The sequence below is a fragment of the Exiguobacterium sp. ERU653 genome (assembly GCF_018617775.1).
Lineage (GTDB): Bacteria > Bacillota > Bacilli > Exiguobacteriales > Exiguobacteriaceae > Exiguobacterium > Exiguobacterium marinum.
The window spans coordinates 57,672-115,342 of the sequence record NZ_JACSKV010000003.1 but is presented as its reverse complement, the minus strand read 5'-3'; the positions used below and the strand labels follow the sequence as shown (position 1 = coordinate 115,342).

Annotated in this window: 59 protein-coding genes, 2 tRNA genes and 1 other annotated feature (1 of these 62 only partly in view); of the genes, 42 read left to right on the top strand and 19 right to left on the bottom strand. The window is 45.7% G+C overall.

What is annotated here, in order from left to right; translation table 11 throughout:
- Positions 1-84: the 5' portion of a VOC family protein gene (locus KNO95_RS12065; RefSeq protein WP_407636720.1), read on the bottom strand. The gene continues 330 nt to the left of window position 1, outside the view; 84 of the gene's 414 nt are visible here — the first part of the coding sequence; its start codon is at positions 82-84; the stop codon falls past the left edge of the window.
- A 102-nt stretch (positions 85-186) separates the two neighbouring features.
- On the opposite strand from KNO95_RS12065, the gene KNO95_RS12060 reads away from it, so the two are divergent.
- Positions 187-558, top strand: coding sequence for a hypothetical protein (locus KNO95_RS12060; protein ID WP_026826811.1), 372 nt, complete (start codon positions 187-189; stop codon positions 556-558).
- 65 nt (positions 559-623) lie between these two features.
- On the opposite strand, the gene KNO95_RS12055 is transcribed toward KNO95_RS12060, so the two are convergent.
- The gene (locus tag KNO95_RS12055) at positions 624-1,496 is read right to left on the bottom strand and encodes a hypothetical protein (protein ID WP_026826810.1); all 873 of its coding nucleotides are present in this window, start codon (positions 1,494-1,496) and stop codon (positions 624-626) included.
- A gap of 272 nt (positions 1,497-1,768) precedes the next feature.
- On the opposite strand from KNO95_RS12055, the gene KNO95_RS12050 reads away from it, so the two are divergent.
- Positions 1,769-1,996, top strand: a complete 228-nt coding sequence (locus KNO95_RS12050; RefSeq protein WP_026826809.1) for a hypothetical protein — start codon at positions 1,769-1,771, stop codon at positions 1,994-1,996.
- Between the two features lie 177 nt (positions 1,997-2,173).
- Here the strand turns inward: KNO95_RS12050 and KNO95_RS12045 are convergent, their stop codons facing one another.
- Complete coding sequence (locus KNO95_RS12045; RefSeq protein ID WP_026826808.1) at positions 2,174-3,088, bottom strand: hypothetical protein; 915 nt, start codon at positions 3,086-3,088, stop codon at positions 2,174-2,176.
- Positions 3,089-3,285: 197 nt separating this feature from the next.
- On the opposite strand from KNO95_RS12045, the gene KNO95_RS12040 reads away from it, so the two are divergent.
- From KNO95_RS12040 to KNO95_RS12030, 3 genes are all read left to right on the top strand, one after another.
- Positions 3,286-4,473 (top strand): LCP family protein, encoded by a 1,188-nt coding sequence (locus tag KNO95_RS12040; protein WP_235181867.1) that lies wholly within the window; start codon positions 3,286-3,288, stop codon positions 4,471-4,473.
- A gap of 79 nt (positions 4,474-4,552) precedes the next feature.
- Complete coding sequence (locus KNO95_RS12035; RefSeq protein WP_026826806.1) at positions 4,553-5,260, top strand: SDR family oxidoreductase; 708 nt, start codon at positions 4,553-4,555, stop codon at positions 5,258-5,260.
- Positions 5,261-5,280: 20 nt separating this feature from the next.
- Positions 5,281-5,499, top strand: a complete 219-nt coding sequence (locus KNO95_RS12030; protein ID WP_026826805.1) for a PspC domain-containing protein — start codon at positions 5,281-5,283, stop codon at positions 5,497-5,499.
- A gap of 36 nt (positions 5,500-5,535) precedes the next feature.
- Here KNO95_RS12030 and KNO95_RS12025 read toward each other — a convergent pair whose 3' ends face one another.
- Positions 5,536-6,390: an aldose 1-epimerase family protein gene (locus KNO95_RS12025; RefSeq protein WP_026826804.1), complete on the bottom strand. Its 855-nt coding sequence runs from the start codon at positions 6,388-6,390 to the stop codon at positions 5,536-5,538.
- Between the two features lie 74 nt (positions 6,391-6,464).
- Between KNO95_RS12025 and KNO95_RS12020 the strand changes: the two genes are divergently transcribed.
- The gene (locus tag KNO95_RS12020; RefSeq protein WP_235181866.1) at positions 6,465-7,031 is read left to right on the top strand and encodes a TlpA family protein disulfide reductase; all 567 of its coding nucleotides are present in this window, start codon (positions 6,465-6,467) and stop codon (positions 7,029-7,031) included.
- 50 nt (positions 7,032-7,081) lie between these two features.
- On the opposite strand, the gene KNO95_RS12015 is transcribed toward KNO95_RS12020, so the two are convergent.
- The 4 genes from KNO95_RS12015 to KNO95_RS12000 form a co-directional block, all read right to left on the bottom strand.
- Positions 7,082-7,288, bottom strand: coding sequence for a DUF3006 domain-containing protein (locus KNO95_RS12015; RefSeq protein WP_015880796.1), 207 nt, complete (start codon positions 7,286-7,288; stop codon positions 7,082-7,084).
- A 406-nt stretch (positions 7,289-7,694) separates the two neighbouring features.
- The gene (locus KNO95_RS12010; RefSeq protein WP_026826802.1) at positions 7,695-8,495 is read right to left on the bottom strand and encodes an MBL fold metallo-hydrolase; all 801 of its coding nucleotides are present in this window, start codon (positions 8,493-8,495) and stop codon (positions 7,695-7,697) included.
- Between the two features lie 155 nt (positions 8,496-8,650).
- A tRNA-Gly gene (locus KNO95_RS12005) sits at positions 8,651-8,724 on the bottom strand.
- A gap of 15 nt (positions 8,725-8,739) precedes the next feature.
- A tRNA-Gly gene (locus KNO95_RS12000) sits at positions 8,740-8,813 on the bottom strand.
- 130 nt (positions 8,814-8,943) lie between these two features.
- On the opposite strand from KNO95_RS12000, the gene KNO95_RS11995 reads away from it, so the two are divergent.
- From KNO95_RS11995 to KNO95_RS11985, 3 genes are read left to right on the top strand one after another with little or no spacing between them, the layout of a single operon-like run.
- Complete coding sequence (locus KNO95_RS11995; RefSeq protein WP_026826801.1) at positions 8,944-9,303, top strand: hypothetical protein; 360 nt, start codon at positions 8,944-8,946, stop codon at positions 9,301-9,303.
- A 2-nt stretch (positions 9,304-9,305) separates the two neighbouring features.
- Positions 9,306-9,860, top strand: a complete 555-nt coding sequence (locus KNO95_RS11990) for a hypothetical protein (RefSeq protein WP_235181865.1) — start codon at positions 9,306-9,308, stop codon at positions 9,858-9,860.
- Entirely contained in the window at positions 9,857-10,270 is a 414-nt protein-coding gene (locus KNO95_RS11985) for a DUF3805 domain-containing protein (RefSeq protein ID WP_026826799.1), read from the top strand. The genes KNO95_RS11990 and KNO95_RS11985 overlap by 4 nt, the downstream gene beginning before the upstream one ends.
- A 41-nt stretch (positions 10,271-10,311) precedes the next feature.
- Here the strand turns inward: KNO95_RS11985 and KNO95_RS11980 are convergent, their stop codons facing one another.
- The 3 genes from KNO95_RS11980 to KNO95_RS11970 form a co-directional block, all read right to left on the bottom strand.
- Entirely contained in the window at positions 10,312-13,281 is a 2,970-nt protein-coding gene (locus KNO95_RS11980) for an SH3 domain-containing protein (RefSeq protein ID WP_026826798.1), read from the bottom strand.
- Positions 13,282-13,451: 170 nt separating this feature from the next.
- Positions 13,452-14,360, bottom strand: coding sequence for an alpha/beta fold hydrolase (locus tag KNO95_RS11975; RefSeq protein ID WP_026826797.1), 909 nt, complete (start codon positions 14,358-14,360; stop codon positions 13,452-13,454).
- Positions 14,361-14,374: 14 nt separating this feature from the next.
- Positions 14,375-16,060, bottom strand: coding sequence for a formate--tetrahydrofolate ligase (locus KNO95_RS11970; RefSeq protein WP_026826796.1), 1,686 nt, complete (start codon positions 16,058-16,060; stop codon positions 14,375-14,377).
- Positions 16,061-16,303: 243 nt separating this feature from the next.
- Between KNO95_RS11970 and KNO95_RS11965 the strand changes: the two genes are divergently transcribed.
- The 26 genes from KNO95_RS11965 to KNO95_RS11840 all read left to right on the top strand — a co-directional run bounded on the left by KNO95_RS11965 (position 16,304) and on the right by KNO95_RS11840 (position 42,498).
- On the top strand, positions 16,304-17,209 hold the full coding sequence (locus KNO95_RS11965; RefSeq protein WP_026826795.1) for a carbohydrate ABC transporter permease: 906 nt from the start codon (positions 16,304-16,306) through the stop codon (positions 17,207-17,209).
- Positions 17,206-18,108 (top strand): carbohydrate ABC transporter permease, encoded by a 903-nt coding sequence (locus tag KNO95_RS11960; RefSeq protein WP_084483616.1) that lies wholly within the window; start codon positions 17,206-17,208, stop codon positions 18,106-18,108. Before KNO95_RS11965 ends, KNO95_RS11960 begins: the two co-directional genes overlap by 4 nt.
- A gap of 104 nt (positions 18,109-18,212) precedes the next feature.
- Positions 18,213-18,453: a binding site (T-box leader), on the top strand.
- Between the two features lie 69 nt (positions 18,454-18,522).
- A complete protein-coding gene (gene asnA / locus KNO95_RS11955) occupies positions 18,523-19,503 on the top strand; it encodes an aspartate--ammonia ligase (protein ID WP_026826793.1) in 981 nt (326 codons plus the stop codon).
- Between the two features lie 164 nt (positions 19,504-19,667).
- The gene (locus tag KNO95_RS11950) at positions 19,668-20,960 is read left to right on the top strand and encodes an ABC transporter substrate-binding protein (protein WP_026826792.1); all 1,293 of its coding nucleotides are present in this window, start codon (positions 19,668-19,670) and stop codon (positions 20,958-20,960) included.
- 146 nt (positions 20,961-21,106) lie between these two features.
- The gene (locus tag KNO95_RS11945; RefSeq protein WP_026826791.1) at positions 21,107-22,291 is read left to right on the top strand and encodes a NosD domain-containing protein; all 1,185 of its coding nucleotides are present in this window, start codon (positions 21,107-21,109) and stop codon (positions 22,289-22,291) included.
- Positions 22,278-22,835: a nitrous oxide reductase accessory protein NosL gene (locus KNO95_RS11940; protein WP_026826790.1), complete on the top strand. Its 558-nt coding sequence runs from the start codon at positions 22,278-22,280 to the stop codon at positions 22,833-22,835. Before KNO95_RS11945 ends, KNO95_RS11940 begins: the two co-directional genes overlap by 14 nt.
- A 3-nt stretch (positions 22,836-22,838) precedes the next feature.
- Entirely contained in the window at positions 22,839-23,630 is a 792-nt protein-coding gene (locus KNO95_RS11935) for a membrane protein (RefSeq protein ID WP_026826789.1), read from the top strand.
- Positions 23,627-24,346 (top strand): ABC transporter ATP-binding protein, encoded by a 720-nt coding sequence (locus KNO95_RS11930; RefSeq protein WP_026826788.1) that lies wholly within the window; start codon positions 23,627-23,629, stop codon positions 24,344-24,346. Before KNO95_RS11935 ends, KNO95_RS11930 begins: the two co-directional genes overlap by 4 nt.
- Before the next feature lie 63 nt (positions 24,347-24,409).
- Positions 24,410-25,870 carry an MDR family MFS transporter gene (locus tag KNO95_RS11925; protein ID WP_026826787.1) on the top strand — a complete coding sequence of 487 codons (1,461 nt, stop codon included), beginning with the start codon at positions 24,410-24,412 and terminating at the stop codon, positions 25,868-25,870.
- Positions 25,871-25,907: 37 nt separating this feature from the next.
- Positions 25,908-26,996, top strand: coding sequence for a PQQ-dependent sugar dehydrogenase (locus tag KNO95_RS11920; RefSeq protein WP_026826786.1), 1,089 nt, complete (start codon positions 25,908-25,910; stop codon positions 26,994-26,996).
- Positions 26,997-27,092: 96 nt separating this feature from the next.
- A complete protein-coding gene (locus tag KNO95_RS11915; RefSeq protein ID WP_051545999.1) occupies positions 27,093-28,310 on the top strand; it encodes a M48 family metallopeptidase in 1,218 nt (405 codons plus the stop codon).
- A gap of 100 nt (positions 28,311-28,410) precedes the next feature.
- Entirely contained in the window at positions 28,411-30,162 is a 1,752-nt protein-coding gene (locus KNO95_RS11910) for a sensor histidine kinase (RefSeq protein ID WP_026826785.1), read from the top strand.
- Positions 30,159-30,869, top strand: a complete 711-nt coding sequence (locus KNO95_RS11905) for a response regulator transcription factor (RefSeq protein ID WP_026826784.1) — start codon at positions 30,159-30,161, stop codon at positions 30,867-30,869. Before KNO95_RS11910 ends, KNO95_RS11905 begins: the two co-directional genes overlap by 4 nt.
- 15 nt (positions 30,870-30,884) lie before the next feature.
- Positions 30,885-31,598: a purine-nucleoside phosphorylase gene (gene deoD / locus KNO95_RS11900; RefSeq protein WP_015880817.1), complete on the top strand. Its 714-nt coding sequence runs from the start codon at positions 30,885-30,887 to the stop codon at positions 31,596-31,598.
- Between the two features lie 121 nt (positions 31,599-31,719).
- Positions 31,720-32,865, top strand: a complete 1,146-nt coding sequence (locus tag KNO95_RS11895; protein ID WP_026826783.1) for an MFS transporter — start codon at positions 31,720-31,722, stop codon at positions 32,863-32,865.
- Positions 32,866-33,031: 166 nt separating this feature from the next.
- Positions 33,032-34,417 carry an aldehyde dehydrogenase gene (locus tag KNO95_RS11890; RefSeq protein ID WP_051545998.1) on the top strand — a complete coding sequence of 462 codons (1,386 nt, stop codon included), beginning with the start codon at positions 33,032-33,034 and terminating at the stop codon, positions 34,415-34,417.
- A 149-nt stretch (positions 34,418-34,566) separates the two neighbouring features.
- The gene (locus tag KNO95_RS11885; RefSeq protein WP_214879094.1) at positions 34,567-35,277 is read left to right on the top strand and encodes a Crp/Fnr family transcriptional regulator; all 711 of its coding nucleotides are present in this window, start codon (positions 34,567-34,569) and stop codon (positions 35,275-35,277) included.
- 177 nt (positions 35,278-35,454) lie between these two features.
- Positions 35,455-35,574, top strand: a complete 120-nt coding sequence (locus KNO95_RS11880) for a cytochrome c oxidase subunit 2A (RefSeq protein WP_224863290.1) — start codon at positions 35,455-35,457, stop codon at positions 35,572-35,574.
- Between the two features lie 24 nt (positions 35,575-35,598).
- A complete protein-coding gene (locus tag KNO95_RS11875; protein ID WP_026826780.1) occupies positions 35,599-36,069 on the top strand; it encodes a cytochrome c oxidase subunit II in 471 nt (156 codons plus the stop codon).
- Entirely contained in the window at positions 36,070-37,755 is a 1,686-nt protein-coding gene (locus tag KNO95_RS11870) for a b(o/a)3-type cytochrome-c oxidase subunit 1 (RefSeq protein WP_034771235.1), read from the top strand. It begins immediately after the preceding gene.
- Between the two features lie 51 nt (positions 37,756-37,806).
- The gene (locus KNO95_RS11865) at positions 37,807-38,397 is read left to right on the top strand and encodes a kinase (RefSeq protein WP_214879092.1); all 591 of its coding nucleotides are present in this window, start codon (positions 37,807-37,809) and stop codon (positions 38,395-38,397) included.
- 139 nt (positions 38,398-38,536) lie between these two features.
- Positions 38,537-38,929, top strand: a complete 393-nt coding sequence (locus KNO95_RS11860; RefSeq protein ID WP_026826777.1) for a GntR family transcriptional regulator — start codon at positions 38,537-38,539, stop codon at positions 38,927-38,929.
- Positions 38,907-39,587, top strand: coding sequence for an ABC transporter ATP-binding protein (locus tag KNO95_RS11855; RefSeq protein WP_214701112.1), 681 nt, complete (start codon positions 38,907-38,909; stop codon positions 39,585-39,587). Before KNO95_RS11860 ends, KNO95_RS11855 begins: the two co-directional genes overlap by 23 nt.
- Positions 39,584-40,390, top strand: a complete 807-nt coding sequence (locus KNO95_RS11850) for a hypothetical protein (RefSeq protein WP_214879091.1) — start codon at positions 39,584-39,586, stop codon at positions 40,388-40,390. The genes KNO95_RS11855 and KNO95_RS11850 overlap by 4 nt, the downstream gene beginning before the upstream one ends.
- A gap of 9 nt (positions 40,391-40,399) precedes the next feature.
- A complete protein-coding gene (locus tag KNO95_RS11845; RefSeq protein ID WP_214879090.1) occupies positions 40,400-41,500 on the top strand; it encodes a hypothetical protein in 1,101 nt (366 codons plus the stop codon).
- A 425-nt stretch (positions 41,501-41,925) separates the two neighbouring features.
- Positions 41,926-42,498, top strand: a complete 573-nt coding sequence (locus KNO95_RS11840; RefSeq protein ID WP_214879089.1) for a hypothetical protein — start codon at positions 41,926-41,928, stop codon at positions 42,496-42,498.
- 137 nt (positions 42,499-42,635) lie between these two features.
- On the opposite strand, the gene KNO95_RS11835 is transcribed toward KNO95_RS11840, so the two are convergent.
- Genes KNO95_RS11835 through KNO95_RS11825 form a run of 3 tightly spaced genes read right to left on the bottom strand, consistent with a single transcriptional unit; the run spans position 42,636 to position 44,919 of the window.
- A complete protein-coding gene (locus KNO95_RS11835; protein ID WP_026826772.1) occupies positions 42,636-43,280 on the bottom strand; it encodes a hypothetical protein in 645 nt (214 codons plus the stop codon).
- Complete coding sequence (locus tag KNO95_RS11830) at positions 43,277-44,443, bottom strand: DEAD/DEAH box helicase (protein ID WP_214879088.1); 1,167 nt, start codon at positions 44,441-44,443, stop codon at positions 43,277-43,279. Before KNO95_RS11830 ends, KNO95_RS11835 begins: the two co-directional genes overlap by 4 nt.
- Before the next feature lie 53 nt (positions 44,444-44,496).
- Entirely contained in the window at positions 44,497-44,919 is a 423-nt protein-coding gene (locus KNO95_RS11825; RefSeq protein ID WP_214879087.1) for a hypothetical protein, read from the bottom strand.
- A gap of 373 nt (positions 44,920-45,292) precedes the next feature.
- Here KNO95_RS11825 and pflB point away from each other — a divergent pair, with 373 nt between their 5' ends.
- Together pflB and pflA are read left to right on the top strand one after the other, a co-directional pair.
- The gene (gene pflB, locus KNO95_RS11820; protein WP_026826769.1) at positions 45,293-47,527 is read left to right on the top strand and encodes a formate C-acetyltransferase; all 2,235 of its coding nucleotides are present in this window, start codon (positions 45,293-45,295) and stop codon (positions 47,525-47,527) included.
- A 57-nt stretch (positions 47,528-47,584) separates the two neighbouring features.
- The gene (gene pflA / locus KNO95_RS11815) at positions 47,585-48,301 is read left to right on the top strand and encodes a pyruvate formate-lyase-activating protein (protein WP_026826768.1); all 717 of its coding nucleotides are present in this window, start codon (positions 47,585-47,587) and stop codon (positions 48,299-48,301) included.
- Between the two features lie 48 nt (positions 48,302-48,349).
- Here the strand turns inward: pflA and KNO95_RS11810 are convergent, their stop codons facing one another.
- Both KNO95_RS11810 and rsgA read right to left on the bottom strand, forming a co-directional pair.
- Positions 48,350-49,627, bottom strand: a complete 1,278-nt coding sequence (locus KNO95_RS11810) for an Nramp family divalent metal transporter (RefSeq protein ID WP_268745959.1) — start codon at positions 49,625-49,627, stop codon at positions 48,350-48,352.
- 114 nt (positions 49,628-49,741) lie between these two features.
- Entirely contained in the window at positions 49,742-50,707 is a 966-nt protein-coding gene (gene rsgA / locus KNO95_RS11805) for a ribosome small subunit-dependent GTPase A (protein ID WP_214879085.1), read from the bottom strand.
- Positions 50,708-50,952: 245 nt separating this feature from the next.
- Here rsgA and KNO95_RS11800 point away from each other — a divergent pair, with 245 nt between their 5' ends.
- The 5 genes from KNO95_RS11800 to KNO95_RS11780 all read left to right on the top strand — a co-directional run bounded on the left by KNO95_RS11800 (position 50,953) and on the right by KNO95_RS11780 (position 54,434).
- A complete protein-coding gene (locus tag KNO95_RS11800) occupies positions 50,953-51,342 on the top strand; it encodes a lmo0954 family membrane protein (protein WP_214879083.1) in 390 nt (129 codons plus the stop codon).
- A gap of 22 nt (positions 51,343-51,364) precedes the next feature.
- The gene (locus tag KNO95_RS11795) at positions 51,365-52,009 is read left to right on the top strand and encodes a PspA/IM30 family protein (protein ID WP_214703933.1); all 645 of its coding nucleotides are present in this window, start codon (positions 51,365-51,367) and stop codon (positions 52,007-52,009) included.
- A 78-nt stretch (positions 52,010-52,087) separates the two neighbouring features.
- Positions 52,088-52,777 carry a cell wall-active antibiotics response protein LiaF gene (gene liaF, locus KNO95_RS11790; RefSeq protein ID WP_214701126.1) on the top strand — a complete coding sequence of 230 codons (690 nt, stop codon included), beginning with the start codon at positions 52,088-52,090 and terminating at the stop codon, positions 52,775-52,777.
- Positions 52,774-53,796, top strand: a complete 1,023-nt coding sequence (locus KNO95_RS11785) for a sensor histidine kinase (RefSeq protein ID WP_026826762.1) — start codon at positions 52,774-52,776, stop codon at positions 53,794-53,796. The genes liaF and KNO95_RS11785 overlap by 4 nt, the downstream gene beginning before the upstream one ends.
- A 2-nt stretch (positions 53,797-53,798) precedes the next feature.
- Positions 53,799-54,434, top strand: a complete 636-nt coding sequence (locus KNO95_RS11780; protein WP_015880838.1) for a response regulator — start codon at positions 53,799-53,801, stop codon at positions 54,432-54,434.
- Between the two features lie 220 nt (positions 54,435-54,654).
- Here KNO95_RS11780 and KNO95_RS11775 read toward each other — a convergent pair whose 3' ends face one another.
- From KNO95_RS11775 to KNO95_RS11765, 3 genes are all read right to left on the bottom strand, one after another.
- The gene (locus KNO95_RS11775) at positions 54,655-56,553 is read right to left on the bottom strand and encodes an ABC-F family ATP-binding cassette domain-containing protein (protein WP_214879081.1); all 1,899 of its coding nucleotides are present in this window, start codon (positions 56,551-56,553) and stop codon (positions 54,655-54,657) included.
- Complete coding sequence (locus KNO95_RS11770) at positions 56,550-57,251, bottom strand: lysophospholipid acyltransferase family protein (RefSeq protein WP_214701130.1); 702 nt, start codon at positions 57,249-57,251, stop codon at positions 56,550-56,552. Before KNO95_RS11770 ends, KNO95_RS11775 begins: the two co-directional genes overlap by 4 nt.
- 78 nt (positions 57,252-57,329) lie before the next feature.
- Entirely contained in the window at positions 57,330-57,590 is a 261-nt protein-coding gene (locus tag KNO95_RS11765; RefSeq protein WP_026826759.1) for a hypothetical protein, read from the bottom strand.
- Positions 57,591-57,671 lie beyond the last annotated feature (81 nt).

Below are 57,671 nucleotides of genomic sequence, written 5' to 3'. Positions count from 1 at the left end.
GAGTTCTCCGCCTAACACGGTCGTATAAAAGGTGATCGCCTCGTCTAAATCTCGAACGGCGATTCCTGTATGGTCAATTTGCATAAACATTCCTCCTCACTCTTCAGTTTGCCTAAAGTTGAACAAAATGTCACTTCACAACGTTTCAAGCATATCCGATATAATAGGAGAGGGAGGGACAGCGAAATGAACGGAAAAATCACTACGGGTTTGGTGGGCACTTTCGCCTTGGTATCATTTGTGTTTGGACTCTCACTTGCGACATTTGTCGACTATCGCATCAATGAAGAACAGGTTGTCCTTGAACGGTTAACTACTCATAAACAGATTGGTCCGACGGAGTTGCTGTCTACCGAAGTCGACTTTCATTTGAATGGATCGAATTATGCGATTCGTTTCAAAGATGAGCCAAACATCACGTATTGGTTCAATGTTGTCGACCGCAAAATCAAATTCGATCGGATTGAATCGCTCGATTTGAGAGACACGGGACTTCGGACAGAACTGTTTGAAGAGATGCCACCTTTAGCGATGGAGTCGACAACCGCTGCAGAATGAAAGACGTTGAACGAACAACTTTTTCCTGTGAGAAAGAGTTGATTTGCTCGACGTCTTTTAGCATTTTATGAATAGAGCGGGGTCGGCGGCACCTGTTGCGTGTAAGTTAATCCGCTGACAGAAGATGCTTGAGCACCGTGTTTTTGGAGCGCAAAGGTCAAGTCGGTTTGCAAATTGGTCGTGGAAATGTGAGCCTCTTCGATATATCGAAGCTTATAGAAAAACTTTTGTTGCAGAAACGAAATGGCTTCCCGTACAAACGGTTCGTCACATTCTAAGTGGATTTCTTGTACGAACACATGGTACATTCGTAATCTTACTTTCATAATCCCAATCGGGCGGTGACACCAACGTAACATATAGAACAATGTATGCTGGCGCATTTCATTCGTAAACTGTTGGTCTGTCATAGGGACCGCTTCCGGAAGGACATAATAAGATGTATTTCGAAATTCAATCCATTCGTTTCTTCTGGAATAATCAATCAAATCTAGCGTCCAATATGTATGTGATCCTTTCTCGCATGGGAGTAATGGCAAATGATACGTAGTCGTTTGATGATACTTTTGAAATCCGGATGCCTCATATATTCGAAGTTTATCTTGATTGTGATAGTCGTTTTCGTGTAAATAGTAAGTTATCATGTGCTTTGTTTCCCGACTTCTCTCATATAAAATTCGATCGAGTAATCCGCGGAAAACATGACGATCATCGTATGCCGATTTTGAAAGTTGAATGATTTGAAATTCTTCAAGATGTTCGTCGTTTGCGACGACGGAGGCTAGTGGGGTATGTTCGTTTAATGCGACATAGACGTGGTGATGTGAAGGCAGGGAGAGAAGTAAAGGTGCTTGGCTAAATGGATATAATGATTGAATGGAAGTGCGTTCATGCAACGGTAATTGTCTACATTCCACAAAACGTAGCGCTCGTTTCACAAAGAATCCTTCTTTCTATATTGGATGGTACGTACACTTAAATTGTAAGCGCTTCCTTATATTATCGTGTGTGGCATTGTGATGACATCTAACTTAAGAAAAAATCAAACCTTCTAGAAAAAGGTTTGAGTAAAATAGAAGATATACGTTTAATACAGTAAAATATGATTCACCTGAGCGCTGATGTGTGAGTTTCATCAAAAGTCATCCGTAACGAACCGATGAAACATGCTATACTTAATCACAATGAAACCATATATTAGGAGTATAAAATGAAATACGTTTATTACATGATACTGGCTTTTGTACTTTTGATGACAGGCACACCATCTCCAGCGCTAGCTGAAACAGAACCAGTGGTCATTCATGAAAATATCATTATCGAAGAAGACGTAGAAATTCATGAGGGATTTCAATCACCAAATGAAATGATTTATTTGTTCGTACTCATCGTATTATTATCAGTCATCGGACTTGGGATAATGAATACGATTGAATAACGTGAAAACGTTCACAAAAATGCAATAAGTAGTTTGGTAACGTTTACAATCATTCGCTTATACTTGTACGTGTAGGAAGGAAGTTCTGCACCAACTTTCTGTCCTCCTTTCAAATGAACACCCCTCGTTCATATCATGTATTGGAGTCAATCGATCTCATCGATTGACTCCCTTTTTCTATAAACGAATTCGCTTTTCTTTTGCTAACCGCTTTAACCGTTTTGTCTCGTCTGTATGTCCGTGACTTTCTAGAAAGTCGACATATACTTGAAATGGTTCGGAGCGATGAGAAAAGAACGGAATATATTCTGAAAACAGTTTTTGTTCCGCTTCTTTTAATTTCCCTTCAGAGACAAGAAGGCGAAGCTCTAACATTTTGAGTGCCTGGTAGTTTTCCAGTTCGGTATCTTCTATCTGAGACTTCTCTAAAGTACGGTCACAAAGTTTTAGGAGACGGGAGTGGAGGATTTTTCTTGAGTTGGCGTGACTATGCTCGATGGACAACGTTGAAAGTAAATCAATTCTTGTGGAATCGACATCTTTTGGGACATGAAGAGCGGTGTATAAGGCGCGGTCAATCCAGACGGTATCAATCGGAGCATCTAGTTGATAGTAATGAATGAGTTTTTGAAGCATGGTGACTTGTGAAATTTTTAAAAGGCGGAATGGGTCGCTCGTTGAAAAGAGCGGTTCTTCTCCGGCCGACGTAGACAGAAGGTAAAACATTTCTTCATACATCATACGCGCTTCTGTATACTCTTCTGCGTAGTGGGATAAATCACGAATGATTTTTTTGGCGTGGATGTACCAATTTTTTTGGTCACGCTCTGACATCACCTGATTCGGGCGAATATATAAATATTCATATGCGGAGTCAACAAAGCGTTCAGCCAGCGTAATCGTTTGCGAGAGCGAATGCCGTTCTTCCGAATGCTTTTTTTCTTTATAGCGTGTGAACTGGCTAATCATGAAATCAAAATCTTGATCATCAATCACATCTTTAGGAGTATGACGATACATTTCGACGAGTAAATCGCGTAACGTCGTCTCACCGTATTGCTCCAATAACATGCGTAATTTTCCGACACGCATCAGCTCTCCTCCTTTCGGTCATTTCTTATTACACCGTTTCTTGATTTGGGCAAACACCAATTATTATTCCTTTCCCGGTTTTCATCTGAAACAATCATTTGGTCTCATGCTTAAGACGGATTTTCATAAGAAACGTTGTCAGATGAAGGCAGGTTCGGGATAATAGAGAAAAATTGATAAAGTTGAGGATTATAATGATGAAAGATGAACAACATTTATCGCGTGTCGAACGTAGAAAACGCGAATTAGAACAACAAGAAATCGAATCGTCTCATGTGGACCGTGGTCAACCGGACGAACTATCTATACATGAACAACGGCGTGAACAGGCGACACGTCAATCCGAACATCCATTTTTAAATGAACATATGAAAGATTCTTCAAAACCGAAAAATGGAACGGTGAAGCCACGTCGGAAACGATCGCCCCGTATCTCATTATTTTCGAAACAGAAATCATCTCGTTCGAAATCACAGCATGCGACGAGACAATCAGAATCACCTACTCCCACAAAACGAGAAATGTCTCATTCTTCTAAACAGCCAACGAAACGGAAGCGTAAATGGAAGGGGAAAGTTGCCCTTTTCCTACTTGTGATTCTACTAGTCGTTGGATATATGGCGACATCTCCCTTCACATTCCTCATCATGGGAAGCGACGCACGGGTTGGTGAGTCACTCTCGGGATCTCGTACGGACTCCTTGCAGTTGATGGAATTCGTACCACGCTCTGGTACTGTTCAGAATGTATCGATTCCACGGGATACGTATACGGCCATCCCATGTGAACCTGAACGGGAAGGTGACAAAATTACGCATGCGTTCGCATTCGGTGGTGCAGAGTGTACGGTTGGTGCCGTGGAAGGACTGACTGATGCCTCGGTCGATGGACAAGTCGTCATCACGTTCGAATCGTTTATGGAATTGATTGATTTAATCGGTGGGGTGAACGTCACGGCAACGCATTCGTTTAGTGAGAAAGGGTTCAACCAAACGTATGAATATACGGAAGGCGTTTCCTATGCGATGGATGGAGACATGGCATTGGCGTATGCGAGACACCGTAAATCTGATACAGATGGGGCTCGTTCGAATCGTCAAACGGAGGTCATGACGGCTGTCGCAGAAAAACTGGCAAGTCCTTCTGGGTGGACCAAAATCCCTGCGACATACCGCTTTATGAAAGAAGAGATGGGGCTTGAGATGAACGTCTTGCAAATGGCTTCTGTCGGATTGACGATGATTTCGAATCCGGAGGTAAATAAAATGCAAGTCGAAGGTCAGGATGCCTATATCAACAACGTCTATTACTATGAACCGTTAGAAGAGAGTGTCCAGACGATTCGAGATGCTCTTGATTTATCTATTTGGGGTACTGTCAGATAATTTTAAGAAAAGGGTTTGATTCTGACTTGAAAGAGGAATTTTAAACAAATGAACTACTCTTTTGAGGAGGGAAATTTGAATGAAAGTTTTAGTCATTGGAGCAACAGGAAAGATCGGGAAACGTGTATTGAAAAGCCTGGCGAAAACCCATCAAGTGACCGCTTTAATTCGTTATCCTGAACTACAAGCAGAGTATGAAAAAATGGGTGCGCATGTATTGACGGTTGACGTTGAGAAAGAACTCGAGAAAAAAGTGCATGAGGCGACGAGCGGACAAGATGCCGTTATTATTGCGGCAACTGCTGGTGCAGATGGTTCGAGCACTGAAATTGAACTGCTTGACCGAAACGTCGCAATGAACGCAATTGATGCCGCAAAAAAAGAACGAGTACGTCATGTCGTCTTGCTCAGTGCTTATGGCGCCGATCAACCGAATGCTGCACCGAAAGAACTCTTTAACTTTCTGTCAGCTAATAATGCCGCCGACGAGTATATCGAACATAGCGGTTTGAACTATACGATTATTTGCCCAGTGACCATTGTCGATGAACCGAGTAAAGGTTCCATCGAAGCATCTGAAGATCTGAATGACGCGGATGGTGCGACGATTTCTGAAACTGATGTCGCGACTATCATCGCAGCATCCCTCGATAACCGTGGCTTGTACGGTCGCCGGATTGAAATTAAGTCTGGCAGTACACCAATCAACGAAGCACTTGATTTTGAAGGACGTGGAGAAGTAGCGAATGGAGGAAGAACGACGTTGCGTCGACCACAACGCTCATAATGAGTTGAGGAGAAGATAACATGGAACGGAAGTTATACAAAGACCCAAGTAATCAAATGATTGCCGGAGTATGTTCAGGACTAGGAAACTATTTAGGTGTGGATGTCACGATCATGCGCGTTCTTTTCGTGGCGATGGCTCTTCTCGGAGGACCAGGACTCCTCATTTACATCATCCTGGCAATTATTATGAAGAAGCCGCCATCAGAATATGAAGTAGAACAAGAAGATCGCTTTTAATAAAAAATCAATCCGACGTCTCGTCGGATTGATTTTTTATTTCTCTACATATAAAGTGTAACTCGCTTCGAATGTCTCATTTGGTGAAAGGAGTTGAATCCCTTCTTTGTTCAGGAAGTCTCTTCGGTGCCCTTTATAATCCGCATGTCCGAACCAAGGTTCCAAACAGACGAACGGAGCGTCTTTGTGCGGTGGAGACCAAATACCAAAATGCGTGAAGGACGGACTTTCCATCACGATGGCGGTGCCTGTCGGTTGATGCCGGAGTGCTGCGTAGTCAACGTTCTCAAAAATCAGCGCATCGTCATCGAATAGCGATCTAGTGAGCGGGATATACTGTCGTTCACCGAGTGGTTGATACGCACCTGTCAAATAAGGACCGTCTAAGAGATAGCGATCGCGTGTGCGAACTTCACCAAAGTCAATCGTATAGTCCTCAAACGTTCCCCCCATGAATGGAACATTGAATGCGGGGTGGCCTCCGATACTGAATGGTAACACGGTTTCACCGGAGTTATAGACACGATACGACACGATGACTTCTTCGCCAACAAGTTGATATGAAACGTTTAGCGTAAACGGGAAAGGATAGTGTTGGCGCGATTCAGCTGTATCGCTCAGTGTGAAACAGACGGACGTGGCAGACGATGAATCGATATCAAAAATAGCATCACGGGCAAAGCCGTGTTGGCTCATCGTATACGTGTTTCCTTCATACAAATATTGATCATCGAGCAACCGACCGACAATCGGAAAAAGAATCGGTGCCTGTCTCCCCCAATACGTGGGGTCCCCTTGCCAAAGAAATTCTTGTCCTTCTACTTTCCAACTAGTCATCTCCGCCCCTTGCGCCTTTAAGTTAATCTGTATTTTTTCATTTTGAAGTTGCACAATACACACGCTCCTTTACAGTTTATGATAAGTTAAGTGTAGAAATCTTGAGGAAAACAAACAAGGGGTAAATGATGCGCTTACAAAAAATCGTAATCGGAACGCTAATCCTTCTATTGATTGTTGGGCTTGCTTATAAAGGTTATGAAGAATATATGTCGACGTTAGAGGGAGATAAAGCGGTTCCGATTGTACAAGATGAATCGGTTTTGGGAGGGTTAGAAGTCGGACAGCAAGCTCCAGACTTCACTTTGAGCACGCTAGAAGGGGAACGTCTTTCTCTTTCTCAATATCAAGGAAAGCCGGTCGTGATTAACTTTTGGGCTTCGTGGTGTCCACCATGCCGGGATGAGTTCCCTGAACTCGTGTCTTTTGAAAAAGCGACGAATATTCCGGTTGTTGGAGTAAATGTCACGAAGAATGAACGACGTGGAAAAGAAGACGTGGAAGCATTCTTAGATGAGTATCCCGTCGATTTTCCGATTCTGTTAGATGAAGAGGCAGCTGTCGAGCAACGATATCGTGTTGTCGCATTACCGACAACGTACGTTCTAGATGCAAAAGGAATCATCGTGGCGAAACAGACGGGTCCAGTTGACGAAGCGTGGCTTCAAGGACAGGTTAGTCAATTATCAGAATGACACGTCATTCAAAAGCTGAACGATCTGCCCGGTTTGATTGGGCAGATCGTTCAGCTTTTGTAGTGTTGCTTAATCAACGCATCAAAGTTAGGGGTCATATCTTCTTCAAGATAATAGTGATGATTGTCTCGAATGATTGTATCACCAACACGTGCTTCGGATGGTAGGAATCGTCTAGGAATGAAACTTGAGCCATTATTCCATCTCAATACGGCATATTTTCCCTCGATCCGTACCAATGTACCGTACTTAATCATACCTCTTCCTCCTCGACGAGCAGCTTCTGTCTCTTTTTATCCTTACATCATGTATTCCCAAATTACATAAAAGCTACACCTCTTTACACGTGTCCGTCCATAGAAAGGGTGGGCGTTATGTTCGAGACCCGTGGATGTTATTAACAAGAAATGTGAAAAAAGTTTGAAGAAAACGCTTTCTTTTTTGGAGGCGGTCTTCTATAATAAAACCACGGGGTGATTATGACGAAACTGTGAACAATGGGGGGATGGTCATGTTTTCTTCTGCTATGATTGGATTGCTCGCTCTGACGGGAGTAACAATCTATGGGGTTGACCGTATGTTCACGGTCCGCTCAGAACGCATCACAAAGAAATAGGTCTACATAGGGGGATCGCAACGTCTTGGGGAGACGTTGCGATTTTTTTAATAGTCTTGTCGACGAGACCGACGATCGGTCTCTTTTTGTTCCACCATCTTCTGATTTCGTTCATGAACCCGATCGAAAAATGCGTGATCTGGCCAAGATGGAGACCAATGACGTTGTTCAGGAAGAGCTAGAATGTATTCTTCCGCAGCGCTCAACCGCTTAATCATTTGACTTCGATTATCACATAAATCACCATGCCCCGGTACGAACCATTGGATTTCATGTTCATAAATGATTGATTGCAACGTTTGTAACGTATCGAGATAGGCAGTCGGGTCGTGTTCGATAAATGGGGGCTCGATATTTGATCCGTAATCCCCACAAACGAGTAGATTCATCGATTCGATTAAAATCGACATGTGTGTCGCGTCATGGCCAGGTGTGGAGATGAATGTGACCGGTACTGAACCGAGCAAAAGCGTTTGATCGGGCTTGATCACGAGATCGATGTCGGGTTTTTGGATAGGACGATTGATGTAATGTTGCTCATAAAACTCACGAATCTCATTTAGCTGCTCAGATGAATCTGTCTCTACAAACGCTTGTGAGGCAATGGTTGTAGCATCGGTAAAGCCATAGGCTCCAATGATATGGTCAAAATGATGATGCGTAAAGATGACGTAAAGTGGACGGTCGTTGCGACGCAGCTCGATATCTCGGCGAATCGTGGCGATTTCTTCAGGGAGCCACGTCGGATCAATCAAAATAATAGCATCGGGTGTATCAATGAGAGTCGATGTCGTTCGCATCAACGCACTTTCATATACAGTAAATGATTGCAGTTTCGCTTGAATCAATGGAGTTCCTCCTCATTCGATTAGACTCATTTACTCTTTCCCCAAATCGCTTGAGAGAACAACAAAAAAGCAGAAAGTCGTGTGACTTTCTGCTTTTGCAAGGTCTCAACCGTGCAGTGTATGTGTGCGAGATGTTCTCGCGTATATGTCGATATTGGAGCGGGTGAAGAGAATCGAACTCTCGTCATCAGCTTGGAAGGCTGAGGTTTTACCATTAAACTACACCCGCATGAGTGAAAAAATATGGAGCGGGTGAAGAGAATCGAACTCTCGTCATCAGCTTGGAAGGCTGAGGTTTTACCATTAAACTACACCCGCGAAACGTTTTAACGTTACTTTGATATAATAGCATATACGATTCTATTTGCAAACCCTTTTTTAAAAAACTTTTTAGGTTGCAGAACCCTATCGACAACGAAGATAATAGAAAAAAGGAGAGAAATCAAATATGAGTGAACGGAAATCATATTTACAACTGATGGGTGAAGGATTTCGAATGTTGAAGCAGTCAAAACAAACGGATACCACGGTGTCTCTCCGGAATTGGACGTTTACGATTCATCACGATCACGAATGGTACGTTGTACTACGTACGAGTCGGATCAAGTGGATCGGGTTGCCGACCACAACGTTTCTTATACGTCCTGACACGATTCAAATAGGAGATTTAAAAATCACCCGTCACGAGGAATCGAATGAAGTACGTTTGACAATCGATGAAGAATGGGGATTGGAAAATAAGGTTGTTTGTGACAACCTAGAATGGGAAACATTCGTCGATGCGCTCAAACGAGTGAAGGGGGAGTAAGCGTGAGTGGAGAGAGGTTATATCGGATGGAAGCCGAGGCTCGGGGGAGTGCTTGGCGTGCCCGGGTGCTAACAGGGATTCAACGATTTCGATTTTACAAAGGAGAATTGCTCGCACCGACAAACCGCCCTTATGTCGTGCTGAGTATCTCGCAAGATGAAGGGGCCCTCCCTGACTTAATTGAAACCGATATGGGTGTCCTCTTGATACATGAACGGATAGGTCCCGTTTTTATGAATGTATGTCCGTATGATGTTCAACTCGTTCGGGTCGAACTTCATACGAGTACGGGAAAAACCGACCGTTATTGCGCACTCAATGTCCTTCGCCGCTTTGAAATCGAATACCTTGAGCATTCGAACGAATATCGTCCATTAAGTGCGGATCGACTCTATTTCCTATCTAATCAAACGGTCCGAATGAATTTATTTGGACATATGATTGCCCAAGACGTAAACAGCCAACGTCTTTACGTGACGGAACGGTTGAAGTATGCACTTCAAGCCAGGATGGTCACGGGGCTAGCATTTAAGCAAGTAAAGGAGAAAACAGCATGAAAGAGTATGAAATTGATGGGTGGTTCCGCCTGACATATCCGGAACATTATGAATACAGCGAAGAAGAAGACTACGTGAGTTTCTATTCGACGGAAGAGGATGCGCAAGGAACGCTTCAAATCTCAATTTATGAATCAGAAGATTCGCAAGAACCAAAGCAATCCGCAATGAGCGAGTTGAAAACGTTCTTAGGAGAGTTTCCGATCGACGTGAAAGTCGCACCGAGTGTGACCGATGAGACGAGTGACATGACGACGGCCTATGCGAGTGGGATTGAAGACGGCATGCATTTAGATGTATGGTCCTTGACCGACGGAACACGGCTCTTATTTTTAACATACGTAGCCGATCAGGTGACCGATGAAAAGATGGAGATTGAGTCCATCATCGATTCAATCGAATGGACATGAAATGAGACACGACGCCAGTTAGGGGCGCGTGTCTCATTTTTTTACTGATATTTTGGTACATCGAAGTTGAGCGTGTAAGCATCAAGAGATTGATAGATGTTATAGATACTAGTCGTCTGTTTCGCAGCCCATCCGATATCGGTTGCATATTGGTGAGTTCCGGGTGAAGACGGGTTGAAGCGCATCTTGTAGAGTGTGTTCTGCATGTATTGCGGATTGTTAATATATTTCGCTCCAATCCAGTAAGCTCCCCCAATGATTGCTTCTTTCGGTGAGAACCATTTTTGTTGGAAAGCGTACTTTGCGCCGTTCCCAAGCGGATTACTATCGGTAGCTTGTATTCCGTACATATTATAGACGGTTGCGGCAACAGGACGTTCCGGATAAATCCGATTCCCACTCGAGTTGATCAATGCATTCCCATCTTTATCGACAGGAACCCCTTTTGCAAGAAGTGACGTACCGTGTCCCGTTTCAAGGAGGGCATGCGAGAGAAGATAGACTTCGTTTACGCCGTACATGCTAGCCGCATCTACGAATGCTTGACCTTGTCCACTAAGTGTCCCTTTAGATGTGAGAACTTTGTTGAGCGTGGTCGCTGTTGTCCCAGCGCTCTTTGATAAATCTAAGAATTGATAGAATGAACGAGAGTTCGAATCAATCTGACTTGGATCGACATACGAGATAAGGTCATCTACTGACGCGCGACGCCATGTGTTGTCGAATACTCGAATGTTGTGTCCAGCCGGGCGTTTATACGAAATTGTATAGTATGTCCCCGTCTGACCAGTTATGGTTACAGTCTCACCTGTGTTGATTTGTCCATAGGCGTGAGATGTCAAAATCGGTCGACTTAAAATGTTTGCTGTCCCAACGACTGAACTCGGTGTCACATATCCAGTCATTGTGCCGTATTTCACTTTGTACCAAACTGTTGAACCGGAAGTGTAGCGGTCAACATATTGTATCGACGCCCCGTATGGAATCGTAACGAGTGAAGAAGAACTTGAGGAAGCAGTCATCTTCAGAGCTGTTCCTAAGCCCGAGATGACTGTCATCTCAGGCTTAACAATCGTTCCAGTCGAACCATTGACGCTAACCCAAGCGCGAGGTAAATATGCTTCATCATATCGATGTGCGTCGGTTTGAGCGAATTGAGCCATTTGGCGTTCTGCCATCTGGCGAACCGTCATTGGATAACTTGTATATGAAACTTTTTTCGTGATGCCTGTCGCAGGTGGAGTCGTTGTGACAGGTACGACGTAATCGGTATGAATATAGTTACCACTATACGTTCCATTCGTGAGAAGAGCCCAGTCTGAGCCGACAATCGGTTTGATGTTGACAATCGTTCCTGTACTTAACGTTCCGACTTTATTTGCTGTCGTTACTTCAGGAGTAGACCGAACGTTGAGCGGTTCGTTCCCATCTACATAGATGCGAACTTGACGTTCTTCTTCGTATTGTTCGTCTGACGGTGCTGTTTTCGAGAAGTGATCCGCCGTCGCATAACCTGTGATTGGGCCGTATTCAATTTTAAAGAATCGTTCCGTGAGGCCAGGTTCAGATACTTGTTGAACTTTCGTACCGAACGGAATGACCGCAATTTTAACCTTTTCAGCATCAGAACGGTTATATAAGACGACATCGCGAGTTGTATAGTAATCTGTTTTCACAATAACCTCTGGATTTTTCAATGAGAAGTGACTAGAGCCTGCATATCCTGTTTTGCCATCATAGCGAATCTTGAACCATGAACTAGATAGACCACTTTGCGAGACTTGTTCCACTTTTGCACCGAACGGAATCGTCGCAATCTTTGTTGCTCCGGCTGCAGAAGAACTATACATCGCCACATTTCGAATCGCAAAGTATGGTGTGATCGTCACTTCTTCAGGTGCCTTCGTTGAAAAATGGCGAGCGGCAGCGAAGCCAGTGACTCCATCATATTCGATTTTGAACCAAGAGTCGGATAGGTTGGCGTCAGAAACTTGTACCACTTTCGTTCCTTCTTTGATCGTGCGGAGGCGAGCCGCTCCGGAAGCGGAAGACTCATACAGTACTAGGTCTCGAACCGCATAATATGTTGTTTTGACGACTGCTTCAGGTTTTGATGTCGAGAAGTTACGTGCAGCTGCATAACCGACAGTGTCCCCGTATTGGACTTTATACCAAGATGAACTCAATCCGTTCACGTACACACGCTTCACTTCTGCTCCGAGTGGAATCGTTGCGATTTTTGATGCACCCGTTCCTGAACCGTTGTAGAGCGCAACATTTTTCACTGCGTAATATGTCGTGACTGCTTCTGGAGCAAGGGGAGTCGCTGTAAAATTACGTGCTGGTGCATAACCGACGAGTGAACCGTATTCGATTTTGTACCAAGATCCCGTCGCACCCAATGAATCGAGGTAAGTGACGTGCGCGCCTTCTGGAATCGTTGCGATTTTTGACGCGCCAGTACCGGTCTTGTCATATAGAACGGCTGTCTTAGAAGCGTAAAATGAAGGATTCGTTTCGCTAAAGTATCGTGCGGCCACATATCCAGTATATGTACCGAATTGTACCTTATACCAAGACCCTGTCGCACCGTGAGTAGAAAGATGCGTCACGAGTGATCCTTTCGGGATGACCGTTTCGATTGAAGCAGATGTTGACATCGACGACCGAAGATTGACGTTCATTTCAGCCACATATAATGAAGCGGACGTTGTAGATGCTTTTGTAATGGATGAACCCATCGTCAAATACGTAGAAGAAACGTAACGTTTCTGTCCCTCGAAGCTGATTTGTGCCCATTCATCATTTACGGCATACACATCTACCGACGTTCCTTCCGTTAACTTGCCGACGATTGAAGACGATGTCGATGAATCAGACCGTACATTTAAAATGGGTGTGTTGACTGTTCCTTCAGATGTTGCTGCGTATGATTGGAGAGGCGCAACGGTGCTCAGAATCGTTCCTGAGACGATGACGGCTACTCCTAATCGTGAGAGTGTCGATTTCAATATGTTACCCCTTTCGGATGAAAAAACATGATAAAAATGATTGCGGTCTAAGTATAACGCACTTAAAAATTGGAAAGAAGAAGTAAAATTTTAAAAAAGGTAAATGGTTAAAATATCTTTTCCGAAATCAGGTAAATAAAAACCCCCCTTATAAAAGGAGGTTGAGTAAATTAATGGGTTTTGATTTGCTTCATCCAAGAAAGGATATCCAACCAAACTTGTTCACGGTGAGCTTCGCGAAGGATTTCATGTCGGGCATTGTCGTATGTGACGACAGAGAGTTCGATATCCGCTTTACGATATTTTTGAATGATTCCGTTCAACCCCTCGCCGTCATGAGTGACGGGATCGTCCACTCCAGCAACGAATAAAACTGGAAGTGACTTCGGATGTTCATGAATACGTGCGGATGTCGTGACATCTAATGAGGCGCGGGTCACCTCATGTAAGAAGCCAAGGGACGGTAGTCCACCGCAATTTGGATCTTCAATATAGGAGTCAACCTCATCGGGCACGCTCGAGAGCCAATCACTATCTGTTCGAGCTGGTAAAAATTTTAGGTTGTAGCGTCCGAACAAGAGTCGTTCAAAAAATTTAGATTGGTGTGTCGCGCCTTTTCGATTCATCGCAGTAGCAATCAAGCGATGACCGATTTCCCCTGCGACTCCAGGGTGTGGAGGCGGGGCGACGACAATCACGCCAGATAAAGCGTGTCCCATGACTTGTCCGAGTCGTCGTGCGAGAAGTGAGCCGAAGCTATGACCTAACAGATAAGTCGGACGCTCATCCTCATGCTGGTTAATGAGATACTGGGCATCATCGACGAGTTGCTGAAATCCAGTCTCTGGCGCAAGATGGCCGTAAGTGTTTTGGTCATGGGCGCTAGTGCCCGCACCTCGCAAGTCACATACAAACACATCGTATCCATTATTTGCCATAAAATGCGCGAACTCAATATATCTTTCATGATGTTCGAGCATCCCATGAAACATGAATATTTTTCCAATTGATTGATCTGCCTGCACGTGCATCACTTCCGTTTGATACCCGTCAGGATACGTCAACTCCGATACGATCATCTGTCATCCCCCTATTAGAAAAGTCCGATTGCTTTTCCGGATTCATCAATTCCCATATTGAGAGCTGCCGGATGTTTTGGCAAGCCTGGCATCGTCAGCACGTTTCCTGTCAAGGCGACGAGGAATCCTGCTCCCACTGATGGTTTCAATTCGCGAACGGTGATCGTGAATCCTTGTTGATAACCGAATTTTGAAGGGTCGTCAGAGAGGGAGAACGGTGTCTTCGCCATACATATTGGGAGGTCGGCCCACCCATTTGTTTCGATGGCTTGAATCTGTTTTTGTGCTTTTGGTGTGAACGTGACATCCGCGGCACCATATACTTCCCGGGCAATCGTCTTGATTTTGTGTTCAATCGAGTCAGTTAATTCATAAAGTGGAGATAGCTTGCTTTCTTTTGATTCCACCGCATCAATGACGGCTTCGGCCAACTGGTGACCACCAAGTCCACCATTCGCCCATACCTCACTCAATGAAGCGCGGATATCATGTGCAGTACACCAATCAAGAACGGCAGCGAGCTCATCTTCTGTATCTGAATTGAAACGATTTAAAGCGACAACAGTCGGAAGTCCGAGCTTTTTCATCGTGTCGATATGTTTGGCGAGTAACTTCATTCCTTGACCGACTGCACCGACATTTTCGATATGAAGCTGATCCTTAGATACACCTCCATGCATTTTTAGAGCACGTACGGTCGCAACGAGAACGACCGCATCGGGATTTAATTCTCCAACTCGAGATTTGATGTGACAGAATTTTTCAGCTCCGAGGTCTGCACCGAAACCGGCTTCCGTCACGACATATTCACCAAGCTTCAAAGCTGTCTTTGTTGCGATCAATGAGTTACATCCGTGCGCAATGTTCGCAAACGGTCCACCGTGGACGAGAGCCGGGGTTTGTTCAAGTGTTTGGACAAGGTTTGGTTTAAATGCCTCTTTTAAAAGTAATGTTGCCGCGCCTGCCGCACCAATTTGTTCGGCGGTGATTGGTTCTTGTTGATGGTCATAAGCGACGACGATTCGCTTGATTCGTTCTTCGAGGTCATTCAAAGAATCCGCGAGACAAAGGATGGCCATAATTTCGGAAGCGACAGTAATATCAAATCCGTCCTCACGCGGTACTCCATGAGCGGTACCCCCAAGTCCGACGGTGACATGACGTAGCGCACGGTCGTTCAAGTCGAGAACTCGTTTCCATACGATTCGGCGAACGTCGATCCCGAGATCATTTCCCTGATGAAGATGATTGTCGATCATGGCACTAATTGTGTTGTGTGCCGACGTAATCGCATGCATGTCTCCTGTGAAATGGAGGTTGATGTCCTCCATCGGGAGAACTTGACTGAAGCCACCACCGGCTGCGCCGCCCTTTAAGCCCATTGTTGGTCCGAGTGAAGGTTCGCGAAGACAAACGATTGCTTGTTTGTCCAACTGATTCAAGGCTTGACCGAGACCGACCGTGACCGTTGATTTTCCTTCTCCGGCTGGCGTTGGATTGATTGCAGTAACGAGTACAAGTTTTCCGTCTTTTCGTGTCTTCACACGTTCGAGGACATCATAAGAAAGTTTGGCTTTATATTTTCCATAAAGATCAAGGTCGTCTTCTTGTAGTCCGATTTTTGCTGCAACTTCTTTGATCGGCAATGTTTTAGCTTGTTGGGCGATGGTTAAGTCGGATAATGGTTTCGTTGTTGTCATGTGAAAGTACCTCCGTTTATCGAACGATGTGTTTTAATATATTGAATAATATTCGTGATTAACGTCATAAAAAACAGAACGGATAGTTTGGAGTACAATCCGTTCGTATTGTCATTGATTTTATCATAACTCATCATTCCTTGAATTTCATTCATTCCGTTCAATATTTTCCACCCTTTCTGTCAAATGTATCCGTTTTCATAAAGAGCTCTTCACGATACATTGATAGTGGAGGCGATACACATGACTGAGACTGCAAAACGGACGAAACGAAGACGAAATTGGAAGAAGCCTGCGAGTTTTATAGCATTTGTCGGACCCGCTTTTTTGGCTTTTGTCGCCATTGTACTGATCCCGTTCTTCAATGGAATCTACTATAGTTTCACGGATTGGAACGGTGTGACAGGCGAGTTGAATTTTATCGGATTCGATAACTATCAACGATTATTTTTGGAAGATGAGCAATTCCGAGCTTCTTTTTGGATAACAACAAAATATACGATTGTATCTGTCTTATTGACGAATATCGTCGGATTTTCTTTAGCATTATTGTTGACGATGAATATTAAAACACGAAATTTCTTACGTACAATTTTCTTCATGCCGAACTTGATTGGTGGATTGATTCTCGGATTCATTTGGCAGTTCATTTACGTGAAAGGATTTGCCTCGATTGGGGCGTTGACGGGATGGAGTCTATTTGAACTACCGTGGCTCGGAGATGCGCAAACGGCATTTTGGGGAATCGTGATCGTCGCAATCTGGCAAGGTGGCGGCTACGTCATGGTCATCTATATCGCAGCATTACAGAATGTACCGACCGATTTGATGGAGGCGGCTCGAATTGATGGAGCGAACCGTTTCAAGATGCTTCGTCACATTACCTTGCCGATGATTATGCCATCCATCACGATTTGTTTATTCTTAACGATTTCATGGTCGTTCAAAGTGTTTGATACGAACTTGTCGCTGACAAATGGAGGACCGTTCAAATCGACCGAGATGTTGGCTTTAAACATTTACACAGAATCCTTCGTCAATAACAATTATGGTCTTGGCTCAGCTAAAGCGGTCATCTTCTTCTTGGTCGTGGCTGCGATTACGGTGACGCAAGTGTACGTGACGAAAAAACGGGAGGTGGAAGCATGACGACGGAAAAATTGGAACGAATCGAGAAAAAATTGGATGAAACACCAAAGCTCGTCCCGAAGCGGCCTCTCCGCCCGGGAGCGTATTCTTGGAATCTCGGAGTCATTGAACTCGTCGCTATTCTGCTCGGACTTCTTTATTTGGTGCCATTCTATTACGTTGTCGCCAACTCGTTCAAATCGATGGCCGAAATCTTTACGAATACTTCCGCCTTACCGAACGAATGGTTGACGTCGAACTATACGGAAGCATGGGAAGCGATGAATTATGGACGCGTGTTTCTAAACTCACTTCTCATCACGTTTGGTGCAAATGCAATCATCGTTATCTTTACTTCGATGGCAGCATGGAAACTCGTTCGTACGAAACATTGGGTCTCCACGATGATTTTTTTCTTATTCGTGGCAGCTATGGTCATTCCGTTTCAATCTATCATGATTCCGCTTGTAAAGGTTTCGAGCGTCCTTGGGTTGTTGAACAGTCATTGGGGACTGATGGTCATGTATCTTGGGTTCGGTTCTGGAATCTCCGTGTTTCTCTACCATGGGTTCATGAAGTCCATTCCTGAAGAAATTGAAGAAGCGGCCATCATTGACGGATGTTCGACATGGGGTGTATTTTGGCGAATAGTTTTTCCGCTACTAAAGCCAATCACGGTGACAATCGTCATCTTGAACAGTCTCTGGATTTGGAACGACTTCCTATTGCCGTCTCTCGTTCTTCGTGATGTGGAATTACGGACCATCCCGCTCGCGACGTTCTATTTCTTTGGACAATATACAAAACAGTGGGATCTTGCGTTAGCTGGTTTAGTGTTAGGAATCGTTCCCCTTTTGGTCTTCTTCTTCGGTATGCAAAAGCATATCATCAAAGGGATCACGAGTGGTTCGATTAAATAACCCTCCTAAGGGAATCCTCCGTTCGCTACACGGAGGATTATTTTTTTTTTGAAAAACCGTTGACATTATTCAGAATATTTATAATAATGAATTCAATTCAATTGTGAACGACGTCGAAAGGACGAGTACATGAAGGTAGTGAGTCAAGCGATCCGGGGGAGGTGAGAGCCCGGTCTTAACCCTTCGTCGAAAAACTTCCTGGAGTCGCTACCCGAACGCTTTGCCAGTAGACGTAGCCGGACCGCTCCCCGTTATCGGAGCTACGAGATGTTTGTCTCGAAAAAGTGAGTAGATTCGTCTACTAATTTGGGTGGCACCGCGGAACCGAAGTCTTCCGTCCCATGTTCGATGGGATTGGAGGGCTTTTTTTCATGGCTTCACTCCCAAATATTCCACAATTGGAGGAAACGGAAAATGACAACAGCAACAAGCACGATGAAGGAAAGACAGCAGACAATCGGAGCAGTAAAGGCACTCTTCGAGGAGAAAGTCTCGCGTGAACTCGGACTCACACAAGTACAGGCGCCGTTATTCGTCGAATCAGCAAGTGGTGTCAACGATCATCTGAACGGTGTGGAGCGCATCATTCAGTTTGATACGATGTATCCAGGCCATGAACTTGAAATCGTTCAATCGCTTGCGAAATGGAAACGAGAGGCACTCGGACGTTATGGATTTGGTGTCGGAGAAGGATTGTATACTCAAATGCGAGCAATTCGTCGTGATGAAGAGCTCGATGCGACGCATTCTCTCTTTGTCGATCAGTGGGACTGGGAGCGAGTCATTGCTCGAGAAGAGCGGACGATGGAGTATTTAAAAGCAACGGTCGAGTCGATTTATGTGGCACTCCGTGAAACAGAGTCGGAAGTGGAAAGAGCGTATGGTATTGAAGCGATTCTTCCAGATGCCATTCATTTCATCACGAGCCAAGAGCTAGAGGATGCGTATCCGACGATGACTCCGAAAGAGCGTGAGAGTGCAATTTGTAAAGAGTACGGCGCGGTTTTCATCTCGCAAATTGGAGACAAACTCGCTTCAGGTATGAAACATGATGGACGTGCGGCGGACTATGATGACTGGTCGCTCAACGGTGACATTCTCGTTTGGCACCCTGAACTTGAGTCGGCATTTGAATTATCGTCGATGGGGATTCGTGTAGACGAGGTGACTCTTGAAGCACAACTTCAAAAAGCCGGGGCCGAAGAAAAACGTGCTTATCCATTCCATCAAGGTGTGCTCGAAGGAACACTTCCGCTCACGATTGGTGGAGGCATCGGTCAATCCCGTGTAGCGATGTATCTCTTACGTGCACGTCATATCGGTGAAGTCCAAACATCGGTCTGGCCAAAAGAAGTGATTCAGTCGTGCAAAGATGCTGGTATCAGCTTGTTGTAATATAAAAATAATTAGAAACAGGGAACAGGACTCGTTAAAACGGGTCTTGTTTTTCTGTGCAACATTTTCCACCCTATCCGTCAATTTTGACACCTACATATTGGAAGCGTTTTCATTTAAAGTTGGTTTTGTAAAGAATGGATGAGATTAAGGGAGGAAATGAGATGAAGCGGAAGTGGAAATTATCGACAGCGGTTATGACAGCCGGAATGGTTTTATCACTCGCGGCATGTGGTGGAGGATCACTGACGGACGAAGGGTCTTCTGAAGGAAATGCGGACAGCGGAGATAAAAAAGACGTCACGTTGAACGTCTTCCAATTCAAAGCGGAGATCGCCAAAGATCTTGAAGCGATGGCAAAAGAGTATGAAGAAGAAACGGGTGTCAAAGTGACCGTTCAAACGGTCGGTGGCGGTGCGGACTATGGTGCGGCCTTAAAATCACAATTTGCTTCAGGAAACGAACCAGACATTTTCAACAACGGTGGATTCACGGAAGCACAAACATGGAAAGACAAACTCGAGGACTTATCGAGTGAGAAATGGGTAGGAGACTTGACCGAAGTCGCCAAAGAACCGATGACGATGGACGGTAAACTGTATGGTATGCCGATGAATCTTGAAGGGTACGGTTTTATTTATAATAAAGAACTGTTTGAAAAAGCAGGCATCGATGAGTTGCCAAAAACGCTTTCTGAATTGACTACTGCAGCTGAAAAATTAGATAAGGCGGGAGTTACACCATTCTCTGTCGGTTATGCAGAGTTTTGGATTTTAGGAATTCACTTATTAAATATCCCGATGGCTCAGCAAGATGATCCAGATGCGTTTATTCAAGCGCTTAACGAAAATAAAGCGAAGTTTGAAGACAACGAACAGTTCCAGGAATTCTTGAAGCTGTTTGATTTGACGATTAAATACGGGAATAAAAATCCACTGACGACAGACTATAACACTCAAGTCACACAGTTCGCTCAAGGAGAGACAGCGATGCTCCAACAAGGAAACTGGGCACAACAGATGATCTTTGATGTCAATCCGGATATAGAGATGGGCTTCGTTCCAATCCCGATCAACGACGATGCTGAGAAGATGGACCGACTCCCGGTCGGTGTCCCGAACAACTGGGTCGTCAACAAAAACTCGAAGTATAAAGAAGAAGCAAAAGATTTCTTAGAGTGGATGGCGACGTCTGATACAGGTAAAGACTACATGGTCAACAAGTTCAAATTTATCCCGGCCTTCAAGTCGGTTGAAGCGAATGATCTTGGACCACTTGCAGATGATATCTTAGCCTATTCAAATGAAGGGAAGACAATCTCTTGGAACTGGTTCAAGTATCCGGATGGTGCCGTGAATGAATATGGTGCACTCATGCAGGCGTATGTTGGTGAACAAAAAACAGGTGAAGAAATGCTTCAAGACTTCACTAAAGTTTGGCAAGACAAAGTGAAATAAAGAATACACAGACGGTGAAACGACCCCTTCACCGTTTGTGTTTTTTTTATGAAGAAACTGTCACAGGAACCCCATACAAACCACACACATACCTATGGGGGTTTCAGTAGAATGGATGTTGTAAGCGCTTATGAGAAGGAGGGGGCATGAAACGGTTACTGATATTCATCCTATTTATGTGTTGGATGCCGCATGCGAATGCGGAAGGAGCATCGATTCCGGTGACTGAACCGATTGTTATCGAATCGAATAACAGTTTTGATGGGGCTGGAAAAACGTATACGAGTTGTGGTCATCCCGCTTTTATTATAAAAGGAACGGGTGCAGTGCTTGAACGTGTGTCGATTCAGCAGTGCGAGGGTGATGAGGCACCGGCGATTCACGTATCTGGTCTTGGACATCAGCTACTCGATGTGTCGATTGAGTCTTCAGGTACCGGTCTGTTGATTGAAGATAGTTACGGTGTTCGTGTCATACGAACTGCTGTGTATGGGAACGGCCAGGCGGATGGAGTCGCACTTCTAAATAGCGAAGCGGCAGAATTAAAAGGAGTCGTTGTCAAAGGTGTGCGAGATGGGATTTACATAGAAAACGGGTCCCAGCACACGATTGTTCGACCGGTTATTTCCTATTCTCGATATGGCATTCATTTGATGTTTCCGACCGACCTTGTGATTTCGGTACCGGAACTACATCATAACTTGACAGGTGCGATGATTATGGGAACGAATCGGGTCGTTTTCAAAAATGGGAATGTGCACGACCAATTCGGCGGAACGGCGACGGGATTGATGTTATATGAGGCCGTCGACACAACAATTGAGATGACGAATATTTACGGAAATCATATCGGTTTATATGCGGAGCAGTCAGAAGGAACGATTCTTGAACGGAATGCGATCAATGGAAACGATATTGGATTTCAATTGAAACAAGCAACAGGGATGATGATTCTTCAAAATAATCTACTAGGGAATCGTGAATCGGTGACAATGGTCGAGTCATATGAAAATATTGTGCAAGGTAATGTTTGGGATGGTACGACACTTGACCTAGACCGTGACGGTTATAGTGAGATTCCATTTCGTACCGATCCGTATTTATTTTTATTAACGGATTCATATGAGGCATTTGAATTATTGTACGGGTCACCGGGTCTTCTTCTACTAGAAAACATACTGAGAAGCCCGGAAGACTTATCTTTGACAGATATTACGCCACAAACCTATTCCGCGACGTGGCAATGGAACGGTTCGATTTGGAGCTTAGGGAGTATCATTTTATTCATCATGATTTGGATAATTGGGAGGAAAAGACATGAAATCGTATAAACAAGTAGCAGGATTATTATCAGTAGCAGGACTATCTTTAGCACTCGGTGCATGTTCAAGTGCATCGGCAGAACCGTTTGATATCAAATGGGGCGAAACCGAATGTGAAGTATGTAAAATGAAAATTATGGATGAGCAGTTTGCAGCGGAAGCGATCATGGAAAATGAAAAAGGATATGCATTTGATGACATCGGTTGTCTCATGCGAGATTGGTATCCTGAACAAAAAGAAGAAGACATCGCTGCAATGTATGTGAAGGACTTCAATACGAAAGATTGGGTCGAATTAGACGAAGCGATGTTTGTTTACGACAAAGAGTCAAAAACACCGATGGCTTATAATATTCTCTCGTTCGCAAAAGAGGCAGACGCTGAAGCCTATATGGAAGACAATGGCGGCGAAATGATGGACTTTGATCAATTAAAAGATCATACGTGGGAACGCGGCGAGATGAAGATGATGATGGACGGCGAAGGTTCGATGGACCATAATCATGATGGTGATACGGAAATGGACATGGAAATGGAAGAAGAAGGGCAGTAAACGATGTCGTTATGGAGAATGGAATGGGCACGCACCCTACGGCAACGAGAAAATTACGTTTTCTTATTCACATGGGTTCTCACGCTCGTTCTACTAGGGGGGCTTGGACAAGCATTACCGGTTGCTGCGAACTATACGAATATAAGCGCAACGCTCATCACGGTGCTCGGTTTGTTGCTCCCTCTTTTTATTTTATTGACGACGGCACTCCATTGGGGGCAAGAGCGGGAGTCGAAGCGACTGAACTTGCTGTCAACGTTCACCTATCCGAAGTGGAAGCTGATTTTCGTTCGGTTCAGCACTTTTTTGGTCACGCAAGTACTCATTCTATTATTGGCATTCCTCATTGCCTCGCTCGTGGTCGGGCAATCGATTCAGACATGGATGATTCTGCTTTCCTATGCGATTGGATTGACGATCTATGCTGCAGCGCTCGGTACGTTACTTGGGTTAGTGGGACGTACGCGGATTCGGGCGATATTGCTTGCTTTTTTAACGTGGGTCCTCCTCATATTACTTTGGCCGACAATTCTCGTGACCATCATTTCCTGGCTCCCTTACGGCATGCAAGTGAACGGGATGATCGTTATGTTGTTTATGAATGGATTTGATTTGATGCGAATTTGGGCCAGTACAGCGGCGTCATCATCAGACGTTTTTGGAGATGTCTATCTTGATCTATTGAGTTGGATGAATCGACCGATTGGGTATGCAGTGGTTTGGGCGACCTTACTTACGATGAGTGGCTTCTTACTATGGCTTGCTTCGATATTGGTTTGGAGGAAAACGTCATGATTAACTGTGTAGACGTAGGCAAAAAGTATGGTAATACATGGTCGCTCCATCCTATTCGTGAAGAAATTAATCCGGGGCGAATTGTTGCATTATGCGGGAGCAACGGAGCTGGGAAATCGACGCTTTTGAATCTAATGAACGGTACGATTGAACCGAGCACCGGGATCATTCAATTGAACGGCTATACAATCAAACAACGGACGAAATATAATCAAAACTTTGGATACATGCCGGACGATTTCTCATTTGACGGCGCATGGACAGTTGAAGAGACGTTTGCTTATTATTCTTTTTTGCAAGGGGCACGCCCGATTCCTAAAATTCTTGAGCGGGTCGGATTGTATGAACATAAGCAAAAGCGCGTCGCCGAACTCTCGAAAGGGATGCGCCAACGGCTCCTGCTGTCTCAAGCACTTGTGAGCGAACCGGATATTCTTTTACTAGATGAGCCGACGAATGGCCTAGACCCCATTTGGATGCATACACTCGGAGACATATTACGACAGGAAGCCGAGCGAGGGGCGACCATCGTGTTTTCAACGCATCAGTTGGACGTTGCTGCTATGTTGTCAGACGAAGTCTGGATGATGCGAGCAGGTTCTGTTTGTGGGAAGGTATATGTTCAAGAAGAACAGGCCGCATACGAACGACTGAGAGAATTCTTTTTCGAATCGAAAGATGACACTTGTCAAATAGACGTGGCTCGCACAAAATAATAGACAGTTGAAGTGGTGCTCGGAACCTTCCGACGCCACTATTTTTTTGGGGAGATGGAATGGATGAGAAAAAATGTGACGGTTGCTCTTTTGTTGGCAACCTTTTTAGCGGCAATTGAAGGAACGGTCGTATCAGTTGCGACACCGGTTATCGCTAGCGAATTGAACGGAGCGACGCTCGTCAGTTGGGTGTTTGCTGCCTTTTTACTATTTACAGCGGTATCGACACCGATTTATGGGAAAGTAGCAGATTTGTTCGGGCGTAAACGTGTCTTGTTGTTTGGAATCGGATTATTTACACTATCCTCATTATTGTGTGGACTGGCGACATCGATGGAACAATTGATCGTCTTTCGAGCACTGCAAGGTTTGGGGGCTGGTGCGGTACTCCCGATTTCGATGACGATTATCGGTGATTTATATAAATATGAAGAGCGTGGAAAGATTCAAGGGATTTTAAGCGCGGTTTGGGGGGTATCGGGTGTACTCGGTCCCGTTATCGGCGGATTTTTAGTTGAAACGTTATCATGGCGTTACGTATTCTTATTGAACGTGCCGTTTGCCTTACTCTCATTCATCATGATTATCATCTTTTATAAAGAGAACGTCACCGAGACGAGTGAACGAATCGATTTGAAAGGGGCCCTTTTGTTTGCTAGTGGAACTACCGCATTTTTATATGCCCTCATCACGTTCAGTGAAACGAATGAATGGACGACGACGATCGTCGGAAGTGGAATGTTAAGTATCGTTTTGTTAGGTAGTTTCTTCTTATCGGAACGAAAAGCAAAATCTCCCTTGTTGCCGCTTGACTTGTTAAAGCAGCCAACGATTGCCGCAATCAACGGTTCGGTCTTCTTTGCAGCCTGGGTACTCGTCTCCATGTCAGCCTATATTCCAATCTGGGCACAAGCTGTTTTGGGCAAGACGGCGACAGAGGCCGGATTTATGCTGATGCCATTATCTGTTGCGTGGACATTCACGTCGATTATCGGTGGACGGACACTCGGTGTGGCTTCTCCGAGACGGCGTGCCATGATTGGAATGGGGTTACTCGTCATCGGGACACTCACGTTAACGCTATTGTCACAGTCTAGTTCGGACGTGTGGGTATATAGTGCAGTGGCGTTGATTGGTGTCGGATTTGGATTGTCCCAGCCGATGTTTATCGTCGTCCTGCAAACCGTCGTCTCGTATCAACAACGCGGAACGGCGACTGCGACCAATTCATTTTTAAGTACAGTCGGTCAAACGCTCGGTGTCGCTGTGTTTGGGGCGGTTTTCAATTTTGTCGTTCTTAACGACTTTAAAGAAAGCAGCTCGTTATCCAAAGTGTCTTTGGAAGATTTCTTTAATCAACGTGTGACGGAGACGCTAAGCGCCTCTGTCCGTCTGCAAGGTGAACAAATCATCGCGACCGGATTGAACAGTATATTTATCGGGGCGATGGTCGCCGCAATCATCGCGTTTATCATTGCGTCCCGATTACCAACGCACCGACCTGAACCTTCACAACATTCTTAAAACAAGGGTATGATGAAGGAAAGGGAGGCGAACCGACATGAAACGTCAAATCGGGGTTGTGACACTATTATTTCTTATAGGATGTACGCCAGAATCGACAAATGAGGGCTCGGAACAACCGCCTACAGAAGAATCGGTAGAGACTACGGATGAATCGAGCATCGCTGAAGAGTCGGACCTTAACATTGGAGAAGTGACACCAATCGTTGAAAACTTGGACATCCCTTGGTCAATCGCTCGTACACCGGACGGATGGTTCGTATCGGAACGTGGCGGAACGATCACCGTGATCGATGATTCGGGTCGCGCGACGCAATCTGCAGTGAACTTGAAGGAAGACGTATTTGAGATTGGTGAAGGGGGACTCCTTGGCATCGCGTTAAGTGACGATTTTGAATCGAGCGGAATCCTTTACGCGTATCACACATACGGCTCGTCAGGAAGAGACGTGCAGAATCGTGTAGTGGAATTGACGTGGGACGGGGAACGTTTCGAAGAGACAGACGTCGTGCTTGACGAGATTCCAGGGGCACGCTTCCACAATGGAGGGCGTCTGCTAATCGATGGTGAGTATCTTTGGGTGACGACGGGCGATGCGCTCGTGCCAGAACTTGCTCAAGACGAGTCATCTTTGGCAGGGAAGATTTTACGAATTCCATTATCGGGTGAAGGCGAACCGACCGACTGGATCTATTCGCTTGGTCATCGGAATCCACAAGGGCTGAGTCGGATTGACGACGTTCTCTATGCGAGCGAGCATGGAGCGAGTGGACATGACGAGGTCAACGTGATTGAAGAAGGGAACAATTATGGCTGGCCCATCATTGAAGGAAACGAGCAACAAGAAGGTCTTGTCACGCCATGGTTTGAAGTCGGTGAGACGTCTTGGGCGCCGTCTGGTATTGCGACAGATGAACGATATGTATATATGGCGACACTTCGGAACGAGCGTCTCGTCGCCATCAACCGAGAGACGAAACAAGTGACGACGATTGTCGAAGGGGTAGGGCGGATTCGCGATGTATGGTTAGACGACGATACGTTGTATTTTATTTCGAATAATACGGACGGACGCGGCAATCCACAATCGCAAGACGACAAACTTTATCAAGTGACCATTCGATAGAAACTGACGAATCCGTCAGTTTCTATTTTTTCATTGTCTCTTCTGGAATGAAAGGTATAATTAAACATGTATTTTGGGAAAAGAAGGAGAAATTAGATGAAACATTCAAACTTGGTACATAAACGAGAAAACTTATACTTCTCATTATTAGTCGCAGCAAGCGTACTCGTCTTGATTTTAGGAATCGTACTGACGATTGCATCATTCGGTCTTTTCTTGTGGATCATTGGGACGATCTTAGCACTCTCGATGTTTACACACTGGATTCAGATTGGGTATATTCGGACGAACGGTGTCAAAGTGACGGCACGGCAGTTCACAGAGCTTCATGAGCTGGTTCAACGCGTCGGGGCTGAGATGGGTATTCGTTTGTTGCCAGATGTGTATATCTTACAGGCCGGTGGCGTGTTAAATGCTTTCGCCACACGATTCTTCCAAAAGAATATGGTCATTTTATATTCTGACGTCGTGGAATTGACACGTACTGGACAGACGAAAGAAGTCGAATTCGTCATCGCGCACGAGTTGGCACACATTCGCCGAAACCATGTCCAAAAACAATGGGTGGTCTTACTCGGTAGTATCATTCCGTTCTTAGGTTCGGCATACTCACGCGCATGTGAATACACGTGTGACCGGATGGCAGCTCATTATCTTCAAGATTTTGGAGCGGCGAAACGAGCGTTGACAGTACTCGCAATCGGGGGACCGCTCGCTAAAGAAGTGAATGAGTTTGACTATCTATACGAAGCAAGCCGAGAAAATGGGTTCATTGCGAAGTATAGTGAATTGTTGTCGACACATCCGACGTTACCGAAACGCATCGCAGCGATTGCGACACATGCCGGTGAAGAAAACGTACCGATGTTCAAGACGGCGGGATATGTGAAGGCGTCTATCATTACAGCGATTCTCTTAACTGTCATCGGAAATGGGGCAATCATTGCGTTCCTCGTCATGAATGATGATTTATCTGACATTGTCGCATCGGCTATGAGTGAGGATATTGAAAATGACTGGGCGACGGAACAGGAAGAACCAATTCAAGAATTGACGTATGCCAATGCCAGTTATGAGGATATTGAAGCTGAACTCGCGAACGGGGCTGACGTGAACATCCAAGACGAGTATGGAGACACGCCGCTCCATAACCTGTTCTACAACGATGACGTTGATCCAGAAACGGTCCGACTTTTGCTTGAAAATGGTGCAGATGTCACGATTGAAAACGAAGACGGCATGAAACCGATTGACGTGGCAAGAGACTGGGGACATGGTCCTCGAATCATTGAATTGATGGAATCGCATCAATAAAGAATTGATCCTTGTTTCGAAAGAGACAAGGGTCTTTTTTTATGATTATTGCAAACGTTTGCATAGCGCGTGATATACTGATGAGGTAGGAGGGATATCGGTGAGTAGTATTCGTACAAAGTTAACGGGAATGATTGCGTTGACCATCATCGTACCGGTCATCGTGGCGACCATCATTTCATTTTGGTATGTAGAGGACCGAGAGCGTGAACGTGGTCTCGAGATGACCGAATGGTCGCTTGAGCGGGGGACGCGTCAGATGGAACGATACATCTCTGACTTGAGTAGGCTGCCGACAAGTTTATATGCAGATCGTGATGTATTAGACATATTGGAATATGGACCAGGTCTATCACTCAGGCAAACAGAGATTGAAGTGAGGCGGGCACTTCTTGCGATGTATCTTTCGCGGGAAGATGTGGCCCAAATTCAGTTGTTAATGCTTGAAGACATGGACTCATTTGCAGCCTATAAAATGAAGGTATCGCCACGTTCGAAAAAAGAACCGAGCGCTGTCCAACAACAGCTATTGGACAATTCGAAAAGTCGTGTATTGCTGGAAGCTTCACATCCGCTGATTCCCTATCATGACTTTGGACCAATCATGACACAAGAAGACGTCGTCACCCTCCATTTCAGACTCGATAAAATTGAAACGGATGAGCCACTTGCCATTCTGTCGCTTGATATCCCAGAAGACTCGTTTATCGGACAGTTGGCTTCTCTTCAAAACAGTCCGGACGAAAGTTTATGGTTCGTCGGTGAGGACAGTCGCGTGTTTGCCCATCTTGGAGATGGAGAGATTCCATCTTCGTTTCAACCGACATCGGTGTCGAACGATGGGAAACATCACCAAATCACAAAAACGTTTGAGTTCGACCATCAGCAATTCTACGTAGGCAAATCGATTCCGGATCAGCTATTGACTGAGCCGGCTTCACGAACGTCATTCATTATCTTACTTGTCGGAATCATCTCGCTCATCTTGGCTTTGATTGGAGCGACATATGCCTCGATGAAACTGACGACTCCAATCAAGACGTTGACCTCGAACATTTGGCGAATCGAGCAGGGGGATATGACCGTATCGTTCGATTCCCTCGGAAATGATGAATTCGGTGTCCTCGGTAGACAGTTCAAACGGATGATTGAACGAATCGATGATTTGATTCAACGGGAGTATAAGCTTGCCCTAGAGAATCGAACGAATGAACTACGTGCCTTACAGGCGCAAACCAATCCGCATTTCTTATTCAATGCGTTACAGTCCATCGGAACGTTAGCTTTAAAAGGGGATGGCAAGACCGTCTATCGATTGATCACACAACTCTCTTCGATGATGCGATATACGATGCATCCAGAGGAATCGATGGTTTCTCTAAAGAGAGAAATCGAGCATTTGAACTCATACATTCGACTGCAAGACGTACGCTTTCCGAATCAGTTTCAAGTGACAGTCGACGTCTCAGAAGAACTACATGAACTCATTGTCCCCAAAATGATTTTACAGCCATTGGCGGAGAACTTTTTCAAACATGGGTTCGAGCGGGACGGGTCTGCTTTAGCGAATCGATTTGACGTGATGATTTGGATGGAAGGCGCGACACTCGTGATTCGCTGTGAGAACAGCGGACGTTCGTTGACGACCGAGGAATGGGAACGGGTCATGTCACGAATCGAACAAGACGATTCGACATTTTATGACACAGAAGGAACAGGATTACGAAACATTCGCGATCGACTCATGTTAAACTATAATCGGGAGGCAGAATTTATGTTGGCTACACCTGAAACAGGCGGTTTTCGAATTATGATGCGTTTCCCCGCTTCTTCTGAGGGGGTGGCGTTATGACGAAAGTGTTGATTGTAGATGATGAATCTCCGGTAAGGGAAGCGGTGAAATTACTCGGTGAATGGGAACGATTCGGTGTGACGAAAGTACTCGAGGCAACGGACGGGCGTGAAGCACAGACGCTCATCGAGCAAGAGCGTCCTGCCCTTATTTTATCGGATATTCAAATGCCTCATTGTGACGGCATCGAGCTGATGGAGTGGGTACACGACCACGCTTCATTTTCTAAGCTTGTCGTGTTGACAGGATACGATGAATATTCATACATGCGACGGGCCATCCAATATGGTAGCTTTGACTATTTGTTGAAACCGATTGATCCTGACGTATTGAATGATACGTTGGCACGCGCGTTAGCGGACGTGGTGACTGAATCGAGTGAAGACCCGATTGCCCAAATCGGAACGTTCATTGAACAGCATTTTTCGGAAGAACTGAGTTTACAAGGTATGAGTGAACGATTTTACTTAAGTCGAGAGTATATCTCGAGACGTTTTAAACAGCAATATGGCGTGAACTTGTCTGAATATGTGTTGACGATTCGGATGAACGAAGCGAAGCTCCTGTTAGAATCGAGTAGACAACGTATTTATGAAGTCGCCCAAGCAGTCGGTTTTTCGGATGATAAGTATTTCCGGAAGGTCTTTAAAAAACAAGTCGGTGTTACTCCGAACGAATTTCGGGAACAGGTTCAACGACAAGCTTAAAGGAGGAATTCAAACATGAGTGTACACATTGGAGCTCAAGAAGGACAAATTGCAGAAACGGTACTACTTCCAGGGGATCCGCTTCGCGCCAAGTATATCGCGGAAACGTTTTTAGAAGACGTCGAATTATATAATGAAGTTCGTGGCATGTACGGTTTTACGGGAACATACAAAGGGAAGCGTATCTCGGTTCAAGGTACAGGGATGGGTGTGCCTTCGATGTCGATTTACGTGAACGAACTCATCATGTCGTACGGTGCTAAAAACTTGATCCGTGTCGGAACAGCGGGCGGAATTCAAGAAGACGTTAAAGTGCGTGATGTTGTCATTGCGATGAGCGCATCAAGTGAGATGGGTCAAAACCGTGTCCGCTTCAACGGAATGGACTATGCGCCAACAGCGACGTTCGACCTCCTACATCGCGCATATATGAATGCAGAGAAGGCGGGCATCCCGGTCAAAGTCGGACAAATCTTCACAGCTGACCAATTCTACCAAGACGATTTCCATCACTTCAAGAAATGGGCAGACTTCGGGTGCCTCGCCATCGAAATGGAGGCAGCAGGTCTTTACACACTTGCAGCGAAACACAAAGTGAACGCGTTGACGATCCTCACGATCTCTGACCACTTGTTGACGGGTGAAGAGACGACATCAGAAGAGCGTCAGTCGACGTTCGATGAAATGATTCGTGTCGCTCTCGACACAGCCGTCGAAGTGACAAACTAAGCGATTTTCCCTATAGCCAATGGCTGTAGGGATTTTTTGTGTCCAAACCCACTCATCCCTATGAAACGTACGGAGCTCCAGCTAGACTAAGGGTAAGATCACGAGAAAGAGGAATTGTCTGATGAAAACTCCATCGCGTTTTATATTATATGCAATTGTATTTTTTGCTTTTTTTGATTTGTTCGCCCAACTTCCGATTATGAGTACATTTGCGGTATCCGTTGGGGCATCTTCGTTTATCGCTGGTTTTTCTATTGCTATTTATTCGTTGACGAACACGTTTGGAAATATATTATCTGGTATATGGACTGACAGGAATGGTCCATATCGCGTTTTAGTTCTCGGTTTATTTTTGACGAGCTTCAGTTTATTGACTTATCAGTTCGTCGACTCAGCATCTATGTTGCTGTTTGTAAGGTTTGTTCACGGCTTTATGGCCGGGCTCATCGTCCCGGCAGCGTTTACGCTGTCTGCGAACGTCACCGCGACGAATCGTCAAGGGAAGAAAGTTGCAATCACCGGTAGTTTTGTTGGTCTAGCGGCCATCGTCGGTCCAGCCTTTAGTGGGATTGTTGCAAGTATGACGTCACCCCCGACCGTTTTTCTATTCGTCTCTTTATTCGGTTGGATAATTCTGTTCTTGACGGTCATCACGATGCGTCGCGGTCAAATGATAGATGTGAAGACAAAAACAGATGACGAACCGGTGAAAGCTGATTCTAGAGTGATTCGGGCCTATTGGGGGGCTTTCTTCCTCATGTTTTCACAAGGGGCGCTCGCTTTTTTATTGCCGCTCCATGTGCAAGCGCTCGGATACGATTCGCGATTGAGTGGGACGTTACTCAGTATGTTCGGTGTGGTCGCCGTCCTATTCTTTTTATTACCAACGAACCGACTGTTCGATCGCTTTTCCCCGACTAAATTGAGCGCACTCGGGGTGGCCATCATCGGGACGAGTCAGCTGCTCATTGGACAAGCAAGTGTACAATCTGGCCTTTACGGGGTACTTGCCTTATATGGAGTCGGATTTGCAATCTTATTTCCGGCAATCAACACATTGTTGATTCAATCAACATCCCCACAAAATCGGGGAAAAGCGTACGGGGCATTTTATGCATTTTTCTCTCTCGGAACGGTGGCGGGATCGTCGTTTTTAAGTGCGCTTTCTCTTTCGGTCATCCAGCAGTTTACGCTGACCGGAGTAATTTTATGGGGAGCGAGTCTTCTCTTTATGATGAGTTCTCTAAAAAGAGGGCGAATGTTTTGACACGATGACTTTAATTCATTAATCTATACATATGATTAAATGTTTAAACCTTTAAACGTTTATAGGGGATTGAAAGATGTTCGATGGATGAAAGCGATTTCTTAGATTCACTCTTCATTGGATGATAAGATGAAATAAATGTGATAAATCATAAGGAGGAAAGTTTATGCTGGCACCGATTGAACAGTTGACGATTGATGAGCTTGTCCAGAAACAACGCCGCTTCTTTAAAACTCAGGCGACGAAATCAATGGCATTCCGTTTGAGCATGCTGACGTTTTTAAAGGAATCGATCAAGCACTATGAACCGGACTTGTTAGAAGCTCTGCGCGAAGACTTGAACAAATCAGAGATGGATGCGTATACGACAGAAATCGGATTTATTTACGATGAGATTTCACGAACGAAACGAGAATTAAAACGGTGGATGCGTCCGAAACGTGTCCGTGGAACAGCCATCCATCTTGGGATGAAGAGCGAGATACGTTATGAGCCGTACGGTACGGTATTAATTATCGCTCCTTGGAATTATCCCTTCCAATTGGCTGTTGCTCCACTCATCGGCGCAATCGCCGCAGGGAACACCGCCGTTGTCAAACCTTCAGAGTTGACGCCTAACGTCGCTCGTATCTTGACACAGGTGTTAGAGCGCGCCTTTACCGATCGCTATGTAGCAAGTGTCGAAGGTGATAAGGACACGGCTCAAGAATTATTGGATCAAAAATGGGATTACATTTTCTTCACAGGTTCTACGCAAGTTGGTCGGATCGTCAATAAATCAGCAGCGGAACATCTGACACCGGTCACACTAGAACTCGGTGGGAAATCACCTGTTATCGTTCATGGAGATGCGAACGTCTCGATTGCAGCGAAACGTGTCGCATGGGGGAAATGGATGAATGCCGGTCAAACATGTGTCGCACCAGACTATGTGCTCGTGCATGAATCACAACAGGAAGCTTTCTTAGAAGCCGTTAAACAAGAAGCGTTTGCGATGTTCGGGAATGGTGTCGGGACAAAACGATACACGCGCATCGTCAATGAAGCACACTTCGACCGTCTGTCCCACTACTTGACGGAGGGTGACCTTATTTTCGGTGGTGAAACGAGTCAAGATGAACTAAAAATTGCGCCTACTGTCATGACGAATCTTCATGAAGATGCTGATGTGATGAAAGACGAGATCTTTGGTCCAATCTTACCGGTCATTCCGTACCGTCAACTTGATGAAGTAATCGAGTTCATTTCTGACCGACCGCATCCTCTTGCTCTCTATCTCTTTACGGAATCGAAAGACGTGGAAAAAACAGTTATGAAACATCTTTCCTTTGGCGGAGGGTGCGTGAACGATGTCATCATGCACTTGACGAATCCGAACCTTCCGTTTGGCGGAGTCGGCGAGAGCGGGATGGGGGCTTATCACGGTCGAACGAGTTTTGAAACGTTCAGTCACGCCAAATCGATTTTAAAGAATACGACAAAATTCGATTTACCGGTCCGGTATCCGAACTTCAAACCGGCAGAAAAATTGATTCGGTTGATTCAGCGTTAAACAAGCAGAGAGATTCGGGAGAATAGCCGAATCTCTTTTTTAAAGATTGTTTGAAATGTCACATACTTTTACGATTCTTCCTGTCACACTCTTGTATAATAAAGTCATAAATGGAACGGACGAATGAAATGTGGAGGGAGCAACGACTTATGTCAATGCAATGTGGAACGACTCAGCCGAACAGTTTTGTATTTTCAGATGAAACGAAACAACTGTTTCTTGAAATGATGACGATTCAGCATCATCCAAAAGCAAGTATCGTGTGTTGGGAAGGCGAGAAGTGTGATAAGTTCTTTTACTTAAAGAGTGGTTCTGTTAAATTTACGAAAATCACAAAAAAAGGAAATCCACTCGTCATGTTCATGTATGGACCAGATGATTTCTTCGGTGAGTTCGATATCGTGGAAACTTTCCCGAGTTCATACAGTATCGAGACGACAGAAGAAAGTACAATTGGAACGATTTCGAAACGTGAGCTAGAATCACTGATGCAACGCGATATTCGGTTTGCTGGAGAAATTTTACGCTGGACATCGATGATGCGGAAGCACTCGGAAATGAAAGTCCGCGACTTATTATTGTACGGAAAGCCAGGGGCGCTGGGCTCGACATTACTGCGGATGGCGGCCATGCATGGTGTAGAGGAAGAAGATACCATTGTGATTCCTCGTCATCCGTCCGATGGAGAACTGGGGCAATTGATTGGAGCTCCGCGCGAGACGGTGAACCGTTTGATCAGCCAGTGGCGAAAAGACGGAGTTATCAGTACAACAGCAAAATCGATCGTTATTCACGATGTTGATTTTTTGAAAGAGCTTTGTCACTGCGAGGGTTGTCCTGCTGGAATATGTCGTTTGTAAACCACCTCATGTGTAGGTGGTTTTTTTGTGGACTCCTTTTTAAAAATGTGAATTTTGTGTGTTGAAACTACGCAAAATTGATGTGATTGTCACTTTTGAAGTGATAAATGTCACATATTATCACCTGAGCGATTGCGTACAATAAAGGTGGAAAAACAAGCGAAAGGGGTTTTACACGTGGAACATAAAGATGGGCAAGAACCAAATCTTAAAGGAACGTTTACATCGGTCATGATTGTCGCAGGTGTCATCATCGCCATGTGGTCTTCGGTCTTTTACTTATTTGTTACTCGATAAACATACAGGGAGAAGGGTCTCGTCATGCATATTCATAAATTAGAAAAATATTGGCTTACGTTTGGTATTATCTTACTTGCAGTTTTCTTGACTGTTCTAGGGGTATCTGCCTTCGCAGCGGGAAATCAACCTGCATCGGATGCGGATTTGATCGACCCGGCAAAAGTGAATCAGACGGCTCCGTTTGATCAACCGGGACTTCATCAAATTGGCGAGAATGAATACGAGCTCGTCATGATTGCACAAGCATTTACCTTTACACCAGGGAATGTCGAAATTCCAAAAGGTGCAAAAGTGACGTTCCTCGTGACGTCACCGGACGTCGTTCACGGATTTCAGTTGACAGGTACACCGGTCAATATGATGGTCGTCCCTGGACATATCAACTCATTGACGTACACGTTTGAGGAAGCTGGAGAATTTTTGATTCTTTGTAACGAATATTGTGGAACAGGACATCACATGATGTCGACTAAAATCAAGGTGGTGGAGTAAATGAACGATGTATCATCTAAACTGAAGCAATGGGAGATGGAGCGTGGAGTTCCGGTTCCGAGTATTGGAGCGAAAGAAGCGCGTCTTGCTTACGGTCACGTTCTTGTATCGATTCTCGCTGTCTTGATTGGTGCGTTGGCTGGTTTGATGCAGACGTTAATTCGGACCGGTGTCATTCCTGAAATTTTTGGATATTATCAGTTACTAACAGCTCACGGAATCATGCTCGGTATCGTCTTCACAACGATGTTCATCATCGGTCTATTATATGCGCTACTTGCGAAGTCATTCGGTCGCTTTGAATCGTTCCCGACCCGTGTCGCTTGGCTCGGTTTTTGGACGATGATTATCGGTGCTGTCATGATCACTGTGATGATTCTTGCTAATAAAGGGACTGTACTTTATACATTTTATGCACCGCTCATGGCAGATCCGCTCTTCTATGTCGGACTCGTCCTGTTCGTAGTCGGAACGTGGTTCTCCTCGTTCGCGATGTTCCGGATGTATGCAGATTACAAACGTGATAACCCAGGGGTTCATCCACCACTCCCGGCTTACATGAGTATTATGACGATGCTACTTTGGGTCATCGCGACACTCGGTGTCGCAGCGACGATTTTATTCCAACTCCTCCCGCTCTCACTCGGGTGGAAAGATACAGTCGGTATTGAATTATCCCGTACATTATTCTGGTACTTCGGGCACCCGCTCGTGTATTTCTGGCTCATGCCGGCATATATTGTGTGGTATACGGTCGTACCGAAAGTAATCGGCGGAAAAATCTTCTCTGATGCGTTGGCGCGAATGGCATTCTTGTTATTCTTACTCTTCTCATTCCCGGTCGGATTCCACCATCAATTGACAGAGCCAGGGATTGAACCGTTCTGGAAGTTCGTTCAAGTTATCTTGACGTTCTTAGTTGTCATTCCTTCGTTTATGACGGCGTTCTCGCTCTTTGCGACGTTCGAACTTCGTGGACGTGCGCTTGGTGCAAAAGGGTTGTTCGGCTGGGTGAAGAAAATGCCATATGGCGATGTTCGTTTCCTTGCACCATTCGTCGGGATGTTGTTCTTCATTCCTGCCGGCGCAGGTGGGATCATCAACGCTTCGCACCAATTGAACGCGATGGTCCACAATACACTTTGGGTCACAGGACACTTCCACATCACCGTCGGAACGGCTGTTGCCTTGACGTTCTTCGGAACGGCATACTGGCTCGTACCAGTCCTTCGTGGTCGCACGTTGACGAAGGCGATGAACAAACTTGGTTTGATTCAAGCAGGAACGTGGGCGTTCGGTATGGCCATCATGTCGTATGCGATGCATATCTCAGGGTTGAATGGGAACCCACGTCGTACGGGTCCGGCAACTTATTTCTCAGATGCGTTGACACGTGAATGGATTCCATATCACGTCATGATGGCAATCGGGGGAACAATTTTGTTCATCTCTGTTCTCATCTTCGTCTACTCGATGTTCAACTTGTCATTCCTCGCACCGAAAGGCGAAGAAGAATTCCCGCTCGCTGAGACAGAGGAAGCAGCGATGGATACACCACGTTATTTCGAGAATTGGAAACTATGGATCACCGTGACATTCGTCTTGATCGCATTTGCATACACCGTTCCAATCTGGCACTTGATTGAGAGTGCGCCTCCTGGAGCGCGTGGTTGGGTACTCTGGTAAACTAAAGTCAGCTCATACGTGAGCTGACTTTTTTGTGTGGGGAGGAACGGTATGAACACATTAGAAGTCATCCATGCAGCACGTTCGATACACTTAGGGAATCGACCGTTTGTCGTAGCGATTGATGGACTGAGCGGAGCGGGCAAAACGACGCGCGTTTCACATTTGAGCAATGAGCCGAGTGTTTATGTTCTTCACATCGATGACTATATCGTCGAACGTGCAAAGCGCTATGAGACCGGACAGTCTGAACCGACCGAGTATTATGCTCTACAATGGGACGTATCGCGTCTTGAGTGTGAACTGTTTCGTCCATTAAGGAATGGGATTACCGAACTAAAATTACCTCGTTACGTGTATGAACGAGATGTCATCGCAGAAGAGAAGATTGATGTGTCATCTGCTCATACAGTCGTCATAGAGGGGATTTTTTTGCAGCGACCGGAATGGCGTCCTTATTTCGATTATGTGATTTATCTCGACTGCCCACGCGAGGTTCGTTATGAGCGAGTATTGAACCGTGATACATACCTCGGCGATCCGGCGAAAAGACTTGCGAAATATAAGCGCCGGTACTGGCCCGGGGAAGATCTGTATCTTCAACAAATCGATCCGAAAAGAGGGGCGGATATCATACTCTGACTGAACATTTCAACATCTGACGCACGTGTCAGATGTTTTTTATTTGGAGAAAAATTGAAAAAATGATTGACGCAGAAGTGTATTAAACTAATAATACAGTTAGAAAGTGTATTAACCATGTCATACACTTAGAAAGGTGATGAACATGCAATTCAATACGAGGGCACCGGTTTATCTACAGGTCGTCGACTACTTCAAGAAGAAGATGGCACTCGGTGAACTGAGAGCCGGGGATGAGATGCCATCCCGACGAGAACTAGCAAACGATTTAAAAATTAATCCGAACACGGTTCAAAAAGCGTTTAAGGAAATGGAGGACCAACAATTGATTACGACCGAACGAAATCGACCGAGTCGCGTGACGACAGACGACGCCATCTTGAAACACATTCGTTCTGAGATTGTAGATGACGCGGTCGCTGTATTTGTGGAAGCGATTCAAGAACTCGACGTCTCGGTAGACGAACTTGTCGAGAAGATTAAACGACAGTACAAGGAGGGAATATACGATGATCGAAGTGTTGGGAGTTAAGAAGCGCTATCGCAAAAAACAAGTCATTGAAGACGTTTCGTTCACAGCGAACAAAGGAGAAATCACGTGCCTCATCGGACTGAACGGTACAGGGAAATCGACGTTATTGAAAGGCATCATGGGATTGACACCTTTTGATAAAGGTTCGGTATTGATTGATGGAAAACCGATCGATTTGAATCGAGTCGCTTTCGTCGCAGACCATGCGATGTTCCCGATTCACTTTACAATCGAGCAATGTGAGGCGTTCATGAAAGACTTTTATCCGACATTTGATTCGGCATTATTTGCTCGTCTCGTCGAAGACTTTAAATTGTTCCCGGAGGACAAGTTAAGCGAGTTATCGAAAGGGACGCTCGCCAAAGCGAACCTCGCACTCGGCATTGCCCAAGACCCGGATTATTTATTACTCGATGAACCGTTCTCAGGAATCGACGTCTTTTCGAAAGAACAGATTGTCGAACTGTTTTCGAGTGAGGTCATGGAGAACCGAGGCGTGCTCATTACGACACACGAGATTGAAGATATCGAGTACTTGATCGACAAGGCGGTCATGTTGAATAACGGACGCATCGTCCGTGAGTTTGATGTCGAAGATGTCCGTTTCATTCATGGGAAGTCCATCGTCGATGTAATGAGAGAGGAGTACGGGGCATGAATCTATTGAAACTATTGAGTTGGGAAGTCGAGCGTGTCACAAAACCGTTCTTGATGTTAGTCACCGGTCTCCTCGTCGTCCAGTTTGGATATCTCGGCTACTTTTTATGGGGCGAGACGAATTTTTATGAACAGTTACGTCGTGCAGGGAATGCAGACTATCAATTGATGTTTGTCAGTTACTTGAACGGAACTCCATATCTTTTATCCCTCGGGATTGCCGTTGCTGCCGTGTTACTGTACAGCGTATGGATTTGGTATCGCGATTTTCAAGGACGAGGGACGTTCATGATGCGACTCCTCACAATGCCACTAAAACGAATGACCATTTTTTTCGCCAAACTCGCTACCATATTAATGATGACGTTCGGGTTGTTCGCTGTCGAATGGATTGCCCTTAAGTTGCAATACATAGCGTTTACAAGTTGGTTCGAAGATAAGATGATTCCGATGCAAGGGTCATTTGAACAAGCACTATCGTACCAGGGAATACTGTCTATGATGTATCCTTCTTCACTCGTTAATTTTGTCATTCATCAATTGATGATCACGATCGCTGTGCTCTTCATCTTCGCATTTGTGTTGATTGAACGAAGTTTCTGGCAACGGACGTTGTGGTCACCGGTACTTAGCTTATCGATTCTAGTTGTCATCTTAACTATTCCGATTTTAGGCTACGCGTTCTTGGATAATTACCTGATTTATGATGAGACGATTGTATATGTCGGTGTGGTGTTAATAGCATGGGCAGGTGTGACGATTTGGCTAGGCGGACGATTTTTACAGACGAAACTGAATGTTTGAGGTGAGAAAATGAAACGAATGTGGAATGTGGCCGCTCTTGGTGCGGTCATCGTGATTGGACTTGGGACGTTTGCTGTTGATGCGACGGAAACGAAAGCAGAATGGGCGTTAGACATCAATTCGAATCCATCTGTTTGGACAGACGCAGTGGTTGAGATCAGTTATAGCATAGAGGACAGTGTAGAAGAGCGGTTTGAAGTGACGACTGATGAGAGTCGCATCACGTCAAATTTGAATTATATTGCTGAGGCGCTACGGTATCATGAACGTTTAAATGAGGGAGAACGCCCGGTTCATCGACAAATGAGCGGAATGACATATGCCCAATCGATTCAAACAGAAGAGGGATATATCGGGGTCGGTCAGGATGGAATGAAAGAGCTCATCGTATTTGAACAAGTAGAAGGAAAAGAGCTATCGACTTATACGTTCGATGCCGAGGAACGTCAAATTTATGAGATCATGACAGGGTGGTGGGCAGGTATCTTTATTAAGGACGGCCAGTTAAATTTGATCTATCGGGACGGATATGGCGAGGTAACAAAAACGATGCTCGCCACGTTCAACCAGACGATGAATGATGTGACCGTCAAAGAATTGAGTATGGACAAAGGATTTATCACCGGTGTCATGCATACGAATCGATTTTATGCTACTGATGTAGATACTCGGCTGACAGAAACACGTTACGTTCCAGTCAGTGTTAGTTCTCACGAAGTCATCCGAGAAGGGGAAGAGGACATCCATGTTGAGGACGCGATGCCAGGACTATTCGCTTACGATACAAAAACGGGGAAAGTTGTTCAATTGGTTGAAGGCCAAGGCTTTTGGGATCATACAGTGTCAGGCCACAACCTGATCGCATTAAATGAAGACGGCGAGGAAGTCGTCATCGACTTGAACACCGGGAAACAAACGACTCGGATAGTTCTCGACTCGGTGGATCATGCCTCTTACGTAAATGGTCGCCTGTACCAAACGCGCCAAGCGAAGGACGGTGTCGTTATCGATGTATACGAGGATGGGAGACAAATCTCAAGCGCGGCAATCACGCCTGAAAATGAAGAAGCGCGTGACATGCTCAAACAGATTGACGTATATGTCAGATAAAAATATGCAAAGATGGGGTCCATCCGAAGCGTGAGTCAGCGTCATTACTAGTGATGACCGCTACGATAACGTTTCTTCACTGCTATAACGGGGAGGATGCCTCATCAACATTCTGAGCGGACAAGTTTGTCCGCTTTTTTATTTTTTACATTTCTAAATATAGACATATGTCTTACTCCTTAGAACATCTTTTCCGGGCTTACATTCCAAATTTTAGTATGTTAATTTTGCGAGTGAATGGGAGGTCATATATATGAAAAATTCGACTAAAGAGTGGATTTACATCCTACTCCTCGCAGCCATTACCGTTATACACTTTTTTGTGGATGGATTGTCTGAGAATAGTAAAACGGTTATAACCATTGCGATTTTTCTGATCGCTGCAGTGCTTAAATTTGGAGTGAAAACGAAGGAGGAGAGATAAATTGTCCATAAAATCAAAAATTGTATCAGTTATGATGGCAATGGTACTTGTTTTGTCTGCCTCACTCATACCAGTAGGTTCAGCTAACGCTGCTGATGGTTTGAATGAGCAGGATTTACAGTTAATTGAGATCCTAACTGCAATCGAGAATATGCCGGATGAAGTGATTATGCAAGGCGAGGAAGCCATTAAAACATACCTTGAGAATGAAGTGAGTTTCCCACTCGGTTTAGATGAGGGACAAGGTTTATCGGATGTTCGAATGGCTAGTATAGGTTCAATTGCAGGTTGTGTAGGGGCCGTTGGAACTGCAATCGTCGTCAATTTTACTCCAGCTAAAATCCTCAAAATTAAGTCTGCCTTGAAATCTGTCGGTGGCGCCACTAAGTTTGTTAAAGCAATTAAACCATACTATAAGATGTCACAAGAGGATAAATTAAGTAAGACAGCGTCACTTAAACAAGCTGTCCGACTCGCCGCTAAAGATGCAGGACCAGATGCGCGCGAAGCCTTGCTAGATCTCTTCGGTGTTTCATCTGTGATTGGTTCATGTTCAGCAGCCTTTGGGAAATAAAACAGACCCCGATTGATTTCGGAGTCTCATAAAATCTGAGCGGGTCTTGGCATACCTGCTCTTTGTATTAGTGTTGGAATACTGAACTTGCACCCATAAGTATAGTGAGGCGATGATTGCATACAAATCCGGCCCCTTTACTTAGTCGGTTTCGGGATGATGACGCCTTCTTCTAAATCAAGTAACAAGTCGATCAGTTCCGCACAGAACTCTGGGAACTGCTCCAAAAAGGCACCGGGACCGACTTCATCCGTAAAGTCGATATATAGATCGACAACATTACCAGACATTTTCGCGGGTAAGGCGAGGAACGCCGAACCGAAGCGCCAGCTGCCTCGGATATCGAGTAACTTCCCGAGGACGAGGTCGCCGGTCTCACGTTCTTCCGGTAACTGAACAGCATATGTCTCTTTTGACTCCCAGTCTTTTAACTGACCGTCTTCGGTCACTTCAAAAATGCTGCAACGCGGGACAGCAAGTCCACGGAGTGCGTGATAGAGGGCAGGTGACATGTCGCCTTTATGGTCAGTCAAATAGCGACCGTGGGGCGTCATACCGTCCTCGTCTGTCTCAAAGAAGACGGCCCAGTCGATGAAGAGGTCACGGAAGAGCTCAGCGTCTTTTAAATGCCAAGTCCCTTCCGACGCGATCTCTTGAATATAGTTCGTCCACTGTGTGCTTCGCGCAAGAGCCGCTTGCTCATATAACTTTTTCAGTTCGGCAAGCAATTCGGACTCTTCGACGAGCAAAGGGAAGGGAATTACTTTCCGGTCTTTTTTCATCGGCGCGGTCCTCGCTTGTTCTCAGGACGTTTGACGACAGGAGGCTTCTCCTCAATCCGTTTCTCAATCACGTCGCCACGATAAATCTCAAGTTCTTTTAACTCGACACCGAGTTGACGTGCGAATGATTTCAAGTGTGGGAGATCATCTGTCGTCACGAGGGAAAGGACGGTTCCGGCTGCGCTACCGCGAGCGGTACGGCCTGAACGGTGAATGAAGTCGTCGATTGATTCCGGTAAGTCGAAATGGACGACATGTGTCACATCCTCAATATCGAGGCCGCGTGCCGCGAGGCCGGTCGTGATGAGGAGCGGGTATTCCCCTTTACGGAATTCACGGAGCGTCTCGACGCGTTCACGTTTTCCTTTCAAGCTGTCGAGCATCCGATAGTCCACTTTCAACTTCTCTAATTCTCCTCGAAGAGGTGGCAAGAACGAACGGTTGTTGATGAAGGCGAGTGCCTTCACGCCATCGACGTGTGAAAGACGACGAAGGAGTTCCGGTTTGTAGCGACGCGTCGTCAACAGATAGCCGTATGTCACTTGATCGCTGACAGCACGTTCGATTTTGATATGAGCCGGCTCGTTCATGAATGGTGATGACCACTCTTTGAGTGAATCGGTGAGTGTTGCCGAGACGAGTGCAAGCTGACGCTCATGCGCAGTATGCTTGATGATTCGTTCTGCGGCCTCTGTCAACCCGCTGTCGATGATTTGGTCGGCTTCATCTAAAATAACGGTATGTGTCTCGTGAAGCTTCAGTTTTTTCTTGTCAATCAACTCGACGAGACGACCCGGTGTCCCGACAATCAAATGCGGCTTTTTCTTGATCCGGTCGATTTGGCGTTTCAATTCGACACCGCCGATGAATGAACCGATGCGGACGTCGCCTTTTTCAGTGAAGCGCTGTGCGACTTGTTGAATCTGCATGACAAGTTCACGAGTCGGGGCGACGATGACGACTTGGATACGATCGTTCGACGGATCAATCTTTTCAATCGCGGGAAGTAAATAGGCGAGCGTCTTACCCGTTCCCGTCGGTGCTTCGATTGTCACGTCTTTTCCATCTAATAGTAGGGGAAACGCTTCTTTTTGGACCGGCATCGGCTCGTTAAAGCCCATCCGTTCCCACGTTTCGTTAATAAAAGGTTTTGTAAAATTCATAATCGGTCTCCTTATCTTTAGGCAAAAACAAAGGAAGCGAAAGCGCTCCCTCGTCAAATATAGCGAACATGCTCCTGACCATCTTCCATTGTAGAACGTAACGTCTGTGTAAACGTTTGACCGTCCTCAATGAGTTGGATGTGGGCATCCGCACCTTCTTCTGTCAATTTAACTTGTTCAATCGTGAATCCTTGATAGACACGATACTGTAACTCGGTCGTCATTTGCTCGAACGGTTTCAGTTCCGGGTGTGTCGTGATGACATTCATTGGACGCGACTCAAGTGCAGCGAGTAGTTGGTCGCGATAATCGATAAAATCTTCATTTTCGATGTCATCGTCAAAGCGAATCCAGAACCCTCCATCTTCAAATTCTGTGATAAATCCGTCACGCTTTTCACCTGCCTCGTCGACCTTCAATGAGATACGATCGCCGACTTGAAAGGTATTGTTTGTTGTTAATGGTTCGTACGTCATAAGTAGAACCCCTTCCTCTTATACAATGTTCTGCCTTCATTGTGTCTGATACGACACGAAAATTCAAGTTCTAACAGAGTGATGTGAGTTAAATCACTCTAAAAACTGTATAGTTAGTCACAGAACAATCAAAATAGTACAGATGAAATTGAAACCCTATCTAACAGGGATTCATCTGTTTCAAACTTTATGAAGTAAGGAATATAACAGTTTGTAAAACGCTTTCAAAAACGGCTGTTTTATCACGTTCATAAGATTGTTACAAGTTTCACAATAATGTAAAACATATTGTTCACGTTTTCACGTACACTTCAAGTATAGATAGCAGGCAGTTACTTTCGAGAATGAGGAGTGAATCAACATGGCAACCGAAATCAAATCCGCATGGTCAGGTTTTGTACCTGGTCAATGGACGAATGAAGTAAACGTCAGTGAGTTTATCCGTTTGAACCGTCATGAATACACAGGGAACGATACGTTCTTAGCAGGTCCGACAGAAGCGACGAACGTTCTGTGGAATCGTGTGATGGAACTTACAAAAGAAGAACGTGAACGTGGAGGCGTCTGGGACGTCGATCAACACACACCATCGACGATTGTGTCGCATGGACCAGGCTACTTAAACAAAGAGTTAGAAAAAGTCGTCGGCGTTCAAACGGATGAACCGTTCAAACGTTCGATTCACCCGAATGGCGGTATTCGTATGGTTGATGCCGCACTCGAATCATATGGTTTCGAACCAGATGAAGAAATCACAAAAATTTACTCAGAAATCCGTAAAACACATAACCAAGGTGTCTTCGATGCCTATACGCCTGAGATGCGGGCCGCTCGTAAGTCGGGAATCATCACAGGTCTTCCGGATGCTTACGGTCGTGGACGCATCATCGGGGACTATCGTCGCGTCGCTCTCTATGGGATTGACTTCTTGATGGCAGAACGTAAAAAAGATTTGGCAAAACGCGGCGGATTCTTATCTGAATCGGACATCCGCGAGCGGGAAGAGCTGAATGAACAACTTCGTGCCCTCCAAGAGCTCAAGCAACTCGGATCGGCTTATGGGTTTGACCTTGGTCGTCCTGCGGAAAACACGCAAGAAGCGTATCAATGGGTGTACTTGGCCTATCTCGCAGCCATCAAAGAACAAAATGGTGCGGCGATGTCACTCGGTCGCGTCTCCACGTTCCTTGATGTGTACGCAGAGCGTGATATCGAGTCTGGTCGTTTGACCGAATCAGATGTCCAAGAAATCGTCGACCACTTCATCATGAAGCTTCGGATCGTCAAATTCTTACGGACGCCGGACTATAACGAATTATTCTCAGGTGACCCAACATGGGTAACAGAATCAATCGGTGGGATGAGTGAAGATGGTCGCTCGAACGTCACGAAGAGCTCGTTCCGATTCTTGCATTCACTCACAAACCTTGGACCAGCTCCGGAACCGAACTTGACTGTCCTTTGGTCAACGAAACTTCCAGAAGGGTTTAAACAATACTGTGCGAAAATGTCGATTGAAACGTCGGCCATTCAATACGAAAACGATGATTTGATGATGCCACAATTCGGCGACGACTACGGCATCGCATGTTGTGTATCACCGATGAAGATCGGGAAACAAATGCAGTTCTTCGGTGCGCGTGCCAACATGGCAAAAGCCCTTCTTTATAGCATGAACGGCGGACGCGATGAGAAGAACGGCGCTCAAATTGCCCCGGTTTGGGAAATGAACACAGAAGATGTACTCACGTACGAAAAAGTATATGCCGATTTCGACCGTACACTCGACTGGTTGGCAGAACTATACGTCAACACACTCAACGTCATTCACTTCATGCATGACAAATATGCATATGAACGAATCGAAATGGCGCTTCACGATCCAGAAATCTTACGGACGATGGCTTGTGGAATCGCTGGTCTCTCGGTAACGGCCGACAGTCTCTCGGCAATCAAATACGCGAACGTTAAACCGGTCCGTAACGAAGAAGGAATCATCATCGACTTCGAAACAGAAGGAGACTTCCCGAAATTCGGAAACAATGATGACCGTGTCGATGCGATCGCTGTCGAACTCGTCGAGTCATTCATGGAAAAAGTACGGAAACATAAAACGTACCGTGACGCGCTTCACACACAATCGGTACTCACGATTACATCAAACGTCGTCTACGGTAAGAAAACTGGGAACACGCCAGACGGTCGTCGTGCTGGTGAACCGTTTGCTCCAGGAGCAAACCCAATGCATGGACGAGATACTAAAGGTGCGGCTGCATCACTTTCATCAGTCGCGAAACTTCCGTTTGAGCACGCACAGGATGGAATCTCGTACACGTTCTCAATCGTACCGAAAGCACTCGGAAAAGAAGAAATCGCACGTGAACTCAACTTGGCGGCACTTCTCGACGGTTATATGAGTGGAGAGCATAAGGGACATCATTTGAACGTCAACGTCTTCAACCGTGAAACTCTTCTTGATGCGATGGAACATCCAGAAGAGTATCCACAGCTCACAATCCGCGTATCTGGATATGCGGTCAACTTCATCAAATTGACGCGTGAGCAACAGATTGATGTAATCAACCGTACGTTCCACGGTTCGTTGTAAATAAAGGCTTAGCGGCCTTCGTTAGGAAGGTCGCTCATTCGTTAGGAGGTCATTTCGATGACAATGGGATATGTACACTCGGTCGAATCATTCGGAACAGTTGACGGCCCTGGTATTCGCTTCATCGTCTTTTTACAAGGTTGTGCGTTACGTTGCCTGTATTGCCATAATGCGGACACGTGGGATTTCAAAAAGAATAATCACCGCTCGGCTGAAGACGTCATTCAAGAGGCGCTCAGCTATCGTCCGTTCATGGAAGCATCGAATGGTGGCATCACCATCTCTGGTGGCGATCCACTCGCGCAACCCGAATTTTTAGAGGCGCTACTACGTGAAGCGAAAAAGCACGGGCTCCATACGACGCTCGATACGTCCGGTGCGCTCCGTCCTCCTAATTTGGATGCGATTTTAGATCATACCGATCTTGTCTTGCTCGATATCAAGCATATCGATGACGATATGTGTAAAAAGCTAACGGGTCGTAGCAATGCCAACACGCTCGCGCTTGCCGAACATCTTTCCGAGCGCGGAACAAAAATGTGGATTCGCCACGTCCTCGTTCCTGGGTGGACGCTTGAAGAAGGTGCGCTTCGTCGCACTGCCGCGTTCATTCAGAAGCTAGACCATGTCGAGAAAGTCGAAATCTTGCCGTATCATGAAATGGGCGTCTACAAATGGGAGGCGCTTGGATTAGATTATCCGCTTAAAGGAACGAAACCTCCGACATCAGATGAAGTCGAGTGGGCGGAAGGAATTTTGCAGGGAACTGTATAAAACAAGCGCAGGCCACATCGGCCTGCGCTTGTTTTATTGATTTAGAGATTAGACAAAAGTTTGGAGAATCAAAAAGAGATTTAATGCGATGACAATCGCTGTAATTCCCCAACCGATCCATGTTGTGAAGCGGTGATTCACCAGTCCGCCCATCAATTGCTTGTTGCTCGTAAAGAGAAGTAAGGGGACGAGGGCAAACGCGATGCCGAACGAAAGAACGACTTGACTCCAAACGAGAGCGTTTGACAAATTGACGCCAGACAAAATGAGTAAGAGCGGTGGGGTCATCGTAATTAGACGACGCACGTAAATCGGGATATGCTTTTGAATATAACCTTGCATAACGACATCTCCAGCCAACGTACCGACAGATGCGCTTGATAGTCCAGCGACCATTAATCCAATCCCGAACAGCATAGCAATCGGTGAACCTAAAAAGGAATCGAACTGCTGGTGGGCAATCTCCAAGTCATTTACGATTATACCGTTCTTATAAAAGACAGCAGCAGCGATAATTAACATGCTCGCATTGATCGCACCAGCAAAAATCATTGCAATCATCACATCGATTCGTTCGAATTTCATAATTCGCTTTCGTGCCACCGTATCTTTTCCGATGATCCGTCGTTGCGTCAACGCAGAGTGTAAGTAAATGGCATGCGGCATCACGGTTGCACCTAATATTCCGGCAGCCAGTAAAATACTCTCAGTGCCATCGAAACGAGGAATTAAGAGACCGGATAAAAGAGGCTTCATTTCAGGTTGAGCACTGAACGTTTGAATGGCGAATGCGAGAGCGACAACGAGTAGCATACCTGTTATAACCGTTTCGAGAGGTCGGTAGCCACGTCGTTGCACTTCTAAAATCGCAAAGGAACCGACCGCTGCGAGGAGTGCGGCTTGAATCAGTGTTACGTCAAACACCAGGTAGATTCCGAGAGCGGCACCGACAAACTCGGCCAAATCAGTTGCCATAATCATCAACTCGGCTTGAATCCATAAAAAGATGGCAGTTTTCCGAGAGAAGCGATCTCGACAAATCTCAGGTAAATTTTTTCCGGTCGCGATTCCGATTTTGGCAGATAACGTTTGAATCAAACCGGCCATGATGTTTGCAATTAAAATCACCCATAGAAGCAAGTAACCAAACTGAGAACCTGCGGCAATATTGGTCGCATAGTTTCCGGGGTCAATATAAGCAATCGAAGCGACAAAAGCCGGACCTAGAAATGGGAGGAGTGTTTTCATTTTTTGAGATATCGAGTGATGTGTTCGAGGCGATTCGACTTCGTTCAACATGACATATCCTTCTTTCTTTTGCCTGATGGTTAATTTGTTTACCTAAGGAAACTTTTTAAGTATAAGGCAATTTTACGCCTGGTGAAATAGCTTGTCAAATCGTATAAAAAAGAACTGTGAGAAGTTCACAGTTCTTAATCTTTATGACCGACGCTTTTTCTTTTCTAACACTCGTGCATGTTCTGCCTGTTTCTTCTCCATATAGAGAAGTTCTCGTTCGAGTTTGAGGTAACTCGCGTAGCGTTTCGCATCTATCGTACCGTTCGCAAGCGCCTCTTGGACGGCGCAGCCCGGTTCTTTCTGATGTGAACAGTCGCGGAAACGACACGTCTCGGCAAGCGCTTCGATATCACGGAACGTGTCCTCGAGATGCTCGCTTCCTTCCCATAGTCCGAATTCTCGCATCCCCGGTGTATCGATGACGTATAAATCATCGATTCGGAAGAGTTCGCGGTGTGTCGTCGTATGCTTCCCACGCTCGTCTTGTGCCCGAACGGTTTGTGTGACGGCGAGTGCCTCGTGGGCGAGGGCGTTCGTCAGTGTGGACTTTCCGACTCCGGACGAACCGACGAATGCAATCGTGCTCTCGCTCGGTAACGCGTGACGAAGTTCAGCCACACCTTCTCCCGTCACGGCACTGACGGGGAATACTTGAATCCCGGGTGCGTTCACTTGAATGTCTTCAAGCAATGCGTCGACGGAGTCGACTTGGTCGGTCTTCGTCAGGACGATGATTGGAATGGCGTCTGTGTCCCAAGCGGCTAACGTATAGCGCTCTAGTCGGCGGATATTGAAGTCGTGTCCACACGCCATCGTGATCAGAACGTAGTCGACGTTCGCGCAGATCAGTTGTTCACGTGTCTCGTTGCCGGCAGCCGCTCGTGATAGAACGGTCCGACGCTCAAGGAGATGGTGAATCGTACCTTGACCATGCTCGCGAACTTGAATCGTGACATAATCGCCGATGACCGGGTAATCCCGTTCGCTCGTCGCTGCATGTCGAAATTTTCCGGAGACTCCGCACATATAACCTTTCTCTCCGATGGAAACCGTATAAAGATGTTGGAACTGTGCCGTGACACGTCCCGTTTCAGTTTGTTGAAACAAAATAGAATCCTCCTTTTAATGATGGAGGACGACAGCCCTCCGATTCGCTGACATTAGGTGGCGTGCATGCATCATGTTGCTCATAAAACATCATCCTTTCATTGTTCGATAGCATAAGTTTACCATAATATTTGAAAACGGTAACATCTCAGTCTAAAGACCGAGGCGAAACAAGCCTTCCGCTCGTCGACCTATACAAAATAACGTATTATGATAAGAGTGTACTTAATAAGGAGGGATGACAGATGAATCACCAAATGAAGAAGGTGCTGTTCATCGTGGCCGGGATCGCTCTAGTGCTCGTGTTAATCGGTGCTTTACCGAATATGATTTTGTTCGGATTAGGAGCTCTCTTGACGCTTTGGGCTGGAGTCCGTTTTCAGGCTGTGACACACATCGGTGCTAAAGTTGGTTTCGGAATCCTTGCTGTCGTCGGGATTGGGACGATGCTCTCGAACATTTGGGCACTCGTCGGAGTGATTGTGGCATGGTTGTTATTTAAAGGGTATATGATGTATACGGGACAAAAACGAGATCCGGATGTCGAGATTTTAGATGCGGATGGAACTCGTGCTGGCCGTAGCAGCTTCCAACAGTTCGATCAAGTATGGCAGAAATTTGTTAATCGTCGTTAAGATTTCATAAGGAGGATTCACCATGAAGACACCGTTTGATCAGTTTCGTGAATTAGCGAATGAGTTGACGAAAGAGATTTCAAAAGAAGTGAAGAAGTATCAAGATAAAGAGATGCCACGTTCAAGCGGAGAAGCGGAATTGAACCGTCATATCCGTGGAGCGGAGAAGGAAGCGTTGTCTGTTGAGCGACTTGTTGAACGTCAACGTACACTACTCTCAGAACTTGCTGAAAAACGTGACGATGCCAAGAAAATGGCGGATAAGCGATATGAACAGACAGAGCTGGCGAAACAAGCTGATGAAGAGAAGTTGGCAGAGCGTGCAGCGCTCGAGTCGAAACATTACGGAGAACAGTACCGTTATTTTGAAGGCTTGATTGATGAAGGAGAGCGTGAATTGGATGCACTTGAACGTCGTGCGCTCGAGATGAAACTCAAGCTCGATGAGATGCAGAACAAACGATATGAGTTCGCGATGCGTGAAAATCTAGATCTGTTAAAAGGGACACTCGACCAAATTTTTGGTCAGAACACGTCACAGTCTCATCCTTTCACTGAGGAAGAAAAGAAAGAAGAGCCTGCTGAAGAGAAACAAGACACGCAAGCAGACGAAGATGATTTTGAAGCAAAACTAAAAGAACTGGAGCGTCGCTTTAAACAGGAGTGAGGTGACGGTTCGGCGATGACCTAAATGAGGTCATCGCTTTCTTTGCTTCATACATATAAACAGAAAGGGGGAAGGGACATGGAGCGTTGGAACACACGTCAAATCATCGGATTCATGATTATTTTATTTTCAGTCGGACTGTTTATCGATATCGTGACGGGTGGGAATAGCGTCTTATTCAGCATGATTCTCCCGCTACTTCTCCTCTATATCGGACGACGGTTCAGTCGTCGGGGCAAGCAGTCAGCGAGCTATATCTTTTATGCGATTGGCGGCATCCTCTTGATCGGCTTGATTTTCTCATCTGCCGCATTCGGATTCGTGCTCTCGGGACTGTTATTGTTATTCGGGTACCGACTCTATAAAAATCGACCAGTCGAAGCGAAAATTCGGACACCCCTTCGCCAGGAGCAAGCTTTCTCGTTCGGTATGAAAGAATCAGGACACTATGTGTTACGTGATACGAACGAGTTCTTTTTACTACGGGATGTCGAGATGGACCTATCACAAGCCATTATTCCGGAAGGGGAGACGTTCTTACTCCTGAATGGTCTTGCAGGAGACATCCGAATTCTCATTCCAGCGGGTTATGACTATTCGATTGATGCGTCGATCGGTTTCGGTAAAGTTCAGGTAGATGACTCGAACTATTCGCCAGTGTTCAATCGCCGCTTCTATACAGCGTCCGATGATTATGTTCAAGCCACACGGAAAGTTCGGATTCATATCGTGCTCATGAGCGGAAGTGTCGAGGTGATGACGGTATGAAAAAAGATTCTTATCCACGAACGGTCGTTTGGCATCAGTTATTTAGTAGCCTCTTGACGGCTTTCTTAATCACAGTAGCGTTTCTCATAGGTGACTCGACTTCACTGAGCGATTTATTTTCGCGGGAAGAAGGGTTGCCTTTCGGTGTGTCCATCCTTGTCATTGCCGTGTTGATTGGGAGTATTTTCGGCGTAGGCTCTTACTTTTATTTGCGTCGAGACTTTCGAGAAGTCGCCAATGCCTTGTGGAAACTGGAAAATCAAAAAGACATCACATTCCGTCCGATGTCTCCTTATCGGGATACACTCGAACGAATCGTCCGCGTGTCAAAACAGCGGCAAGAGATGATCGAGATGGCGAAGCGTGTCGGAGAGCGCCCAATCAGTGTAGAAGAGGCGCGAAGTGAGGCCGTCGTCGAAGAAAGACGTCGCGTCGCACGAGAACTTCATGACTCGGTGAGTCAACAGCTCTACGCCATCTCGATGATGACAACGGCGGTCAAACAGACGATGCAGACGAAACCGGAATTAGCGAGTAAGCAAATGGAACAAGTCGAGCTCATGGCTCAAACGGCACAGGCGGAGATGCGCTCGTTACTCCTGCAGCTGCGACCGGTCGAACTAGAAGGCATGACACTCAAGACGGGAATCGAACGTTTGTTAGAAGAATTGTCGCGCAAACAGTCGACCGAGCTCGTCTGGCGATTAGAAGAAGTGAAGCTGTCCCGTCATACCGAAAATGAACTATTCCGCATCGTACAGGAGGCCATCAGTAACACGTTACGGCACGCCAAAGCGAAACGTTTGGAAATCGAGATGCGTAAAGTGCAACAGACGGTCATTTTAAAGATCAACGATGATGGAATCGGATTTAATGTGGACGATACACAAGTCGCCTCATATGGATTACAATCGATAAGAGAGCGCACGGCAGAAGTCGGTGGAACGTTGCGGTTGGTCAGTGTGCCGAATGTCGGGACACAAATCGAAGTACGTGTGAAACAACAAGTGGAGGGGTAATGATGATTCGAGTCGTATTAATTGATGATCACGAAATGGTCCGAGCGGGCGTGTCTGCTTTTTTATCGACACAACCGGACATCGAAGTCGTCGGCGAAGCGTCGGACGGAGCAACGGGAGCGGAGCTTGCCATTGCAGAAAAACCGGACGTCGTCCTCATGGATCTGGTTATGGAGCCTGTTGACGGGGTCGAATCGACGAAACGAATTAAAGCAAGTTGGAAAGAAGCGAAAATTTTAGTCGTGACGAGTTTCTTAGATGATGAGAAAGTATATCCGGTGATCGAGGCCGGTGCGATGAGCTATGTCCTCAAGACGGCGAACGCGAACGAAATCGCGGATGCGATTCGTCAAACCGCTGCCGGAAATCCCGTCATGGCCGCCCAAGTGACGGGAAAGATGCTCGAACGTCTGCGCCATCCGGAAATGACACTCCATGAGAGTCTAACTGCCCGTGAACGAGAAATCTTGCAACTGATGGCGGAAGGTAAATCGAATCAAGTGATCGCAGATGAATTGTTCATTTCACTGAAAACGGTGAAGACACACGTCTCAAATATTTTGACGAAGCTTGACGTCTACGATCGGACACAAGCGGTCGTCTATGCATTCCAACATAATTTGGTCAGTAAAGGATGACCGACTACATAGCTACATGCGCCAGCGGGGGCAGGCCCATGACGTCTATGTCTATGACTGTGACAAATCACTGACTCATCAGCCGGTTTGAGCACATCGCCTTACAGACGATGTGCTTTTCCTTAAAGTGAAGTGATAAAAAGGAGTTGGAGTCCCAGAGCACATGCCGGGAATCCAACTCCTTTTCTTATTTGATAGACCAGGCTATCTTACGAACAGATCAGCCCTTTTTTTGTGCTTGTATTTGTTCGTCGATTTCAGATAGGTACGCCCAGCGTTCCATCTTCGTATCGAGTGCTTCTTTCAGTTCTGCAATCATTGCATACAATTCATTGACTTGACCGAGGTCGCTACCCGCTGTCGCGAGTGTCGTTTCCTGTACTTCAATCTGTTCCTCAAGCGCAGCGATGTCTTCCTCGATTGTGTCCCATTCCTTCTGTTCTTTGAAGGTGAATTTCACGACTTCTGATTTCGGACGATCTTTCTTCTCTTTCGGTTCTTTCTCTTTCTTTACTTGACGAACCTCTTCTTGGCGTGTGGCCAGATAATCGCTATATTCTGCGTGATACACTTGGATGGCTCCATCTTCAAATGCAATTAACTGGGCGGCGACACGGTCTAAGAAATAACGGTCGTGGCTGACGGCGATGACAGTGCCTGGGAACGATTCTAAATAGTCTTCTAACACGGACAACGTTTCCGTATCCAAATCGTTCGTCGGCTCATCAAGGAACAAGACGTTCGGTTCGTCCATCAAAATTCGTAACAGGACGAGACGGCGTTTCTCGCCACCGGATAACTTTGCAATCGGTTTATATTGTGCGTCCGGTGTGAAAAGGAAACGCTCGAGCATTTGACCGGCCGTGATGGTCTCGCCATCCGGGGTATAAATCACTTTCGCAATTCGCTCGATTTCATCGATGACACGTCTTGACTCATCTTCAAACTCAACTTGTTGACCGTAGTAACCTAGATGAACCGTTTCTCCATGCACGATTATACCGCTTGTCGGTTCCAAACGTTTCGCGAGCAGGTTCATGAGCGTTGACTTCCCACTCCCATTCGGTCCGACAATCCCGTACCGTTCACGGCGACCAAAAATCCAATTGAACTGTTGAATCAATAACGATTCGTCGTATCCGAAAGACATGTCTTCGACTTCAATGACTTTTTTACCGAGGCGACGTGAACCAACCGAAACATCGAGCGCTTCTTCTTCCGCTAAGCTCTCTTGATGTTTCAAGTCTTCAACGCGTTGAATGCGGGCTTTTTGTTTCGTCGTTCGTGCTTTTGCACCTCGACGTAACCAAGCGAGCTCACGGCGTAAAATATTTTGTCGTTTTTGTTCCATCGACTGGGCGCGTGCTTTTCGCTCAGCACGCTTCTCAAGAAACAGTTCATAGTTTCCGTTATAGAAGTAACTCGTTCCGTCCGCAATCTCTAAAATATGGTTTGTGACACGATTCAAGAAGTAACGATCGTGGGTGATGAGAAGGATTGCGCCTCGATAGTCGGTAAGCATCGTCTCGAGCCACGCAATCGTATCGGCATCGAGTTCATTCGTCGGTTCGTCTAAAAGTAATAAATCGGCCTCATCCAGTAATGCTGCGGCGAGAGCGACTCGTTTTTGTTGCCCGCCGGAGAGCGCATTTACATCGACCGATAAGTCAGGTAGGCCAAGGCGGTTCAAAATTGATTTTAGTTTTGCTTCCGTTTCCCAAGCATCTGCAGCATCGACGGCTTGTTGAGCTTTCATGAAACGTTCGAGTAACTGCTCGCTCGTTGGATCCACTTCGAGTGCTTGACGGGCACGTTCGAATTGTTTCAGCGCTCTCACAGACGGGGTATCGCTTGTGAACAGGGCGTCGAGAATCGTTTGACCTTCGCCGAATTGGACAGTTTGAGTCAAATAGCGAATTCGATAATCGTTCGGATGTTGCATTGTTCCCCGATCAGCTGTCTCAGTACCGGCGATGATTTTCATAAACGTCGACTTTCCAGAGCCGTTCACACCGATGATACCAATACGATCTCCAGGGTGGATGGTCATCGTCACATCATCAAATAGTACTTTATCGGCAAACTCTTTATGGATGCCTTCAATCATTAATAAACTCATGCGTTCTCTCCTTCAATCTGTTGACGAATGGCTGCTTCAATCGTCGCTGCGATTTCTTTGTTTGGCAGATCGGCTGGGTCGATTGCTGGTAGGAACGTAACGTCGACTGTTGCCGGAGTAATTCGGTTCTTTGCTTCTAGCAGTTTGTAGCTGCCTTGAATCGCGACAGGAACAACCTTGGCACCGCTTGATGTTGCGAGCGTCAAACTCCCGGCTTTGAACTCTTTCATCGAACCGCCTTTTGAACGTGTTCCTTCCGGGAAGACAATCATCGATTGACCAGACTGAATCGTCTCGACACCGGAACGTATCGCCTTAATCGATTGACGACGATCACTTCGGTCGATGAAGATGCAGCCCATCAATTCCATCCAACGCGGAATAATCGGGAATTTTTGTACTTCAATTTTTGAAATGAATGCTTTCGGTCGTTTCGTGGCCGTCAACATGATCGGCACGTCGAAGTTTCCTTGGTGATTTGATACATATACGACGGGCTCATCTGGAATCAGTTCCTGTCCATGGACCCGAATATCGGCACCCGCAACTTTTAGCAAGAACTGAGCCCACTTATAGGCGATGTCTTGTACATAACGATAACGTTGTGGAGGTTCGATTTTCTTTGCTCTCTGTAAAAATGGAAGGGTGATTGGTAACACTGCAAAAAATGAGAAAAACCATACTACTGTTCGAATCATTCTATTTTCTCCTCTCATGATGACAACAAGAAAGAGTCTTCTTCTCTTGACGAGAATCCGACCCTTAGGTATGAATCCTTATTCCCAAAAGCGAGAATCGCTCTCTTCTTCCTCTTCCTCGAGTTCGAATGTAATGCGTTTATTCACAGGATCGACGACGAAATAAGCGCCGTCTTGCTCAATGCTTTTGATTTGCATGGCTTGGTCGTTGCCGATTTCAAGAGTGAGACGGATTCGATTGTCATCATCGACAAGTAAGATCCCGTCTTCCTTTAACCAAAGTTCCATGACGGGTGAATAACGAAGTAGCCATTCATTCGATAACGGAATTTCATTCATACGTTTTTGTGCCTCCTGCGATTATAAATCCATTGTACGTTGTCTGTTCCTCCATAGGATACCAAATGTGGCGAGTGAAGA

Coding starts and splice junctions, on each gene's coding strand:
- KNO95_RS12060 (WP_026826811.1), top strand. CDS start 187: ATGAACGGAAAAATCACTACGGGTTTGGTGGGCACTTTCGCCTTGGTA.
- KNO95_RS12050 (WP_026826809.1), top strand. CDS start 1,769: ATGAAATACGTTTATTACATGATACTGGCTTTTGTACTTTTGATGACA.
- KNO95_RS12045 (WP_026826808.1), bottom strand. CDS start 3,088: ATGCGTGTCGGAAAATTACGCATGTTATTGGAGCAATACGGTGAGACG.
- KNO95_RS12040 (WP_235181867.1), top strand. CDS start 3,286: ATGAAAGATGAACAACATTTATCGCGTGTCGAACGTAGAAAACGCGAA.
- KNO95_RS12035 (WP_026826806.1), top strand. CDS start 4,553: ATGAAAGTTTTAGTCATTGGAGCAACAGGAAAGATCGGGAAACGTGTA.
- KNO95_RS12030 (WP_026826805.1), top strand. CDS start 5,281: ATGGAACGGAAGTTATACAAAGACCCAAGTAATCAAATGATTGCCGGA.
- KNO95_RS12020 (WP_235181866.1), top strand. CDS start 6,465: ATGCGCTTACAAAAAATCGTAATCGGAACGCTAATCCTTCTATTGATT.
- KNO95_RS12015 (WP_015880796.1), bottom strand. CDS start 7,288: ATGATTAAGTACGGTACATTGGTACGGATCGAGGGAAAATATGCCGTA.
- KNO95_RS11995 (WP_026826801.1), top strand. CDS start 8,944: ATGAGTGAACGGAAATCATATTTACAACTGATGGGTGAAGGATTTCGA.
- KNO95_RS11985 (WP_026826799.1), top strand. CDS start 9,857: ATGAAAGAGTATGAAATTGATGGGTGGTTCCGCCTGACATATCCGGAA.
- KNO95_RS11975 (WP_026826797.1), bottom strand. CDS start 14,360: ATGATCGTATCGGAGTTGACGTATCCTGACGGGTATCAAACGGAAGTG.
- KNO95_RS11970 (WP_026826796.1), bottom strand. CDS start 16,060: ATGACAACAACGAAACCATTATCCGACTTAACCATCGCCCAACAAGCT.
- KNO95_RS11965 (WP_026826795.1), top strand. CDS start 16,304: ATGACTGAGACTGCAAAACGGACGAAACGAAGACGAAATTGGAAGAAG.
- KNO95_RS11960 (WP_084483616.1), top strand. CDS start 17,206: ATGACGACGGAAAAATTGGAACGAATCGAGAAAAAATTGGATGAAACA.
- asnA (WP_026826793.1), top strand. CDS start 18,523: ATGACAACAGCAACAAGCACGATGAAGGAAAGACAGCAGACAATCGGA.
- KNO95_RS11950 (WP_026826792.1), top strand. CDS start 19,668: ATGAAGCGGAAGTGGAAATTATCGACAGCGGTTATGACAGCCGGAATG.
- KNO95_RS11945 (WP_026826791.1), top strand. CDS start 21,107: ATGAAACGGTTACTGATATTCATCCTATTTATGTGTTGGATGCCGCAT.
- KNO95_RS11940 (WP_026826790.1), top strand. CDS start 22,278: ATGAAATCGTATAAACAAGTAGCAGGATTATTATCAGTAGCAGGACTA.
- KNO95_RS11935 (WP_026826789.1), top strand. CDS start 22,839: ATGTCGTTATGGAGAATGGAATGGGCACGCACCCTACGGCAACGAGAA.
- KNO95_RS11930 (WP_026826788.1), top strand. CDS start 23,627: ATGATTAACTGTGTAGACGTAGGCAAAAAGTATGGTAATACATGGTCG.
- KNO95_RS11925 (WP_026826787.1), top strand. CDS start 24,410: ATGAGAAAAAATGTGACGGTTGCTCTTTTGTTGGCAACCTTTTTAGCG.
- KNO95_RS11920 (WP_026826786.1), top strand. CDS start 25,908: ATGAAACGTCAAATCGGGGTTGTGACACTATTATTTCTTATAGGATGT.
- KNO95_RS11915 (WP_051545999.1), top strand. CDS start 27,093: ATGAAACATTCAAACTTGGTACATAAACGAGAAAACTTATACTTCTCA.
- KNO95_RS11905 (WP_026826784.1), top strand. CDS start 30,159: ATGACGAAAGTGTTGATTGTAGATGATGAATCTCCGGTAAGGGAAGCG.
- deoD (WP_015880817.1), top strand. CDS start 30,885: ATGAGTGTACACATTGGAGCTCAAGAAGGACAAATTGCAGAAACGGTA.
- KNO95_RS11895 (WP_026826783.1), top strand. CDS start 31,720: ATGAAAACTCCATCGCGTTTTATATTATATGCAATTGTATTTTTTGCT.
- KNO95_RS11890 (WP_051545998.1), top strand. CDS start 33,032: ATGCTGGCACCGATTGAACAGTTGACGATTGATGAGCTTGTCCAGAAA.
- KNO95_RS11885 (WP_214879094.1), top strand. CDS start 34,567: ATGTCAATGCAATGTGGAACGACTCAGCCGAACAGTTTTGTATTTTCA.
- KNO95_RS11875 (WP_026826780.1), top strand. CDS start 35,599: ATGCATATTCATAAATTAGAAAAATATTGGCTTACGTTTGGTATTATC.
- KNO95_RS11870 (WP_034771235.1), top strand. CDS start 36,070: ATGAACGATGTATCATCTAAACTGAAGCAATGGGAGATGGAGCGTGGA.
- KNO95_RS11865 (WP_214879092.1), top strand. CDS start 37,807: ATGAACACATTAGAAGTCATCCATGCAGCACGTTCGATACACTTAGGG.
- KNO95_RS11860 (WP_026826777.1), top strand. CDS start 38,537: ATGAACATGCAATTCAATACGAGGGCACCGGTTTATCTACAGGTCGTC.
- KNO95_RS11855 (WP_214701112.1), top strand. CDS start 38,907: ATGATCGAAGTGTTGGGAGTTAAGAAGCGCTATCGCAAAAAACAAGTC.
- KNO95_RS11850 (WP_214879091.1), top strand. CDS start 39,584: ATGAATCTATTGAAACTATTGAGTTGGGAAGTCGAGCGTGTCACAAAA.
- KNO95_RS11845 (WP_214879090.1), top strand. CDS start 40,400: ATGAAACGAATGTGGAATGTGGCCGCTCTTGGTGCGGTCATCGTGATT.
- KNO95_RS11835 (WP_026826772.1), bottom strand. CDS start 43,280: ATGAAAAAAGACCGGAAAGTAATTCCCTTCCCTTTGCTCGTCGAAGAG.
- KNO95_RS11830 (WP_214879088.1), bottom strand. CDS start 44,443: ATGAATTTTACAAAACCTTTTATTAACGAAACGTGGGAACGGATGGGC.
- KNO95_RS11825 (WP_214879087.1), bottom strand. CDS start 44,919: ATGACGTACGAACCATTAACAACAAACAATACCTTTCAAGTCGGCGAT.
- pflA (WP_026826768.1), top strand. CDS start 47,585: ATGACAATGGGATATGTACACTCGGTCGAATCATTCGGAACAGTTGAC.
- KNO95_RS11800 (WP_214879083.1), top strand. CDS start 50,953: ATGAATCACCAAATGAAGAAGGTGCTGTTCATCGTGGCCGGGATCGCT.
- KNO95_RS11795 (WP_214703933.1), top strand. CDS start 51,365: ATGAAGACACCGTTTGATCAGTTTCGTGAATTAGCGAATGAGTTGACG.
- liaF (WP_214701126.1), top strand. CDS start 52,088: ATGGAGCGTTGGAACACACGTCAAATCATCGGATTCATGATTATTTTA.
- KNO95_RS11785 (WP_026826762.1), top strand. CDS start 52,774: ATGAAAAAAGATTCTTATCCACGAACGGTCGTTTGGCATCAGTTATTT.
- KNO95_RS11780 (WP_015880838.1), top strand. CDS start 53,799: ATGATTCGAGTCGTATTAATTGATGATCACGAAATGGTCCGAGCGGGC.
- KNO95_RS11775 (WP_214879081.1), bottom strand. CDS start 56,553: ATGAGTTTATTAATGATTGAAGGCATCCATAAAGAGTTTGCCGATAAA.
- KNO95_RS11770 (WP_214701130.1), bottom strand. CDS start 57,251: ATGATTCGAACAGTAGTATGGTTTTTCTCATTTTTTGCAGTGTTACCA.
- KNO95_RS11765 (WP_026826759.1), bottom strand. CDS start 57,590: ATGAATGAAATTCCGTTATCGAATGAATGGCTACTTCGTTATTCACCC.